Genomic DNA, 57,671 nt, shown 5'->3' with positions numbered 1-57,671 from the left:
ATCCGATCGCGAGTGAATCGACTCAAACCCTTGGCGGACGACACCGCCCTCGCCGCGGGCGATCGCCCCGAAACGCCCGGTCACGTCCAAGCGCTCTTGAGCGATGCAAGTACCTTGAGAATTCACAAAATAAGTAATGCCGAATCTGTCGCTGTAACCTGCCATTGTCGTCTGAATTCGCGGGTCGTAATCTAACAGCAACTGATTGTAAGATTCGAGCAATTTCCGCTTTTCGGCTAGAGTAATAGAGCGCGGGTCGCGGCCCAATTCCACCGCGACATAATCTTGAATCGGGGTGGCATCTGCTAGTAGAGTTTTTTCGCTGCCAACCAAACGAGACTGGACTACAGCTTCTTCAATTCGGTCTTTTAACTCAGCTAAACCGTTAAAAGTTACAAAACTCCAGCCGCCTTTATGACAGGCGCGGATGCCGCCGGCAAGACTAAAACTGCGGTTGACAGCATCTAACTGAGGGCCGCGAAAACTAATCGCAGTTGACTCGCTTTGTTCGAGGCGAACTTCCAGATAATCCACGCGATCGCGGTAAGGTGCGATCGCTTCCATCAACTGTTCTTGCATCAAATTGCCCCTATGAATGATTGGCCGTAGCGCTGAAAAAAATTATTGCTAAACCTATTTTAGCTAATAACTCCAGTCTTTCGGGTGCGCGCTCCCCCACCGCTCTGGTGCTGGCGCGGCGCACCCTAACCGATAAATGCCGAGTCAACCAATTTTAGATTTTAGATTTTAGATTTTAGATTTTAGATTGATCCGTCCTGAGCCTGCGCCTTGGAATGAATCCGGGGGCTTATGACCACATTACTTTCGGTCAGTCAATTTGAGATTTAAAACTTCGTTCACAGAATAGATGATTAGAGGCAAGCCGATCGCCCACGTTCAGCGGGCGTCCTAGAAGACCCAAAACTCGTGCTAGCTTGCGAAAAGCCCGGTATCCCCGAAAGCTTGCCTTTGTTTATAGAAATCAAACTAAACTAAATCTATCTAAAGACGTAAAAAAATACCTTAACCCCCGGCAGATGGAATACTTTAAGGTTAAAAAATTCCAAATTTCACCGTATTTAGCAGCTATTTCGGCATCAATAGCAATTTTGGTCGGAGTTGGCATTTTAGATCGATCGGAACAGCGACGGTTTTTGCAGTACAACCGCGCTAGCACCCTCGATCGCCTCAGCACAGTCCGTTCTAAGCTCGAAGGCGCTTTGAATTCCCGCGTGTTTTTGACGCGGGGTTTGGGGGCTTACCTTTCCAATAACCCAAACATCACCGAAGCCGAGTTTGCAGCGACGGCGAGAATTCTGGTGGCAGAGCAAGCCGGCATTCGCGCCATAACTTTAGTTAAAGGCACGAGGGTCGCTTACATTTATCCACGGGAGGGAAATGAAGCGGTGATCGGGGTTGACTTGACGGCGCTACCCGCACAGCGACAAATGGTCAAAGAGGTTATCTACACCAGAAAAACTTTGCTAGCCGGGCCCGTGAAATTACTGGAGGGGGACGAGACGTTTATCAGCCGATCGCCGATTTTTCTCACACCTTCGGGCGCCGAGCCTGAAACAGGAGTTTACTGGGGCTTGACAGGTTTGATCATCGACAAAAATTCCCTGATTGAAGAAGCAGGACTCAACGACTCCTCAGCGAAGCTCCAATACGCTCTGCGGGGCAAAGACGGGAAGGGAGCATCCGGCCCTGTGTTTTTCGGTGATGGGTCAATTTTTCAGCACAATCCCGTGCTGCTGGAAGTGACTTTACCCAACGGTTCCTGGCAGTTGGCAGCAATTCCGGCGGGAGGATGGCCTGCGAATTCGCCGTTTAGGGGGTGGCTGCTCTTCGGAGGCGACTCGCTGGCACTTCTGACCGGGGTCGCAGTTTTTAGCTGGGTGTACGGCCGTGCGAAACTGCGTTCGAGCGAAGTTAAGTACCGGCAATTAGTTGAAAATGCTAACAGCATGATTGTGCAGTTAGACAGTGAAGGCAAGATTACTTTTTTTAACGAGTTTGCTGAAACTTTTTTCGGGTATTCAGAAGCAGAAATCATCGGCAAAAGTGCGATCGGCACAATTATACCGAAAACAGATTTATCCGAAAGTGACCTGGCGGCAATGATTCGAGACTGTTTGACACAGCCGGAAAAATACTTCCAAAACGAAAATGAAAGCATCCGCAGCAAAGGGGAAAAGGTGTGGATAGCGTGGACAAATAAACCTTTACTAGATGCGAAAGGAAATTTGGCAGGACTGCTTTGTATCGGGACGGATATTAGCGATCGCAAACAAGCTGAAATCGCCCTCCAAGCTTCAGAATCCGAACTTCGAGCTTTGTTCGCTGCCATGAACGACGTAATTTTCGAGCTCGATATTGAGGGACGGTTCCTGAAAGTTGCCCCGACAAATCCCCAATTATTGTACAAGGACACGGCGGAATTTGCAGGTAAAAAAATTAACGATTTATTCGATCCAGAAAAAGGAAAATTTTTTCTGGAGCAAATTCGCACCGCCCTAGCTAAAAATCAAACCTTTACTTTTGAATATAACCTGGAAATTGCCAGCATACAAAAGTGGTTTGCCGCTACAATTTCGCCGATGAAAGAAAAAACGGTTCTGTGGGTGGCTCGCGACATTACGGAGCGAAAACAAGCTGAAAATTGGTTAACCGGTCAGAAACAAATTTTAGAAAAGATTGCTAAGGGCGCAACTCTTGGCGAGACTTTAAATACTTTAGTTAAAATTATCGAGCAGCAATCTAGAGATGTCATGGGTTCGATATTGCTTCTAACTCCAGATGGCGAACATTTACTTCACGGAGCCGCGCCCAGTTTGCCCGACAGCTACAATGCTGCTATTCATGGCATCGCCATCGGCCCGGATGTCGGTTCCTGCGGCACTGCTGCCTTTAGTCGCCAACAGGTAATCGTTACAGATATTGCCAGCGATCCTTTGTGGAAAAATTTTCGAGATTTAGCCTTGAGTTTTGGACTGAGAGCTTGCTTTTCTACTCCTATTTTCTCATCTCAGGGTCAAGTTTTGGGAACTTTTGGAATGTATTATCCCCAACCCCGCTACCCCCAAAAATTTGAGTTGCAATTGATAGAAGCGATTATTAATTTAGCAGGAATTGCGATCGAACGCAACCATGCCGAAGAAAGTCTCAAAAAGCTAAATCAAGAACTAGAAAATAGAGTCAAAGATAGAACTGCTCAATTGATGCAAACTGAAGAACGCTGGCAGTTAGCACTCAAAGGCAACAATGACGGCATTTGGGATTGGAACTTGCAAACAGGGGAACTATTCCTGTCCGATCGATTTAAAGAAATAACTGGATACGAACACAGCCAAACTCTCGATTACTTTGGCGAATTGAACAGGGGTACGCATCCCGACGATTTAACCTTAGTAATGCAAGCTCTCCAAGACCACTTAAACAAGAAAACGCCGCATTACATCACCGAGTACCGATTGTGGTGCTACAACAGCACCTACAAATGGATATTGAGTCGGGGACAAGCTTTGTGGGACGCATCTGGAAAAGCAGGCCGCATGGTGGGTTCAATTACTGACATTACGGAGCGCAAACAAGCAGAAGAAGCACTGCGGGAAAGTGAGGCAAGATTCCAAAAGCTATCTGCTAATTTGCCGGGAATCATTTATCAATGTTTGTTGCGTGCAGATGGCTCTGTTAGCTTCCCTTACATGAGTCCTGGTTCCCTAGAAATGTTTGAGTTAGAACCAGAAGCTGTTCTGCAAAATTCGGCTTTGCTAACAGATTTGGTTCATCCCGACGACCGCCAAAATTACTGCGAATCTGTTGCTATTTCAGCGCAAACTTTGCAGCCTTGGCAGTGGGAAGGACGGCTGGTGCTGCCTTCGGGCAAGGTTCGCTGGTTTCAGACAAACTCGCGTCCTGAAGCTAAAGAAAATGGCGATATTCTTTGGGACGGCATCACCGTTGATGTTACCGATCGCAAACAAGCTGAGTTAGCTTTGCAAGAAAGCCAGCAGTTCATTAAAAAAGTAGCCGATGCTACTCCCGGTATTTTGTATCTCTACGATTTGGAAGAACAGCGAAATATCTACACTAATACTTCAATGAAGCAGCTTTTGGGCTATAGCAGCGATGACATTACAGCGATGGATTCGTCACTAATGCCTCAGCTAATACACCCGGAAGATTTGCCTAAAATTGGGAAACATCACGCCAGCTTTACAGGAGTTGAAGATGGCGAAACTAGGGAAATTGAGTACCGGGTGCTGGCAGCAGACGGTCAATTGTTGTGGCTGCAAAGTCGGGATACTATTTTTAGCAGGAGTGCGGACGGTAAGGCTAAAGTAATAATTGGAGTTTCCCAGGATATTACGACTCGCAAGCAAGCAGAGGAAGCACTGCGGCAAAGCGAGGCGCGAGAAAGAGAAAAAGCTCGAGATTTAGAGTCAGCGCTGCTGGAATTGCGCTCTACTCAAACTCAGCTCATTCAAACTGAAAAGATGTCTTCTTTGGGGCAATTAGTCGCAGGGATCGCTCACGAGATCAATAATCCCGTTAACTTCATTCACGCTAACATTGATTATCTCAACCAGTATACAAAACAGTTACTCGATCTGGTGACTATTTACGAGCATGAGTATCCCGAACCTAATTCAAAAATTCTCGCTCGCATAGAAGAGATTGATTTGGGTTTCATGGCTGAGGATTTAAGAAAAATTATGGGTTCAATGCAGGTAGGAACCGAGCGTATCCGGCAAATTGTGTTGTCCCTCAGAAATTTCTCGCGACTCGACGAATCGGCAATGAAGCCGGTTGATATTCACGCGGGAATTGAGAGTACATTGTTAATTTTGCAGCACCGCTTGAAGAGTCGAGACAGCCGCCCGGAAATTGAAGTAATTAAGGATTTTGGAAAACTGCCACTTGTGGAGTGCTATGCGAGCCAACTGAATCAGGTATTTATGAATATTATTGCTAATGGAATTGATGCTATTGAAGAACGATATCACCAGTTATCGGTTCCAGAATCAGAGACAAAGAGTGGACGGATTGCTATTTCCACGGGTGTAACTCCCCAGAAAACTATTAGGGTAGAAATTTCGGACAACGGTACGGGCATTCGCGATGAAATAGTTGATAGAATTTTTAACCCGTTTTTTACTACGAAAGCTGTGGGAAAAGGTACGGGGCTGGGAATGTCTATCGCGCACTCGATTGTGGTGGAAAAGCACAAGGGTAAGATTGACTGTATTTCATCCATAGGATGCGGAACGACTTTTAAGATTGAGATTCCGTTTGACTAAGTGCATGAATAGTAGGGTGCGTCAGTCGATTTTAGATTTTAGATTTTAGATTTTAGATTTTAGATTTTAGAATTCACTCCACAGTGGTAGAGGGCGTCAGTCGATTTTAGATTTTCAGGCGCGGGCGTCGAGTCATAAGCTGAGGCACCCTACAACTATTAGCAGTTCCTGATTTTCAGGCGTGGCATTTGGGGTCATAAGGTGACGGACCCTACAAGTTAACGACTAAAATAGATTGAAGCTGCTAAGGAAGCGGTGCTGCATCAAACCTTTAATTGTATAAAAATTGACATGATGGGATTTATCCTGGAAGCGCTGCAAGCAATGGGACACAATGTCCGGTGGATGTCTTGGAATTTGTTTTTGGCTTTAGTACCACTGGGCCTGAGTTTTTGGCTGTTCCGCAAACCTCGATCGCCCTGGCTGCTGTGGGGTACGGCCTTTCTCCTGGGCGCTACTTTTTTGCCCAGTACGCGCCATGTTTTGGCTTATCTGAAGCACATTGTGCAAGATGTGGGCAAAACTTACGTTTTGGGCGCGATCGCCATTACACTCGCATTGATGGCTGTAGACATTTGGGTACTCCGGCAGCGCGGAGTTCGCTCTCTCCGGTGGTGGGGCGGTTTTTTCTGGTTTATCGCATTTTTGCCTAATGCGCCCTACGTTTTAACTGATATCATTCACCTCATACGTCAGATTAAAGAGGGGAACTCGGTGTGGATTGTGACTCTAGCTTTGATCCCGCAGTATCTGGCGTTTATGCTGGTTGGGTTTGGGGCTTACGTGCTGTCGGTAATGAATTTGGGTTACTATTTGAAGCAACAGGGTTGGAGTAAATTTATCCTGGCAACGGAGATAACTATACACGCACTTTCGGCGATCGGCATTTACTTAGGGCGATTTATCCGCTTCAACAGTTGGGACATTCTGACTAACCCCGATGCGCTAGTTAACACCGTAATGAACGATTTGATAGGCAAGCGTCCGGTCTTAGTCATGGCGGTAACTTTTGTAGTAATTGCTGTTTTGTACTGGCTAATGAAACAAGTAATTTTAGGAATTAGCCAACGATTTTACAGCAGTAAATTGCAGTCCGACTTGGCCGGCGATAGCGCAACTTCTTCCAGCTAGAGCAATTTGAGATTTGAGATTAAATAATTGATTCAACAGATGAATCTAAAAGCTTGAAGTAAGTTCCTAAGCTTTTTCTGTCAACCAGTTAACTCGGAAAACAAGTTTCCGTCTGTGGGTGAGACAAAATTTTCGCGAAAGTCCGAAATAAATTACTGCTGCATTTTGTCACCAGGCTTGATATGTTAGAAAAGTCAAAGTAGTTTTGTAAACAGCAAAGATGAATCGATTTGACCGTCAGTTGTGGCAGAGATTTATTGCGATCGCTCAACCTTACTTTTATCCTTTAGAGCCGGGAGGTGGCAGAATCTTTTTAGGATTAGTAGTGCTGTTGTTGATATTTCTGTTCGCTGCGATGTTTGTGGCTGTCAGTGTTATTAGTTTGGTTGCTCAAGTCTTATTTCCAGAGGCTTTTAACGGGGTTGCGGCTGGCTTAGCTACTTTAATCAAAGAAATTATCTACTCACCGACAATTGCGATCGTTGGTTTAATGCTAATCCTCCCGCTGGCTGCTTTTGTCTTTTTTAGAAGCAAGCTGATACCGCGCTGGAAGCAGTGGATAATGTTAGCTCTGCTGCTATTTTTGTCGCTGTCTGTTAGCGGAATTAACGTAGTCATTAGCTATATTAGTAATTTTTTCACGACAGCGCTGGCTGAAAAAGATCAAATTACTTTTTGGCGGTTTATGTGGGTTTATGCTGGAGTTTTTATTATCGGTACCCCGATAGTTGTTATTTACGGGTATACTCAAGATAAACTGGGATTGTACTGGCGAGAGTGGATGACTGATAGTTTCCTAGGTAGTTATTTGCAAAACCGCGCTTATTACGAAATCAATTCTCAGAAGGAAATCGACAATCCCGACCAGCGGATTGCGGAAGATATCAAATCTTTCACTAGCACAAGTTTAGAGTTTTTGCTGCTGATATTGGGAGCAGTTATCGATATTATTTCTTTTACAGGGATTCTCTGGTCTATTTCCAAAGCTCTTTCGCTCGGACTAATTATTTATGCTGTCTTTGGCACTACAGTCATGGTAATTTTTGGCAAAAGGTTGATATTTTTGTACTTCAACCAGCTCTCCAAAGAGGCTGACTTTCGCTATGGATTGGTTCACATTCGGGACAATGCAGAATCAATTGCTTTTTACCGGGGAGAAGCACAGGAATCTATTCAGGTAAAACACCGCTTTTTACAAGCTGTTCGGAACTTTAATTTGCTAATTGGTTGGCAGCGAAATCTGGGATATTTTAGAGTGGGCTATAGATATGCAACTTATATTATTCCTTCTTTATTCCTGGCTTCTATCTACTTTGCAGGTGAGATCCGATACGGTGATATTACTCAAGCTGAATTTGCTTTTCGTCAGGTTTCCGATGCCTTTTCTTTGGTTGTATATAGGATTGAAAGCTTGAGTTTGTTTGCAGCGGGAATTAATCGTTTAGCCACGTTTAATGACTCTATAAAAAATCAAAAAACTGCTGTACAACTAGACTTCAGAACAATCGATACAGTTATAAGTTCGCAATTGACACTGGAACACGTTACTTTAGATACTCCCAAGCATCAAAAGACTTTGATTAGCGATTTGTCGGTAGCAGTGCAGCCCGGTGAAGGACTGTTAATTGTCGGCCAAAGCGGTGCTGGGAAGAGTTCTTTGCTGCGGGCAATTGCGGGTTTGTGGGAATCGGGAACGGGCCGTTTGGCGCGGCCGGAATTGGGGGAGATGCTGTTTTTGCCGCAGCGTCCTTATATGATTTTGGGTAGTTTGCGATCGCAACTTCTGTATCCCAACACCAGCAGCGAGGTTGATGAGGAAAAATTGCGTCGCGTTTTGGCATCAGTAAACTTAGCAGATTTGCCGGAAAGATTGGGCGGCTTTGATGCGGATTTAGATTGGGGTGAGATTTTGTCGCTGGGAGAACAACAGCGTTTAGCTTTTGCTAGATTGTTATTGACGGAACCGCGATATACTATTTTGGATGAGGCGACAAGTGCTTTGGATTTGAAGAACGAGCAACATTTATACGAGCAGTTGCAAGCCACTAAAACTACTTTTGTGAGTGTCGGTCACAGAATGAGTTTGTTGCAATATCACCAGCAGGTTTTGGAACTTTTGGGCGATGGGGGTTGGCGACTGGTTTCGACGGAAGAATACCGCGCTAGTACGAAGGTTTTTAGCTGAGACAGCACTGCTTTCAGGGATTGTACATTTACCCGGTTGTGGGTGCGCGGTGGGTGGAGGCGCGGTTGAAGATTTATAGTTGGGTTCTACAGAGGAATCGCCGCGGCTCCACCAACCCTATAATAGGTTCTACTAAAGTTGTATTCTTTTTTTGAAGTGGTATCACGATCGATAATTGGTATAAATATCTAAAACTGCCCAAACAAAAAGCAAGCTGAACTTTGGCGGATTCGATTTAATTGCTCGCCCGCGAGAACTCACAGAATATAATGGAAGATAGATTTTTAGTATAGGCGAGATTCTTACCTTGACTACTCCGATTCCTCAAAGCTTTGTGCAAACGATCGCTAAGGAGCGCGGCGTCACAGATGCCGAGTTAGAAACAGTCTTTATGGCTCTCGACGGTCAATCTACGGCGACAATTGCAACCAAGCTTGGCATTAGCGACATCGCGGTTCGCAAAAGACTCGGCGAAGTTTACAAAAAGTTTCATATCGGGGGGAACGGCCCTGGAAAGCTTTCGGAATTGAGGCATCAGTTGCTGTTTTCATACCACACCGATCAGGGAACGAGCGATTTTAGTCGAGGTAAAGGCTCTCTATTGAAGATGGCGATTGGACACCGACAGGAAGATTGGGGCCAAGCACCGGATGTTTCGGTTTTTTACGGACGGACTGAAGAATTAACTACTTTAAAGCAGTGGATTGTATCAGATAATTGTCGGCTGGTAGCGCTGCTGGGTTTGGCTGGTAGCGGCAAAACAACTCTTTCAGTGCAGTTGGCAAAACAGGTACAGAATGAGTTTGATTTTGTGATTTGGCGATCCCTGCGATCGACACCAGCACCATCCGATTTCCTAGGAAGCTTAATTCAACTTTTTTCTAACCAACAAAAACCCGATGTGCCGTTAGCCGAGCCCTCGAAGAGGATCGACCTCAACAGCAAAATTTCGCGATTGGTCGAGTATCTGCGGAAACACCGCTGTCTGGTAATTTTAGACGATTTTGAAGCGGTTCTCAGACCCGAAGAATTAGCGGGACACTACCGGGAAGGCTACGAAGGATATCGAGATCTAATCGTGCGGCTGTGTGAGGTCAATCACAATAGCTGTTTACTGCTAGTTAGTTCGGAAGAACCTACAGAACTGGCTTTGCTGGCGGGAGAAAAAGTGCGGTCTTTAAAACCTGCTATTTCCTCGGAAATAGCCCGGGAAATTTTCCAAGAAAAAGGTTTGTTGCCTCAAGAGCGAGAGTTGGAAATCTTGTTATCTCGGTACGGAGGCAATCTGTTAGCATTAAAGATTGTAGCGACAACAATTAATGAGTTTTTCGAGGGGAATGTTTTCAAGCTTTTGGAAGCAACGGCTTTATTTATTGAAGAACATATCAGCAATTTGTTGGCGCAGCAGTTCGATAGAATATCGAGCTCAGAACAAGATATTGCCTACTGGATTGCTATTGCTCAAACCCCGATTTCCCTGCCAACTTTACGAGAGCAGATGTTCGTCAATTCATCGTTTTCAGATTTGCTGAAAAATCTCGATTCTCTGGGTCGTCGCTCGCTGATTGACAAAATCAGTGAGGGCGGGGAAACTTTTTTTATGCTTCAACCTTTGATCGTGCAATATGTTACCGACAGATTAGTGGAGCAGATTCGAGCAGAGGTTTTGGAGACAGTTAAGACGCAAGGAAGAGAAAGAATGCGGCTGTTGAAAACTCACAACTTGAGCATCAACATTGCTAAACGGAAAGGCGATAAAGGCAAACCAAGTAGCTCTATTTTAGCATTAGTAAAAAATCGGTTGCAAGTTTTGTTTGTGAAGACGACAGGCTCTGAAGAACCGCTAAAGATCTTGAATAAAGTTGTCTCGGATCTGGAGGATGAATCGATTCTTGAGGTGGGATATGCTAGGCAGAATCTGGCACAGATTATTTCAGAAATTCAGCGATAAGAAAAAAGCGATCGCCCTTTGACAAAAGCGATCGCCCAATTTTTAACAAAAACAGAATTCGATAAAATTATTTGACAATGCCAAAAACCGATGCAGATTCAGACCGTGTAATTTTGTCCAAAGCAGGCGATTTTTGAGCTTGGGCAATCTTGGGAACCAAAAGTTGATTCGCATAAATCCGAGGATTTTGTTGAGCGATTTGGATGTAAGATTGGCGGACTTCTGCGTTGACTGCGACAGTCTTGGCATCGTAGACTTGCATCGCCATGTTGGGATAAAAACCAATGCCGACAATCGGTATCAAAAAGCAAAAGGCGATCGCCACTTCCCGAGGTTTAGCATCAATAAACGGTGCATCACCCGGCAAAACGCAACTATTACCAAAACAAACCGCTTCATCCAGATTTTTTCTCTGATTCTGCAAATTTAGATCCTCAAGGTCGCAAGCCGCTAGTGTCCCACAGTTATAAAATAACTGTCGCAGCATTGAGAGCAAATAAATAGGCGTCAAAATCAGTCCTACGGCAGCCAGGAACACTGTCACCGCGCGGAAAGAACTGCTGTACATATCGCTAGTTGCGACGCCCACAAACACTGAGAGTTCGCTAGCAAAACCGCTCATGCCGGGGAGTGCCAAGGATGCCATCGCGCCTGCGGTAAACAAGGCAAACACTTTCGGCATGACTTTTCCAATCTCGCCCATCTCGTCCATGATCATTGTATGGGTGCGATCGTAAGTAACGCCAGCCAGGAAAAACAATACTGAGGCGATTAAACCGTGGGAAATCATTTGCAACAGCGCCCCGTTGATTCCCAAATCCGTGAAGGAAGCAATACCCAACAACACGAATCCCATGTGAGAAATCGACGAATTCGCTAAGCGGCGCTTCATGTTCGATTGGCCGAAGGAATTCAGCGCCCCGTAGATAATGTTGACCACGCCGAGCACCGCCATAATCGGTGCAAAGTAAACGTGTGCTTGGGGAAGAAGTTCCAAGTTCAGCCGAATCAGCCCGTATCCGCCCATTTTCAGCAATACGCCGGCCAGAATCATCGACACGGGAGAAGATGCTTCACCGTGGGCATCAGGTAGCCAAGTGTGGAAGGGGAAAATCGCCAGTTTCACACCGAAGGCAATCAGCAATCCCGCATAAAGCAGTAATTCTAAACCCAGTGGATAGTCCTTCAAGCCAAGTTCTACCATGTCGAAGGTGGGGGTGCCTCCGCCGTAGAATGCCATTGCTAAGGCAGCTATTAAAATAAAGATGGAAGCGCCTGCGGTATAAATCAAGAATTTTGTAGCTGCGTAGCGGCGGTTTTGTCCGCCCCAAATCGAGATGAGGAGGTACACCGGAATTAGTTCTAGTTCCCAGACAATGAACAGCAGCATGATGTCTTGGGCGACGAACACTCCTATTTGTGCCGAGTACATCACCAGCATCAGGAAATAGAAGAGTCTCGGCTTGCGATCGACTTCCCAGGCTGCAAAGATTGATAGTGTCGTCACCAATCCCGCCAACAATACCAACGGAACTGACAGTCCGTCAACCGACACAGACCAGTTGAGGCCTAAAGAAGGTATCCAGGAATATTGCTCTACGATTTGGAAAGTAGAGATGCTTGGATCGTAATGAGTCCAAAACACCCAGCACATTAATACAAAATCTGCAATACCTACGCCTAGGGCATACCAGCGAATGGTTTTGCCGTCTGTATCCGGCAGGAAAGGGATGGCGAGGGAAGCTAGGAGGGGTAGGATGACAATTGCGGTCAGCCAAGGAAATTGATCCGCTACCATAGTGAGAATAAATACTTAGTTGGAAGTTACCAAAATTATAATACTAAATTTAATTAAAACTTAAGATTTATTCATAAATATTTTTTATATCGAGACAAATGCGGAGAATAATATCACGAATTGCTACAAACGTCAATTGATTTTCGATTTTTAATTTTTGATTTTCGATTCAGGACTTAGGGACAAAAAAATATAGCGTTTTGTAGGCACAATCTGCCTGTGGTTGCGCCTATTCTGGTAGAGGGTTGGATCAGTTCTGTGTATTAAGGGCGATCGCAAATTAGCTTTCCATCAGCGTGCAATCTGGATCGACTCCCAATTCGCGCAACTTAGCCGCCAATCGTTCAGCCCTTTGGCTTTCCTGGTCAGCCCTTTGCCTTTCTTGCTCAGCTTGTTCTGAACTCCACAGCAACAAATTACCTAAATTATCCCACCAGCGCAGCCAGTTCATAGTTTGTCCCAACCTTTCCCCGGACCAAATCCCCAGATATAGTTCCAGTTGTGGAATGCACACCCGCCCCTGCTCATTGGCTGAATGTAAAACATACCGCCGATCTTACAAATAGCGCACTTCTAAAATACCTTCGTATGGATCGTAAGTGACATAAGTAGATACTTGAAGAATCTCTTCGTAAAAGTGGAGTTTGCCATAGGGCGGAGTTGCTCTGACCCATAATTCTCCTCCCTCTGCTTCCGAGAGAAACTCCATCACATCGCCACATTAGCACCTTCAGTATTAGGAGTATAACTACCGCGAATTACCCCCTCTGCTAGAAGGCACTTGTGGCACATAAAACCAGTCTGGAGCTTTGAAAACAATTGTTTTATTGGCTGTGGCGACTAGCCCAAAATTAGAGCCAATCAGCATTTTTGTCTGGATACATCCTGCGGCTACCAGTGCATCGGTGAAACCAGCGGCGAGAGAAGATTGTTGAATATTTTCCACCGGATAGTCTGGTAATACGAAGTTAGCTGGTAGGGTTTTCCAGGTGACGGTTGGTTTGGCTTTGATAGACTGGCCTTCGAGTACCATTGTATTAACCATCAACCAGAAACGTTTGTGTAAATCTATTTATATTAACTCAAGTTGCTGGTTATTGTAAAAACAAAGAAGGTTGAAAACTGATATAAGGATTCAGAGCGATCTATATAAAGTCAAAAGCCGATCGCCAAAAGATGCAATTAAAGAGCGATATACTAATTGCGATCGCCATTTTTCCGGTATTCCCCCCTCCCCGTAAAAAGCCCCCGCCAATTGTCCGTAAACCGCACCAGTAGTATCCGCATCGTCGCCCAAATGCACAGCCAACAAACAGCCTTCCGCAAAATAAGAACTGTTGTAAAACGCCCAAAGTGCAGCCTCCAAAGACTTGACAACATAACCCGTACCTTTAATTTCAGGAGGTTGTCGCAGTTTAAAAGAACCCGCCGCAATCTCATCAATCTCTGCCACCAGGGGATTTGCTGCCCAATATTCCGAAATCGGACAATATCTTTCCGAAAGCAACACATCTTTAGCAACTCCATTCACAGCCCCCGCAATTAAAGCACCAAAATAGCGGCAAGCATCCACACAAGTAGCAGCACCGTGAGTAGTTCTCGAACTTTGTCCAGATTTTTCTATGACTTCCAAAGGATTTGTAGCATAAAACAAAGGCACGGGAGCCAAGCGCATAATCGAACCATTGCCAGCAGTCCAAGCATCCGTAGAACCGCAATAAGGTTTGTTTGTATCTTCAAACTGCCAAAGTGCTTGTTGCACCGTATTGCCAATATCAAAACATTCACCCGTACTGCTCAAATGTCCGTCTCGCCACCACCGCAAATAAGTTTCTAACTGATGGACAGGATCGAAACCTTGTTTCTCAATCAAACTTTCAGCCAAACAAAGCGCCATCGAAGTATCATCAGTCCACTCGCCCGGTTGCAATCGAAACGGGCCGCCGCCAACTATATCGTTAATAGGCACAAACGTTCCTGGGCGACAGAACTCTAAAGTTGTTCCCAAAGCATCACCAACTGCTAAACCTAGGAGACTGCCGCGATAACGTTCTATTTGTTGCATATAGTAATGGGGAATGGGGAATGGGGAATGGGGAATGGGGAATTGGTAATTCAGGATTTATGCACGGATCGAAGAAACCGGGTTTTTTAGCGAATCGGCAAGTTGCAACGAAGTATTTTTGTAAAAAAAACCGGTTTCTAGACCTCCATGCGTAAGTCCTATAATTGTCTAAAGTGCGCGTGGAGTCCCCTGCTAATGACTAATGACTAATGACTAATGACCACTCAGGCTAATATTGATGTTAACCTGTCCCTACCCGAACTCAGACCTGTCCATGACACCCGATGCCACCGCCGGAGTTACTTCCGCCCCTGCCACTCAATCAACACCCGAAGTCAGCTTGGAGCTGCAAGTCCGACTCAAAACCGAAGATGGACAGCTACTGTTGCTACTCCCCCCAGAAACCAATAGCGAACCCGCAACAGCCTCCGCCTCGACTTGGACTGAACTTTGGCAGCAGCTAAAAGTCAGGCTGAACGCAGGAGAACGCTTTTGGCAGCCAAACGCAGAAGTACAATTGATGGGGAGCGATCGACTTTTAGATATCCGCCAACTGCAAGAAATCGCTGAGGCCCTCTCCGAAGTGGAACTGCAACTCAAACGAGTCCACACCAGTCGCCGCCAAACCGCCGTTGCCGCAGCTACGGCAGGTTATTGTGTAGAACAGCAGCCTCCGGTTTCTTCCCTGAATAAAGCCGCCTCTGAAAAACCGCAATCGCTGGCGGAACCTTTATATTTGCAGATGACAGTGCGATCGGGCGTAGAAATTCGTCATCCAGGCACCGTCGTACTTTTGGGAGACGTAAATCCCGGCGGCTCAGTCATCGCCGGAGGCGATATCCTAGTTTGGGGCCGTTTGCGGGGAGTAGTGCACGCCGGTGCCGGTGGCAATACCAAAAGCGTGATTATGACCTTGCAGATGGAACCGATGGTGATTAGGATTGCTAAGTATGTTGCCAGAGGCCCAGAAACCTCACCCGCTCAGTTTTTCCCGGAAGTCGCCTATGTGACGCCCCAAGGGATTCGGATCGGTAGAGCCTCTGATTTTGACAAATCGCAGTTAGTCGGGGGTAATGAGTAATCGATAATTGGTAATTGTTAATGGATAATTAGGAATTAGTAATGAGTAATTGGTAATACTATTTCTCTTTAAGCCGGCACTTGATACTTTTTCCCTTGGCTAAATGAGCCACTAAAGGACGATTTAAAAATCAAGTGCAAATTCATAGAGAATTAGTATTACAAGAAGAGTTTTGAGTGTTGAGTTAATTCACTGAATAACAGATTGCTGCAAAATTACCCAAAAATAATTGCTAATTATCAACCAATAATAAAATCAATTACCAATTACCAATTACCAATTACCAATTACTAATTCCCAATCACCAATTCCCAATAAATCTAAAATCGCTTATGGCTCGCATTATTGTTGTTACATCAGGGAAAGGCGGTGTAGGAAAAACCACCTCCACAGCCAATCTCGGCATGGCTTTAGCTAAGCGGGGGCGCAACGTTGCCGTAATTGATGCCGATTTCGGTCTCAGAAATTTAGACTTGCTGCTGGGCTTAGAAAATCGGATTGTTTACACGGCATTAGAAGTTCTCGCTGGAGAGTGCAGATTAGAGCAAGCTTTGGTGAAAGATAAGCGGCAGCCGCGCTTGGTGTTGTTGCCGGCTGCCCAAACTCGGATGAAAGACGCCATCAGCGCCGAGCAAATGAAGCAGCTTGTGGGGATGTTGGGACCAAAATACGACTATATTTTGATCGACTCTCCTGCGGGGATTGAACAAGGTTTTCAAAATGCGATCGCGCCGGCTCAAGAAGGGATAATTGTCACCACTCCCGAAATCGCTGCAGTCCGCGATGCCGATCGAGTCATCGGTCTGCTGGAAGCCAACAACGTCAAGAAAATCAACCTAATCGTCAACCGGATCAGACCCGCAATGGTGCTGGCAAATGATATGATGTCGGTGCAAGACGTGCGGGAAATCCTCGCCATTTCGCTGTTAGGCGTCGTTCCCGACGACGAGCGCGTCATCGTTTCCACCAACCGAGGCGAACCATTAGTATTGTCGGAAACGGCCTCTTTAGCTGGAACTGCCTTCGACAATATTGCCCGCCGCTTAGAAGGCGAAAAAGTTGATTTTCTAGATCTCAATCCCCGTCGGGAAAACTTCTTTACTCGCCTCCGCAAGTTCTTAAATACTAAAATTATGTGATGTGATCATTGGCGATCGATCTTTAACAGCAGCGACCGCATCACAAAAACTACCCCAAATTTTCCCCCAGTGACACCAGTTACCAAAAAGAATGAAACTGTAGACCAGCCCCAAACTAGACGGGAATCAGTGATTCCCCAATCGAAAATCGAAAATCGAAAATGGTATGACCTTTTCTATGCCTAACCCTTGACAAACCCGCCCGACCCATGATCTATACACTTCTCGAACGACTTTTCCCGCGTACCCCCGACAACAGCCGCGACGAGGTAAAACGGCGCCTCAAACTGGTTCTAGCCCACGACCGCTCAGAACTCAGCCCAGAAATGGTTGAGTCGATGCGCCGAGAAATTCTAGAGGTGGTATCTCGCTACGTGGAAATCGATACCACTGGGTCTGAGTTCTCGCTGGAGAGCGACCAGCGAGCCACAGCACTAATTGCAAATCTCCCGATCCGGCGAGTCCGGCTCGAACATCCACCGGAGAATGTGCCCAAGAATGTGCCCCCGAATCGGCCAGAGAATCGACCCGAATATGTACCGGAGTATGTAGTCGAAATTCTCCCCGACACTACAGAGTGATAAGGGTTGAGCTTTTATTGCCAGACAAAGAGTTCGATTCGAGCCGATTGGCATTTAAATTAAACTATCTCTCTAGAATTAAAATATTGTGGTGGGCACTCTTAGGTAGCCCAAAATATGTGATCTAAAAGAGAAAAAGTTTCTGATACCTAAAAACTCATGAAGTTAATTTTTATAACTCATCGCTCTTTCCAGAAAAGCTTGCGGGGACTGTTTTAATAACTAATCGCTCTTTCCAGAGGATCTTGTAACTGAAGTTCTAAGGCTCTGCCGGAGCGAATTTCTAAACCAGGTAACTCATGTTTGACTAACATTTTTTCGCGTGTTTCAGCAGTTGCCAACGGCCAGAGTACCCAGCGGCTGCCTGGGGAAAGAGTGCTTAAAGTTGCAGAGTTTTGAGTCAGCCAAATTATCGGCAGTTTCGGCCGATTCTCAACCGCATCTTCGCCAGCATTAACCGCCGCTAAAGTTTCCAAAACTACTCGGTTGCCCGAAACGATTCCAGTCCCGGCAGTCCAAAGTTTGACGTTTAAGAGGCGCTTGCTAGCATAGAAGTAAAGAGACGCAGCAACTGTCACGGCCCGTTCAAATTCTTCTAGCTGCCACGCCGCAGCGCTGTCGAGAGCAATAATAATTTCTTGACCGCCCGCTGCAACTTCCAACTCTCTTACCCGCAGTTCTCCGTAGCGGGCGCTGGTGCGCCAGTGAATCAGGCGGGTGGGGTCTCCGTGGCGGTAAGGTCTCAGGTTGCGGGTGAGGCCTTCGGTAGCAGTTTGCGATCGACTGCGATTGTAAAATTGCGGGCTGTCTTCTTGACCGATGCGATCGATCAAAGGACAAGTGCTCAACGGCAAAACTTGTGGATACACAACCGCCACCGCTTTGACTGGGCGGCTGCGCCGGCACCAAAACAACCCTAAAGGTGCCGCCGTCCTCAAGTTTACCTCTTGCCACCGATAGACCCCGCGCTGCCGGACTTCTAAATAGTATGTATCTCTGTATATACTGTTAGGCTCTATGACTTCGATCGGGCGGACGACTGGTTCTGCCAATACAAACGGCAAGATGTCTACGACTTGCAATAGAGTCTTAGGTTGGCGGGCGCTATTTTCGATTTCTAGTTCGACGGTGATTCGATCGCCCGCACTCACCGGTTCGATCGGGCGGCGACGCACTTCCAAGGAATGGAGCGATTTTCCAGGCAAAACCGCCGCTACTCCCAACAGCGCCAAACCCCCACCGCTGAGCACGTACAGCCACCCAGACATTGTATTAGTCGCGGACCCAAAAAAGAAAACTGTCATCCCCAACAGCAGCCAACCCGCGTAGGCAGGGGTAACAGCGCGATTCTCCAGCCAGTCGGCGATTTTGTGACCGATGTTCATAGGAGTTTAAATTGTTAATTACTCGATCGCCCCATCAAGCCTAATTGTAAAATATTCTCAGCATTTAACACCGAATTAGCTGCGAGCGATAAGATTAGAAATCGGGCATTTTTTCGCAATAAATCTACATTGACTGGAGACAAAAAAATGAACCCATTAAACAATCCTACACCCCTTCGACCAGAGGCTCAAGCCCGCCGAACACCGCCGCCGCCGCCGCCCTTGGCTGCAACTCCCGCGCCGCCTCCTGCACCTGCGCCGAGTCCGCCCCCCGCAGCCCAGCAGCGGCCTGTTGAGACACCCGTCAGCACGATCGAACAAATGGTCAGAGATGCCCATAGTGCCTCGGCTTCCGACATTCACATTCGAGTAGGCCAAGTACCTCGATTTCGGATTCGTGGCGTGATGCAAGTAGCAACCACCCACCCCAAAGTAACGCCAGAAATTTTTGAACAGTACCTAGCCGAAATTCTCACCCCCGAACAGCGAAAACAGTTTGCAACTACCAAGGAATTAGATTCAGCAATTTTTTACCCTGGCTTCGTGCGGTGTCGGCTAAACTGTTTTGAGTCTCTCAGCGGCGGTGCCATAGTATTGCGATTGATCAGTTTGGAAATACCTACTATCGATTCCTTGAGGTTGCCAGAAGTTTTCAAAAGTATTATTTTGCGGTCGCAGGGATTAATATTAGTTACGGGGCCTACCGGTTCGGGGAAATCGACAACCGTAGCTGCGATGATCGACCACCTCAATCAGATGGAGCAAAAGCACGTAGTTACCATTGAAGACCCGATCGAATTCATTCACCCTTCTAAAAAATGCTTGGTTAGCCAGCGGGAAGTCGGCTTGCATACCCACGAGTTTCAACAGGCTTTGCGGGCTGTTTTGCGGGAAGACCCGGATGTGATTCTGATCGGGGAAATGCGCGATCGCGTTACCATCAATACAGCATTGCAAGCAGCTCAAACAGGTCACTTAGTATTGGGAACTCTCCACACTCGCAGTGCCATTAACGCTATTAACCGATTGTTGAACCTCTACCCCCCCGAAGAACAACAGGCGATGCGGATTCAAATTTGCGATTCTTTAGTAGCGGTAATTGCTCAACTTTTGCTGCCAACTGTTGACAACCGTCGAGTAGCAGTTCACGATATTTTGGTGAATACACCTGCCATGCACGATTACTTGATGAAAGGTGCTGATGATGAAGCTTTCCGATTAATGGAACATGATACTTACGAAGGAATGCAGATCATCAACCAGGGTCTTTACAAACTGGTGCTTGAAGGCAGAGTGACGATCGAAGAAGCAGCAAAAACTTCTCCCGAAGCTAGCGATTTAGATCGCCGCTTGCGGACAGGAGGCTACGATGTTGGGGATGCTCGTGGCTTTGAAGGCAGCAAAAAAGAACGCATCGTTCGCGCCTAGTAGCAGCACACATACAGGGGTAGCCACAGCACTACCCCACCCATTAAGTAGCAATCTTTTCAGCAGACGCCAAGATTGGGCGATTTTGTGCGTATTATTACTTAAAAATTTTAGTTTATTTAGTAGCAACAAATACATTTTATTTAAGTAATAAAATGCTATTATCAATATCAAGTATAGTGTTAAGTTTTTTAAACACCGACCCTACTTTACATTAACTTTAAAATTGCGTAAAAACTCGCAGGTGATTACAAAGAAATGGTAAAGATCTGTTCTGAGTATTGCCAACAGTCAGCAACTTAAGTTTATAGTTGTAGAGACAAATTTTGCACAGAGAAGGTTCCGACTTTGCCGATCGCTAAAGTAAGTAGGTAAAAAAAGCGCTTAATAAAACTACAAGTATGCTTAATACAAGCAATTAGTAGCAGAACCAAGCGCGTATCTTTCGGATAAAGTAGCTTTCAGTCTAAAAAATCCTAAATCCAAGCAGGCTTTTAAAAATTCTGTCCCTCAAAAATCTGTTTAACAATTTAGAATCAGCAACCGTATCCCTAGAAATTAAAGGAGGCTAAAAAGTGAAGAGTGCATTTAACCCATCAGAAGTGTTTGAAGGTGCCAGCAAAGCAGAAATCATCGATCGCATCCAGCAGCTAGTTCCGCCGGGTTCCCCGGAACCGCAACATCCTGAAATCCTCGGAGCCTTACAAACTCTCACCGCACAGCTAATCAGGGCATATCAAGCCGACGGACAATTAGAAAGCGAACCTTTTAGTGACGTGCGCGGTCGCACTATTCACCTATACGCATCCGCAATCAGCAACCAAATAAAAGGAAAAACCATCCTCATCACCGGTGGAGAAGGATGTGTCGGTCGTTTCTTAATCGCAAAACTCCTCGAATTAGGCGCAACTAAAATCATTTCCGCAGACAACGCCCGATGTCAAAACCCCGAAGAAAATCTCCCGCTTTTTACCAGAGAAGGTGCTGTAACTTTCTATGCCGTTGACATTCGCAACCTCGACGCGCTCAAACACATATTTGAGGTAGAAAAACCAGCAATTGTTTTTCACCTAGCGGCCCAGCGCCAACCCGGGCTAGCTGAAATCAAAATCCGAGAAACAGTTACAACCAGCCTGTTAGGATGTAAACACGTCATCCAACTCTGCGAAGAATACGGCGTAGAACACTGCATCTTCTCTTCTACAGGCAAAACATCTCGATATTTTACAACCGAAGTTTACGCCGCCTCGAAGAAGTTTGCCGAATGGCAATTTGCCAAAGCCGCTCAAGAAGGAAATGTCACTTACGGGATGGTTCGCTTTACTCATATGTTGGAAAATAGCTTGTTCTGCGAGCAAATGTCCAAAAAAGTAGAGCAAGGTAAAACTGTCAACGTTCACGCTCCCCACCGCTACGTAACTGCTCAAAATCTTTTTGAAGCCGTACATTTATTGCTGAATTCTCTGATTGTGTCCGTTCCCGGAAAACTGAAATTTGTTGCCGTGAGTAATCTCGGGTGGCCGACAGAAACCTTGGAAGTAGCTCTTTATAAAATTCTTGAATCTGGCAAAAATCTGCCGATTTATTTTCAAGGACTCTTGCCGGGATACGAAGAACCCTTTTTCCTTGGACAATTTGACTGGAAAAAACCTACAGACATTCACCTCCTAATTAATGTTTTGGAAGATCCTTTTAGAAAGGTTAACGATGCTGGCGACATGGTGATTGTAGAATTAGCTCCTTTTTCTTTGCGCGTGTTAGATAAACAAGTGTCGAAATTGGAAAACTTAATCATCGATCCTGCTTTCCCCGAAGTGCAAATCAAGCACGCTCTTGTCGCAGCGGAAAAAGAAGTGATTGCTTCATCTTTTGCGTGGAGTGCCCCTGAAGACTTGTTGAAGATTTTGCAGTGGGGAATCAATCCGAAGAAATTGCAAGGTTACGGAACCGAAATCGCTGACTATAGCGAGATTATCGAACTCCTCCTGCAAGGAATTTGCGGGCGGCTTAACCAAGAAGTCTTGCACAGTGCTGGAGTTACGGCAGATGAGTTTGATGACTTAGTTGAAAGTCTTTCTACGCTGGATTTGATTCAAGCAGAAGTGGGATATTTGCGATCGGTGTCGAGATATCTCAGAGAATTTGCACCCCCCGCACAGTTCACCACCAAAAAATCTGAACCTGTTGCTATCCCCGATGCAGCGTAGCTTAAACCTAGTTTTGAGTTGGGAGATTGCTTCCTGAGTGCCCACCCACAAGGGATGAATGAGTTATATCAATTCCGGTTGCAAGAGCGAAATGATTGTTGACTGTTTACTCCGTGTCAAAAAACTGAATGGTTGAGTGTTAACTGTTGACTCGATTTTATTATTCCGATGCAACCGGATTGGATGTTAAACATCGACTAAGTGTTTAGTTGATTAAAAATATAACACCCAGAAACCTGGTTTCTAAAAGAAACCAGGTTTCTCCAGTCTGGCATTATTTGAGGTTTAATTAAATTGAGTGACTTAACATTGTCATAATAGACATAATATAATAGTCGTTACGCTCGCACAACCGTAATGAAATTAATTGGTAGTAATGAAGCTAGTCCTAGTAATTTTAGTAGGACGTAAGCCGTCACAACAAATGTGAAAATGATGATTTTGTGCCTGCATGATATAATGATACTTTAAAGAGCGTGGCTTCGTGAGTTAACAAAGGTACAATAACATTAAATAAACTCAGTGAACGCAACAAATTAAATTAAATTAAGGTACGAGAATTGTGGAAATTAATCAGCTACTGTTCCTATTGATAGATGTTGTGCTATTGGCGATCGCCCTGATCCTTCTAATTCCCGTTGCAGTTCTATTTCTAGAATGCAGTGCAGCTTTCTTGTCCGGCCAGGGCGAGACAGTGGAAAGTAAAGCACCCCGCCCCAAAGTAGCAGTTTTAATTCCCGCTTACAACGAAGCAGCAGGAATTGCCGCCACCATCTCCACCATATTGCCACAGCTAACACCTCAAGACCGCCTGTTAGTGATTGCTGACAACTGCACGGACGCTACTGCAGAAATCGCCCGTAACTCCGGTGCAAGTGCGATCGAGCGCCAAGACACACAACGCAAGGGCAAAGGATACGCACTGGATTTCGGCTTGCAGTCGATCGAATCCGATCCCCCCGAAGTAGTCATCATGGTTGACGCAGACTGCATCTGTCAGCCCGACTCTATAGAAAAATTAGCTCGGGTTGCAGTTGCTGAACAAAGACCTGTGCAAGCAACTTATCTCATGGAACAGCCACCAAATCCTACTCCTAAAGATTCCATTTCTGCTTTAGCATTTCTTGTAAAAAACTTAGTTCGTCCCAGCGGATTAAAAAAGTTAGGATTCCCATCATTACTAACGGGTACTGGCATGGCTTTTCCCTGGTCGATAATTCGCTCGGTTTCCCTAGCTAGCGGCAATATTGTTGAAGATATGCAGATGAGTTTGGATTTGGCGATCGCCGGACATCCAACAGTATTCTGCCCCGAAGCCAACGTCACCGGGTGTTTGCCACAACAGCAGCAAGCAGCTAAAAGTCAAAGAACCAGGTGGGAACACGGTCACATACAGACATTGTTAACTCAAACTCCCCGGCTGACAGCAGCTTCAGTCCAGCAAAAACGTTTTGACTTATTGGCGATCGCCCTAGACTTATCCGTCCCTCCCCTGTCGCTGTTAGTCGCTATCTGGCTAGCTGCTTTTGCCGCCTCCTTACTAGCAGCAATTTTGGGAACATCCTCACTTCCCGCCGTTTTGTTAGCAGTACAAGGATTGCTGATTTTAGTTTCAATTGTCAGCGCTTGGGCAAAATTCGGGCGTGCCAATATTTCTGGCTCAACTCTTTTATCTGTACCTTTTTACATCCTTTGGAAAATCCCTTTGTATCTAGGTTTTCTCCTGAAACGCCAAACCAAATGGGTGCGAACAGAACGCGATGTTTAATATTTAGATTGAGAAGTTTTAACCGCAGATATCAGCCGAGAAATACAGATGAATGCCGACAGAATTGTATCTACGTTCATCGGGGTCCATCTGCGGTTAAAAAAATCTTATAAAAAAATCTTCACTGCTTCACGGGAATTTCAATCACAAACTCAGCCCCCTCACCGGGCGCGGAAAAGCACATTAACTTCCCGCCGTGTTTCTCTACTACAATCTGATAACTGATACTCAACCCTAAACCGGTACCTTGCCCCACAGATTTTGTAGTAAAGAAAGGATCAAATATTCGAGATCGTACTTCCTCCGTCATCCCCCGACCATTATCAGCAATATAAATTCTTACCAAGTTTTTGTCGCATACCTCAGTCCGAATCTTAATCTTTCGCTCAAAGATTGGAGATAAAGGATTTTCTAGTTTTGCCGTTGTCTCCGGTCGCCCAACTGCTAACTCCACTGCATCAATTGCATTGCTCAAAATATTCATAAACACCTGATTTAACCCAGAAGCATAACAATTTACCTTCGGCAGTTTACCGTACTCTTTAACTACCTCAACGCCATGTCCGAGTGCATCCTTTTTCAACCTATGCTGCAAAATTAGCAGAGTCGAATCAATCCCGGAGTGAATATCTACTGGTTTCATCTCGGCTTCATCCAGGCGTGAGAAATTCCGGAGCGACAGCACAATATTGCGAACGCGATCGACCCCAACCTGCATTGATTTTAGAATTTTGGGCAAATCTTCTTGAATAAAAGTGAGGTCAATATCTTCTGTTTTAGCAACAATCTCAGGATTAGCATTCGGGTAAGACTCCTGGTAAAGCTTAATCAATCCCAGCAAATCCGAGCTATAATCATTAGCATGGAGAACATTCCCATAAATGAAATTAATCGGATTATTGATTTCGTGAGCAACCCCCGCTACCAACTGCCCCAAAGAAGACATTTTTTCCGTTTGAATTAGTTGAGTCTGCGTCGAGCGTAATTCGGACAAAGTAACTTCTAATTGTGTCGCTTTTTCTCTCAATTGCCCCTCAGACAGTCGCAAAGCATCCTCTGCTGACTTGCGATCCGTAATGTCCTGTATAGTTCCAAATAACTTAATCACCTTACCGCCATCAAAAATAGCTTGCGCCTTAACATAAATATATCTGACAGCTCCATCAGGGCGCAAAATTTTCATCTCATACTCGCAAGGATTTCCTAACCGACTAATCTGCTCTACTGCCTCTAGCCACAACTGTAGGTCATCTGGATGAATTTGCTTCTTGTGTTCTAAAATCGTGGGTTCTGGTAGTTTAGGGTCAAGGCCAAAAATTCGGAATACTTCCTCAGACCAAGTTAATTTATCCCCCTCCAAATCAAATTCCCAGTTGCCGAGGTGTGCCAGTTTTTGAGCTTCTTGCAGCTTAGCTTCTTTAGTCTTTAATTCTTGCGTGCGCTCTTCTACTCTCAACTCCAGCGTCCGCGAATAATCCTCCAACTGTTCCTTAGCCTCCGACAAATTAGCAACAAGTACCGCATTTTCTAAAGAGATAGCAGCTTGGGAAGAAAGAATTTTCAAAACCTCCAACCTAGTTGGAGAAAACGCTTCAGTAGCTAAATTATTTTCCAGATAAAAGACACCGACGAGTTTGCTTTGATTCAGAATAGGAGTACAAAGCGCAGACTTCACTTGCTGCCTTTTAATATAGGGGTCGTCTGTAAATATACCTTCTCTAGCTGCCTGGCTTAAAACTACATCTAAGTGCGTTTTCTCGACATAATTAATCACCGTTATTGGCAAAACCTCTGCAGGAGATACTCTAGGGCATTGCTCAATTGCAACATCCGAAGACTCCACCGATGCCGCTGCTTTAATCCGCAATTTCCCTTCCTCGGGCATCAGGAGAAAACCTTTTTGGGCTCCAGCATTCTCGATCGCCATTTTCATTAACTTTTCTAACAACTTGTCCAATACAATTTCGCTAGCTAGCGCTTGAGATGCTTTAACAACAGTTGTCCAATCCAATAAACTGCTGTGACTGCTGCTCGTGCTATAATTAGTGCTAGTAATAGTTCGATCTGCGCTTGCTTTTCCCATCGATGTAGGGGGTAAAGAGATCGGATACTGTGACTCCAAATGTTTTACCTTGGCGGTTGCTCCCCAGTGAATATAGCCGTAGTAAGCATCTATCAGATAAGTCTGAGCCACTTTATTTCGACCGTTAGCTAGATAAAATTCTGCAGCTAGTTCATTGGCTAGAGCTTCTTCGTGGATGTATTCATTTTTCGATGCTCCTTTCACTGCTCGATCGTAATACAGAGCAGCTTGTTCATATTGTCCCAATACTCGCGCTTTTTCTGCTTCTACTAAATCATATTTATGCTGATAATTTCCCGGAGAGCTCACAGCCCAATGCTTCATTTTTTTTTGAAGCGAAGTCACTTGTTTTAAATGTTTTTTCTGTTCATTTTTGGCAAGGGTGGGATACAACGCTAACAGCGCTAGGGAATAGTAAAAATTGTGGATGGGAATATACATCATGCTCATTACAGCCTCACAGTAAATTGATGCTGTTCTGGCATTTTCTACGGCTTCTACATAATTTTTAAAGAGATAACTTAGCCATGATTTAGATAGATATACTACAAATAGTACTAGATTATTTTTACTCTCCCTTAAGGTTGGCAGAATCATATCTTCATTAAATATTTCGCCAATTAACAGGCAAGGATTAGCTGTTTTACCTTGCAAATTCAAGACAACTTGCGCCCCTACTCTGCTATGGTTCATCATAAATTCATTCTGATAATTCACCAACATTTGAATATATTGACTCTGCTTAGTCTCCACAGAGTCCAAAGGTTCGCCACTCAAAAATATATAATTGCTGTAAAAACTCGCACAGTAACAAGCATTGTTTATATCTCCGGTTTCTAGTCCGCTCTCAATACCCTCAATTAAACCTGTAAAACTGGCTCTGCCACTCTCAGACCAGTGACGGATCATAGCATTAAAAGGTAGTGAAATTTGAGAGTGGCGCCAGTTGGTGTGCAATCTTTCTAAAAGTGCCTGAGCCATTTGACCGTATCGGTATCCAGAATCCATATCACCTAATACTCCACAGTGGATCACACCATAGTTTGCATACCCAAAACTAGACAGTGGCGCATTCCCGTATTTAAGAGAAAGAGTAACCATTTTAAATATGATCAGCGGGAATATTTCGGGTGCTGCTACAAAAGCGGCCGGACTCATATTAGTTAAAATCCGTAGAGCCACAATTTTATTAGGGTCAGTCATTGGTGGCAGATCCAATAAATCCTCAATCTGATGATTTCTTAAAGCTAATTTTGTCCGTATCAACTCTAGGAAAATATTTAATTTAGTTGGTTTTTTCGGTATATAGACTCCCAGCATTTTTAAAGCTTCTATAGCTACATCTATCGAAGTTTGGGATTGATTTTGATTGAAGTAGAAAAAAACCTTTAGCTCGTAAACTTTAATTTTATCAAGCAAATTTTGGGCGCGTGCTATAATAACCTCTGAGAGCTGAAATGCACCCTCAAACTCGGTATTTATATAGGAGGATTCCAGCGCTTCGGCATGGAGTTCCATGATTAAGTCATAGTGACTCTGCCAAGCTCGATCGGGTAGAAGTTCTCGACCCACATTAAAATATTTGAACGCTGCTTCATAGGCGGCAGAACTCTTAGCTTTTTTGCCAGCTATAAGATTAAAGTTAGCTAGTTCATCTCGCTTTTCTTGATTTGTGATGAATTCCACCCCGATATTCAGTTGGTTGACAATATCAAAGATATTTTCTGCTATCTCCGATGCTGGAGTTGAATTTAGTAGCAGGGTGCCGACTTTTAAGTGGGTTTGTTTTTTATCGCAGTCAGGGATTAGAGAATAGGCGGCTTGTTGTACGCGATCGTGCAAAAACTTATAATCAATTGAGCGGTGCATAATTGCCGGATGATTTTGATTGTTTTGTGGGATGGGAGTCCCGCCTTTCCGGTGTGTTTTTACAATTTCCTCATCAAGCATCGGAATTTTATAAGCATCGCTGATGGGAAGAATTAAACCAGCTTGCAGCGCATCCCATAAATCCGCCGCAGTTTCGGAACCTGATTTGCCCCTAACAATTGCCAAAGTTTCTAAATTAAAATGGTTGCCTATACAAGCAGCTAATTTTAATACTTGCTGCGTCTCCTCCGGGAGTTGTTGCAGATTCCTAGCAACTAATTCAACGACACTGTAATCTGCAATGCCAGCGGCTTCAATTTCCGTGATGTCCCACTGCCATGCACCAACACTGAAATCAAAAGCTAACAGTTGTTCTGAGTGAATAGTTGAGAGCAGTTGAGTTATAAAAAAGGGATTTCCGCCAGTTTTATTAAAAATTAACTCTGTCAAACACTTTAAATTTTTGGTCTGATTGCCCAAAGTATCCCCTACTAGCTCACTGACGCTGTTCAAATCCAAACATGGGAGGATAATGTGATGCACAGCAACTCCATTCTCTTGAATTTTTTCTACAGTTTGAACTAAAGGATGAGTGGAATTTACTTCGTTATCTCGATAGGCTCCTATTAGTAAAAAATATCTGCTATCTTGATAAGCTACTAATTCCTGAATCAATTTTAAAGAAGCTAAGTCAGCCCACTGTAAATCATCCAAAAATAGAACTAATGGGTGTTCTGCTTGGGCAAACACATTCATGAATTCTTTCAACAATCGATTAAAGCGATTTTGAGATTCTGTCGCTCCCAATTGTGGAACAGCAGGCTGCGAACCAATGATTAGTTCGACAGAAGGGACAACGTCAATAATAATTGCACCGTTATTACCCAGCTTTGACAAAAGCTTTTCTTTCCAAATTACCAAGTCTTCTGAGCTTTGTGTGAATAACTGCTGCATCAATAACTCAAACGCTTGAGTTATTGCAGCATAAGGAATATCCCGCTTAAACTGGTCAAATTTACCAGCAATAAAATAACCCCGCTGCCGTACAATTGGTTTTTTGATTTCACTGACAACTGAGGTTTTACCAATGCCTGAGTAACCGCTTACCAATACCATCTCAGTTTTTCCCCCACTGACTCGCTCGAAAGATGCCATCAAATTAGCTACTTCTTGTGTGCGACCGTAAAGTTTTTGGGAAATCAAAAATTGACCGGATTTGTCAAGTTGGCCCGGAATGAAATTTTCTATTTTGCCCGTAGTTTGTAGCTGAGTTAGACATTTTTCCAGGTCTGCTTTTACTCCCAAGGCACTTTGATATCGGTCTTCGGCATTCTTAGCTAATAGTTTCATGACAATAGATGAAACCATCGAGGAGACTTCACTGGTTAGCTGATGGGGAGGAACAGGTGTCACCGCAATGTGGCTGTGAATTAATTCTAAGGGGTCGGTTGAATTAAAGGGTAACTCTCCTGTAAGCATTTCATAAAACGTGATGCCTAGAGAGTAAAAGTCAGTTCGGTAGTCGAGGTCGCGGTTCATTCGACCAGTTTGCTCTGGGGATATATAGGCTAGAGTGCCTTCTAGCGCTGTGGTATTGCTATTTTGGTGAATCTCTCTAGATAGGCGTGTTGCCATGCTAAAATCAGTGATTTTTACTTGTTTCAAATCTGGTGTGATGATAATATTTGAGGGTTTTATATCTTTATGAATGATCTGGTTTTGATGCACTTCTCCGAGAGTCTGAGCTAGTTGAATAGCCAGTGGCAAAAACTTCTGAATTTTAATATTTTTACCAGCTTGATGGTGCTTGAGAGATTGACCGCCACAATCTTCTAAGATCAGAGCGAAACTGTTGTTATATTTTTCTAAGCTATGGGGTTGGACAATCCCTTCGAGTCGGAGATTCGAGCTAATTTTATATTCATGTCTCAAACGAGTAATTTCTTCTATTGTGGGATACTCCGTATTGAGTGTTTTAATAATGACTGACGCTCGATCGCATTCTCGGACTCCGCGATAAATGATCGAGTTCACACCAAGTTGAACAACTTCTGTGATTCTGTAACCAGGAATTGCTTTCATGGGTCTTATTCTATCTATGACTAAATTTTGGGTAAACATTTTGCTTGATATCGATCGACTGTCGAGTTTAGGGTACTTAAGTATTTTTATAGATCGGGGTATATTAGAATACTTAGATAATGTTAAAACACCAGTAATTACTCATGGATTTTTTAAATAGGGAGATGCCTAAACTTTTTTGAAATGGCATGGAGGAGCGGACGGCAGAACATCTGGTTTGAACTTAGACTTAATCCTGTACGGTCTCACACCTCACTCAGTTGATTACAATATTGTAACAAAATTCTATGATGCCGATCGCACACAGGACAGGCAAATCCTTATAAATTAAAGGTTTAGCTAAATCTTTGAGCCTTGTCACCCATAAAAAATGGGGCGCCCAGGGCTGGAAAACGCTGGTTTAGCCGATCGAGAGTACAATCTAATATGACGTGCATCATAAACAAGCATGATTCAGATCATAGATTTAGGATGATCAACTTGCTACCATGTGTTCATCATCAGGTGCATCGCCATGGAAGAAGTCCTAGCATTGATTGAAAAGAAGAAGCAAGAATTTGCTAAATCTGGGCTATTTGAGTTTATGCGGGACACAAGTATAGACCCAAGACAGCGCCTAGCTTTCGCTCCCTGTGTTTCTCCTTTCGTGATGAGTTTTGGTGAATTTAACAAGTATGTCTTCCGAGAAGAACCAACCAACGATCCACTTCAGGTAATAGTCAACAATCACACTTATGAAGACGATCATCACTGGTTGTGGTTTTTGCAAGATTTGGAAACACTGGGTATTAACAGATCAGTGAAGTTCAGCGATGCTTTGAATTTTCTGTGGAATGAAGAAACAAAAGCTTCGCGTTGGGTATCACATCAAATTTTTCGCTCTGCTTTTGGGGCTAGTCCTACTACTAAGTTAGCTATTCTGGAAGTGATAGAAGCAACGGGTAATGTGTTCTTCTCAACGGCGGCACCTATTGCTCAAGAATTACGAACAATTACCCAAAAGGAGTTTCTTTATTTTGGGTGTTTTCATCTAGCAGTGGAAACAGGTCATACTACAGGAACGCCGGAAGTGGATCACTTGATAAAAAACATACAACTGTCAGAGGAAACCCGTCAAGAGGCTGTTAAGATAGTTGATAACTTGTTTGAAGTTTTTACCGAACTGACGGATGAGCTTCTGGTTTATGCAAAAACCCATAGCTTTGAGCAACCTTTTGCCCAACCCCGGGATATTTTGCAACCTTTAAACGCTGCGTAGATTGCGAAATGTAAACTTTTCCAGTTTTAGAACTCGAACGTTTTAGGATTAGATAACTTCATTACTTAGAAGGAGAGGCATTATGTCAGAAGTGAACAGCAATTCAACTCCAATCAATGAGCTAGAACCGCATCTTATTCATACTTGGACGGAGAATTTGGATATTGCTCATACTTGGACTGAGAATTTGGATATTGCTCATACTTGGACTGAGAATTTAGATATTGCTCATACTTGGACGGAGAATTTGGATATTGCTCATACTTGGACGGAGAATTTAGATATTGCTCATACTTGGACGGAGAATTTAGATATTTCCCACACTTCTCACATACCGGAAGAGGAAAAACTCGCAGTCGGATAAAACCTGTTGCAAACAGATTTCAGCCTCGCTGATTCCGACGAGGCTGACCAGTTATACATTTGTCTCTTCAATGCCCAAAAGTAGTATCTACTATCTCTATTTGATATGAGCCATTACGACGTTGTTATTGTCGGCGGCGGTCCCGCTGGGAGCACTGCTGGCACTCTGATCAAGAAATACAATCCCAATCTGAGCGTGCTAATCGTAGAGAAAGAAAAATTCCCTCGCGATCACGTTGGGGAAAGTCAATTGCCTCAAATTAGTGATGTGCTTCAGGAAATGGGATGCTGGGACAAAGTAGAAGCAGCCGACTTCCCGATTAAGATTGGTGGAATCTATCGCTGGGGAACAGATCCACAGCCTTGGGATTTTAATTTCATTCAGCCGGAGTTGTTTAAAGATGAACAGCGACCTGCTAAATTTGAGGGTCAGAGACGGCAAACTGCTTTTCAGGTCGATCGAGCAAAATATGACGAAATTTTGCTGCGCCACGCGGCAGAAATGGGATGCTTAGTCAGAGAAGAAACTGCGGTTGTTAAGGTAGATGTAGTGGGCGATCGGATTACGGCTTTGCACGTGCGATCGCAAGAACAAATAACCGCCCGCTACTACATCGACGCATCCGGTCACATTGGCGTGCTGCGGCGAGCTTTGGGCGTTAAGACACACAGCCCGACGCGACTGCAAAATATAGCTATCTGGGACTATTGGACAAACGCTGAATGGTCAGATAAAATTGGCGTTGGCGGCACCCGGATACAGGTAATGAGTTTGAGTCACGGGTGGCTTTGGTTCATTCCCTTGGGCCCAACTCGCACCAGTATCGGCTTCGTTTGCCCTGCAGAACATTATAAGTCACTGAAAAAGCGACCAGAGGATATCTATACCGAAGCCCTCAATAGCGAACCTCGCATCAACAAGTTAATCGCTAATGCTACCAGTACCGGAAAGATTGAAACTACAAAAGATTGGTCATTTTTGGCTGATAAAACAGTAGGAGAAAACTGGTTTTTGGTAGGTGAAACTGCTGGTTTCGCTGACCCGATTTTATCGGCGGGCATGACTTTAGCTCATACCGGTGCCCGTGAATTGGCTTACACGATTTTGGAATTAGAGCAAGAGCAGCAGAAATACGACGGCAACTGGCTTAAATCTCAATACGACCACAATCAACGGAGCCGAGTTGAACAGCATATTCGCTTCGCTGATTATTGGTACGCTGCTAACGGTCAATTCACTGATTTACAAGAACATTCAAGGGAAATTGCGCGGGATGCTGGTTTGAATTTAAGCCCGGAAAAAGCTTTTCGGTGGTTAGCTCAAGGTGGATTTACGAATGATATTTTGGGTCAAGCGGTGATTGCTGGATTTGATTTGGGTTGTATGAAACAGGTGATGCAGCGCTTTTCAAAGGAGGAGGTTCCTTGGCTACTTTCGGCGTACAATGTGTTTCAGTTAGACTTAGTGGAGGCTGATATTGAATTTGTAGCGGTTTATAATGCTGGTGAAATTAACAGGATCAAGTGTTATGTTAAGAACGGTCAGCGCTTGCCCATTACAGGTTTTTATGGTTTGCTGATTGAAATTTTGAGCCACACTCAGTACATTGAACAAATTTATCGGCAGTTGATACTGGTGCTTGGAGAGCGTTTTTCTGTGCAACACGCTCGAGTAGCTCTTCATCAAGCCCTTGGGTGTTTGGAGGTGATGGTGAGTTCTGGTATTGTCAAGGCGATATTAAACCCGGAGTTGTCTAAGTTGAATATTTCCATACCTATGGAAGGTGAGTTAATCCACACTCACAGCGATGTGAATTAAGGCGCTACCAGAAAGCTTCACACCAAACCATCTCAAATCTTAAAAAACAAAAAGTCTGAAGCTGGAAAATTCCAACTTCAGACTTTTACTAACTCCCCGGGTAGGATTTGAACCTACGACCAATCGGTTACACTTATCCCAACGTTTCCGAAGGGCGCGGACTATTTCATCATCCCTACAAATCATGCTTTTGATCTGTCGTCGGATGTCGGGCGCTGTGAGATTTATTGGTTAGGCTCCTCATCTCTAGTCTCTGCACCTTTCCAGCTACTTGCGATCGCAACCGCTGCCTTTCGCCAGACTTGGCTCAAGATTGCCGCCACCCGAAGTGCTACGGTTTCCTTGAATTCACCCGATTTTTCAGTACCCGTTACCGGATAGAGCTGCTATGTCATTAGGGCTTTTGGTTGATGCCAAAGGCTTGCATTCATTACAGCCGACCGCTCTGCCACTGAGCTACCGAGGATTGGGTTTTTTTGTTACCCACAATTACTAACAATAGCTGAACTTACTCGATTTGGCAAGGCCTTTGACAAACTTTTTTTTTGTCATACAGCAAGAGGGTTTCAGCAGCTAATGCAGCCCCATTCTCAATTTGGCGAGGCGCTGCTGGGATTCTGGATCGAGGGAACTGGCGAGAAAGCGACTGGAATTTTGTTTGCGGGATTTGTGCCTGCGCTCGCTGCGGCGGGCGGTGGATTCTACGTCAGCCGCTAGTTGTTCGGCGGACATCCATTCGGCACCGTAGCCGACTACGGTCAATTGCTGCGCTCGGTCTGAGGTGGCGACAATCATGCGACCTTTACCTTTGACCCGCAACTCGTAGCGCAAACTAGCACAAGATTTTTCAATATAAGTATCTGCTGTCTGACCGAAGTCAGTGTAGTGCACCGATAAATTTTTAGTAATAATTTCTTTAACGCCGGGAGTATCTCGATAGTGGGCGTCAAACACCAGTCGAGCCTCAAAATCTTGAACGGCGCTGTAATTAACTAAAACCTCAATCAACTCGCGGCGAGCTGTTTCGAGTTCGTCGCGATCGCGCTTCTCTCGGAGTCGAGGCCAAAGTCCAATTATGTTATAGCCGTCTACAAGTAAAACTGCTTGTGATACATAGGGTGACATGGTTCAAGGCTGAAGAGATCCAGCACGTATAGGACATTATTTGCATTGTTCATCAAAGCTTTTGTTCAATAATATTACCTATTGATGTGTAATTGCTAGGTTACATCGCAATAATTAAACCCCCCAGAGCCAGCTTTACCTGAGTTTTGGGGGGTTAGATTAACCTATAAATTTTCCAGCTTATTCGGCAGATTCCAGCGATACGGGCGATGGCTTACGCCCCGCTTCGCTACGTACAACTGTCGGCAGGGATATTTTCTCAACAGCAGGAGTACAACCGAGCCACTGCACCGACAACTCCGCAAACTGCTGCGGCGGGCCGCTCACGCAAAAACGAGTAGGTAGCGCAGTACCAGGATTCCGCAGCCCCAAAAGCTCCAATTCTCTGGCAGCAGCAGCCACCACCCGTACTGCAGGATCGATCGATGTCACCCCAGCAGGCAAAAGCGAGCGAAGCACAGGAGCCAACAGAGGATAATGAGTGCAGCCGTAAATCAGCGTATCGATGCGCTGCTGAATCAAAGGAGCCAAATATTCCCGAGCCACCTCACAAGTATAAGGGTCGTGAATCCGGTTTTGCTCCACCAGCGGCACAAAAGCCGGACAGCTAACCTGCCACACCAGGCAAGAATCGTCCATCTCCAAAATCGCATTTCGATAAGCATTGCTAGCAGCCGTAGCAGGAGTTGCGATGACCCCGATCCGCTTGCCTTGCTGCACCGCAGCCTGCGCCCCCGGCAGAATTACTCCCAGCACCGGGATATCAAATTCAGCCTGCACCATCTCCATCGCCAAAGCAGAACTGGTGTTGCAGGCCATAATGACCATTTTCACATCCTGTTCCACCAACCAGGCCATAATTTCGCGGACAAACTCCACAATTTCTGACGGCGTGCGAGTGCCGTAGGGCAGCCTCGCCGTATCTCCAAAATAAAGTATCGATTCGTTAGGCAATTGTCGGTACAACTGTGTCAAAACAGTCAAACCGCCCACGCCGCTGTCAAAAATACCGATTCTTTGTTGTCCAGAGTCTGTTGTCATTTGTTAGTTGTCAGTTGTCAGTTGGCAGTTGTCACTTGTCACTGGGCACTGGGCACTGGTCAGTTGGCAGTGGTCAGTTGTCAGTTGCTACCAATAACAAATAACAAGTAACCAATTACCAATTACCAATCCCTCCGGCAATATATTATCTTTGTTGAAGATAAAGCAAAATGCCGCGAGCGATCGAAGCGGCCATTTGACTGCGGTAAGCTGGGTCAGAAAGCCTAGCAGCATCCTCAGCACCCGTGACAAAACCCACCTCCACCAAAACAGAAGGCATAGAAGTCTTTCTCAAAACATAAAATCTCGCCTGCCGCACTCGGCGGTCAGTCGCCCCCGTGCCCTGCAAAATACTGCCGTGAATCACCCGAGCCAAATCTTCGCCGTTATTGAAATAATAAGTCTCAATCCCGCTGATATCCGGCCGACTCATATTAATCGAATTAGCGTGAATGCTGACAAACAAAGTAGCATTCACCCGTTCCGCCAAAGAGACTCTCGGTTCCAGGTCGATTTCGCTGTCGTCAGTCCGAGTCATCACCGCCTGCACGCCCTGCTGTTCCAGCAGCCTCGCCACCTGAAAAGAGATATCCAAAACAATCTCCTTCTCCTGAATGCCCTGAATTCCGACTGCCCCCGGATCGCGGCCACCGTGACCAGGATCGATCGCTACTACGGCGCGGCGGTTAGAAGCTTGGGGCAAATCTTCGTTTCCGAAAGTCCTTCTCGGCAAAGGCTGCAAATTGGGAGTGCGAGTCAAAGGCTGCTGCGCGCTAGCAGTCGATCGCAACTGCAAAGACAGCAACTGCGGGTTCGGTCTCGTCACCCTGCCTACCTCTACCCCCGATCGCGGCTGCACCCAAATCACCACAGTCTCCGCATCTTCTTGGCTGGCTGTAAAAGATACAGGACTGTTGGCATCGAGCTGAGGAATTTCCCCCGTTAGGACAGCAGAGGCGATCCTGATCCAGTAAGCTCTCGACCCCTGGTCCCAGCCGCTGGTATAGGAGACTTGGCGGTCAGTTTTCACCACCAGTTGCGTGCCGTTACTGGCTAAATCAATTGACTGAACTCTCGCTAAATTTCCTTGAGCTTGTCTAGCCGGAGGATCTACAGTCACGCGGCGGGAAACCGAGGGCTGTCGTACTACACTTCCAGGCAATAGCACAACCCCGCCCAAATTGCTCACAGATGCCCGCCACTGAGTATTAGAATTCTTCATCCGCAAAGTCACGCGGGTAACGGGCGGGTCTGTTGGTAGTTGCCGGACTTCAATCTTGTCAACCCCGTGCTGACCGTTGGTTTGAGGCTGTTGGCTGCTTAGGCCCGGAGCTACACTAGCTCCTTCAATATCGAGGGTGGCGATGTCCCCAGCCCGACTTTGTTGAAAATTAATTTGGGGGCGACCGCCCACTGTGCGGACTAAAAAACCGTCCGCCGTCGCCTGAACGTTCTGAACTACAGTCGCCTCGGCCGACTGGGCTTGGGATGCTGAAGGTTCAGCCGATAATCTTTCTCCCCCGGGCTCTGAAATCGGATTTTGAGTTTCTCCCCGCACCGGCGTTGGCAAATCCACTGTCCACTCGCTCGGAGAAATCCCCCGGAATTTTACTTGCTGAGGGTCTATAGTAAACCCGTCTTTGATCTCGACCACAATTCTGGTCGTATCGTTGTCAAACTGCCCTACCCGTACCGATTCGATCGCCCCTGAGATGGGTTTGCTGACCGAGGGACGACCCAGACTCGTCCCCGGCAAGTCGATTACCAACCGCATCGGGTTGAAAATCAGTTGAGCCTTGGGTTGTACTCCCCCGTCTGTTGTAATGTAAAGCCGGTTCTCTGAAGCATCAAACCGCCAAGATTGCAGTCTAGCTGCTTCGGCGGCTCCGGCGAGCAAAAATACACTTAAGAAACTCGGTAGTAGCCAGTGGAATTTCACGACAGTTTTTTCCTCGTTTGCGTTACTGCCAAAAGCTGGAAGGGCGCTGCTTGCCCGATCGGCTTTCAGCAGTTAGCCGCCAGCAGACCGGTGGCACGGGGGCCGTCAGTTGTTGGCTAAATTGACTTTTTTATGCGTTAACAGGCTTCCAAATGCCAGAACCCTGCATTTTTTTAACTTTCCCGTATACTTGGGGGCGATCGGTTATAAGCAGACTGAAATATTGTTTGCACAAGGGAAGGTATTTATTTTTAGGAGCAAGAAACAGGGTGTTTCTTGAAGCTAGAAGGTACAAGTTAGAAGGTAGAATCTTAGCGTTCTTCCAGGGAGGGGTTTCATAGCTCTTTAATGTTGGCGAAGCTCGTTATGGCAAGGGTTATAATCCGCTTTACACTTGCATTTTCTTCTAACTTTTCCTAAACTACCTCAATAACTTAACAACTTAACTCGCGAACAATCCGGATTTTCAAGATTTAGGTAACTTTTCAAGGTTGCCAAATGTTACTCCCAGACCAACTGGCATATTCTTTTGGGAAAGCTTTTTTTGCTAACACATTGACTAAATACAACTACATATCCCCCCTGCTCTCTTTTTTTCTGAATTTTTTAATCAGGGATTTTCGGTACTGCTTGAAACTTAGTGGGGCGATCGCTATCGCGCCAGCCAATTTGACAGTATGATAGCTAGTCCATATTTTCAGCAGTAACGCGAGAGTTTTGTGTGTTACTTGGGCGGGCAATGCTTTGTCCTTTAGACTCTTTTTGAGTGCACGATCGACAGCCAGAGCATTAGTTAGTTGACCTGAGAAAAAGTTTTGACCGTAGATATAGTTATCGCAGTTGTAAAGTTTGTTGGACAGCCAGGACAATCGATCGGCTTCTGGGTAAAACCTGTGATTTGGTTTAATGAGTTGCCTTTCGACTAACTGCATAACTTGGATGTGTACTACCAGTTAGAGAAGATACACTATCTTGGTGATTGTGTCAATGTCTGAGCTTCTAAAAAAAGGCGCCATCAATAACAGTAGATACATGACATCACAGAAAGACGGAGACTTACTTTCCAGCAGGAGTCCTTCACAGCAAACAAGTGGTTTAGGTTAGTTCAAGCCTCTAGATAGCCGCTGGGGAGTCTATCTTGAACCTCAAATCGATTGACTATCAAGATAGGGAAGTTTTGTAATATAGCAACCGCCGTGACGGTAAGGACGTTCTTAATTTTTGAAACCTAAGTGGTTGATTGCGCCTTGCCTCGGACTTCTTTTTACCCGCTCCGCTCGTCGCGATCGCCTTCAACATCTGCTATACCATACCACCAGGGGGATTGAGTTCTAGCAAAGTTATTTTTGAGGGGGATCGATACCTAAAAGTTATTTTTTTATCTTAGTAATCCACGACCTCATGTCTAATCAACAGTGCTGCAATGGGCTCTCGCCCATAGGTGTAAAATTCCGGCTCATCCAGTTCAAAATTGCTTGATTTACTTGTTCCGGGCATTCATCCTGGGGACAGTGGCCAGCATTATCTAATTCCACTAGCTCTACATAATTGGGATTGCATTCGACAAATTGGTGGGGTCGGGCGAACCGAGGGGGAATCATCCGGTCTTGTTTGCCCCAAATTAACAGCATGGGGATTGTTAAATTTCGCATCACAATCTTGACACTGGGGCAAAATTTTGAACTGCCTACAGATTTAAATAAGGCGCAGAAGGCGCGGGCTGCTCCCCGATCGCCCGCAGGCCCTGCTAGAATTTCAACTAATTCGTCGGTAACAGCTTCGGGGTTGGAGTAGGCAAAGCCAACCCAGCGACGGACAAAGGAAGGCTTGCGGGCCAAATAAAACAAAGGCCTGAGTACGATCGGAGAAGCAAACAAACTTTCCACAGCTTCGATCGCCGGAAGCAGCCATCCGGGCACCGCTTCGGCTCGTACAGAGGGGTCTGGGAGGCTAATCATCACGATGCCGGCTACCATGTCCGGGTGAGCTGCAGCTACGGCCAGACAAATTAGCGATCCGATCGAGTTTCCTGCCAAGACTACCGGCTCTCTGATAAAAGTCAGCCAGAAATCATAAACTTGATCGACCCACAAAGACACAGAGTAGTTGACCGGAGCTTTTTGGGAAGCGCCAAACCCTAACAAATCCAAGGCGTAAACGGTTTGGTTTTCGGCGAGTTGGGCGAGATTTTGTCGCCAGTGCCCGATCGAAGCTCCAAACCCGTGCAGTAAAATAATCGGCGTTCCCGATGCGCGCGGGACCATTGGTTCTGCCGCAGAATCTTGAAATTCCAGCGCGCCTTGATTTCGCCCCAAAGTCGGCCGCAAATAAGTGTAGCGAGTTTGCCAACCCCGCCACATCCAGTCTCGTTGAGTTCCCACCCGTTGGTGCCACAGCAGAGAATTTGTCAATTTTGCCTCAGCTCGCAACATAAATTTACACTTGCTTATACCTATTCTACAAGGCAAATCAGGCGACTTGGGGGACTTGCCAGACCGGGCGAGATGGGCTAGGAAAAGCGGCTGTACCTCATCCTTAAGCTTTTACCCTGAATTTTTGACGGTTTTGTCATCAATCGGGCAAGAGGGCGGGCGATCGTGTGTGAAGTTAAAATAAAACTAGGCAGAAACCCAGCCAGACTGAGTAGAATAGCAAGTATTGTAAGAATTCATTTACGATCGTCCAAATATTCCCCAAGGCTTTAGCGGAGGGGACACAGGGCGCGGTAGTACGTCCGGTAAGGGTAACACCTTATAAAACAGTTCGATCGTCAATCGTGAAATATTGACAGATCAAACCTGTAACTATCAAGAAGCTTCGCTATTAAACTACTGCTTGTAAAACCATTCATGCCTGTGATTGAAAGAAGACAAAATCGCAACCTACCCCAGATCAACGAAAATATTCGATACCCCAAAATCCGGGTAATCGATACCGACGGCGCGCAACTAGGGATATTGACGCCTGCAGAAGCGCTGCGCCTGGCAGAAGAAAAAGAACTCGATCTCGTACTTGTCAGCGACAAAGCTGACCCGCCCGTATGCCGGGTAATGGACTACGGGAAGTACAAATTCGAGCAGGAAAAGAAAGCGCGAGAAGCAAAGCGGAAGCAGCACACTGCCGATGTTAAAGAAGTGAAGATGCGCTACAAAATTGAAGAACACGACTACCAAGTGCGCCTCAAACTAGCAGACCGCTTTATCAAATCTGGGGACAAAGTAAAAGCCACGATCATGTTTAGAGGTCGGGAAATCCAACACAGCAACCTAGCAGAGGACTTGCTTAAGCGCATGGCCACAGATTTGCAGGAAATCGCAGAAGTGCAGCAAGCCCCCAAAAAAGAAGGACGCAGTATGATGATGCTGCTGTCGCCCAAGAAAGTATAAATAGATAGTCATTAGTAAGCAGTCATCAGTCATAAGCTGGTGACTGATAGCTGATGACTTGCGAATTTAGTCAGGAATTAAGCTACCACACAGGGAAATCAACGCTGCATGGAAAATTTTCAAATCAGCGGTTCGGCGGGAGTAAGACAAGGAGTGCTGCGATCGCTCAACCTGCGATCGGAAGAAGTAGAGCGAACCGTACTGATGTTTCTCGTCTACACTCTAACCTCCGTCGGGCTGATCTGGCTGGAACTGAGCACAGTAGGTCTGTTTTTAGACGAGTACGGTGCCGACAAAATGCCCTTTATCTACATAGCCAGCGCCTTTATCGGTTCTGGCTTGGGATTTGTCTACTCGTGGCTGCAAAAAATCCTGCCGCTGAGGCGCACCGTCGTAGTGGTTCTGGGTATGATGTCGGTACCCCTATTTTTGTTTCGATTCGGTATCGGCTACGAAAATACTAAGATAGCTGGCATCAGCATCGCTTTTATTACTATTTTTTTGATGTGGCTGTGGGTGGAAGCTTGCTATGTCCTCAACGACCTCAACACTTCCATCACTTCCAACCAATTGTTTAATATTAGAGAAATCAAGCGCACCTATCCGCTAGTCAGCAGCGGCTATCTAGTAGCTGGAGTAGTCAGTGGATTTTCTCTGCCTGTTTTGCTGTACGTAGTTGGACTCAAAAACGTTACCCTCATATCGGGGTTGATGGTGGCGACAGGCTCGGTGTTGCTCTACTACCTCACGGAAAAATACAGCCAAGCATTCCCGGAAACGGCTCACTGGACGGATGACGACGAAGACGACGACCAAGAAGAATTTACCGCCCGCAAAGTTACAGGCCCGCTACAAAAATACGCCGTACCTCTAGTCAGTTTCTTCATCCTCGCAGAAGTCGTCTACGTGCTGGTAGATTTCCAATTCTACAGCCAGTTAGAATACCAAAACCCGGAAGACGGAGCTAGCTGGATCGCTAGCTTCCTGGGCATTTATGAAGGCATACAAGGCCTGTTTCAAGTGGCGACTCAGTGGTTCGCTTCGAGCAGGTTGGTGGAAAGAATCGGTGTATTCGTGACGGCTATGATTTTGCCGGCGGGCATCGCTATACTCGGGGTGCTGACCATAGGAGCATCTCTGGGCCAGCTAGTATCTGTGTTTATCGGGCTAATATTGCTGAGATTTTTAGACGAACTGCTGCACTACACGCTTTTGGAAACTGTTAGCCCGGTTTTATTTCAACCCATTCCCGACAACATTCGATCGGGAATTCAAACTTTGGTCAACGGTGTGGGCGAACCTTTATCCTGCGGAGCTACAGGAGTAGGCATCCTGATTATGCTGTGGGTGACAGGCAAAATACTCCCCCAGCAAGACGAAAATATATTTCACGACCAGCAAAGCTTGATATTTATTGGCGCGATCGTAATATTGGCAATGTTGTGGGTGTTTGTCGTATGGCTGATCCGCTCTCAATACGTGGGTTTGTTGGTCAAAAGTGCGGAGCGGGGGCGCTTGGGCGTCACAGACGTTGACCTCAAAGCTCTCAAGCGCGCAGTGGTGGAAACTCTACAAAAGCCGGGGGGCGAAGATGAAAAGCGCTCTTGCATAGAACTCCTGACGCAAATTGACCCCAAAAATGTCGGAGAAGTTCTGGCTCCCCTCCTCGATTCCCTGTCCCCAGGTTTGCAGCGCCAGAGCTTGGAAACGATGCTGCAACACCCGAACCCCGCATATTTAGAATCTGTCCGCGCACTCTCGCAGCAATCATTACCGCCGGAGGTTCTGGCCTTGGCTTTGCGCTACATCTGGCTGACGGAAGCTGAACCGAATATTGAGAGCTTGCGGCCTTACTTGCAGCCGACGGTCGATCCGGTGGTGCGGGGTACGGCGGCTGCTTTAATTATGAGAAGGGGCGATCGCCAGCAAAAGGCAGAGGCTACTAATACGCTGCGGCAAATGCTGACACACAAGCAAGAGCGGGAACGTGTTATGGGGACGCGGGCTCTGGGAGAAGCTGATTATTTGCAAGGACTGCGGCTGCATATCCCCAATCTGTTGCAAGATGAATCTCTGCGAGTGCGATGCGCTCTGTTAGACGTGATTTCGTCTACTCATTCGGAAGAATATTATCCTTCGCTGCTGCGCGGACTTGGTTACAAATCGACTAGAGAAGCGGCTTTGCAGGCTATAGTCAAACTTCACAACGACGCCATTCCTTTGCTCGTGTATTTGGCTGAGGACATCCACAAGTCGGATTTGGTTAGGTTGCAGGCTTGGACGGCTCTCGGTCAAATTGGGACTCCGGAGGCGATAGACATTTTGGTGAGCAATTTGATGACGGCTTGGGGAACGACGAGGCGCAATATCCTCCGCATCCTGTTGAAAATGCCTTCGGAAGCGGGGATAGAAGGGGTTCTAGACCGCATCGGCCGTAGCGGCTTGGAAACTCTCATCGAACAGGAGTTAATGTTTATCGGTCAAATTTATGCAGCTCTGGTAGATTTGTCTGGGGTAACAAGCTACGGCAATTTCTCAGAGCGAGAGGGCAACAGCCGCCGGGAACCGGGGAACGATACGGCTCAATTGTTGCAGCGGGCTCTGGCGGGGTTGGAAGCTGATGCTAGGGAGCGGTGTTTTTTGCTGATGAAGTTTCTTTATCCGCTGGACACGGTACAAGCCGCTGCTTTCAACATCGCTTCAGGCCAACCTTCTTTGGTTGCTAGGGGATTGGAAATTCTCGATAATACTGTGGATATAGCTAGGAAGCGATCGCTCATCAATTTGTTAGATCAACACTCGGAAAGAGAAAAATTGAGCAACCTCTCGGAATTGATGGTTTACAAACCTCTAGCCCCTAGCGATCGTTTGCGCCGCTTGCTAGAATTGCGCCACTTCCTTTCGGATTGGGCCTTGGCCTGCTGCTTTCACTTGGCGAGGGAAGCGCGCTGGAGTCTTACCGCTCAACAAACTCTTGTATGTCTGCAACACCCGACAGGTTTTGTCCGCGAAGCAGTGTTAGCCTATTTGAAAATAGCCTCGCCGCGGGCTTTGGTCGAATTGTTGCCCAGGCTGCAAAATGACCCCGATAATTTGGTATCCGCTCAAGTTGAAGAGATGATGGCAGAGTTGGGTGCTGGGGGAAAAAGGTAACGTTAGTCAGTTGTCAGTTGGCAGTTGTTATTGTCAGTCAACAGTTAACCGTCAATTGTCAACCGTTTTTATTCCCCTTCTCCTTCCCCTTTTTAAGTTTAAATTAATCATTGCATCTCATTATGTTAACAAGCGTCGAACGCCTATTGTTTGTGAGGGAGGTTCCGATTTTTAAGGAACTGCGGGATGATTTTCTCGTGCGTCTAGCATCGGTAATGGATGAACTTTCATTTCCTTCCAAGCACAGGATTTTTACGGAAGGACAAGAAGGGCGGTCTCTCTATATTTTGGTATCGGGAACGGTGCGGGTCCATATAGGCGATCGGGATTTGGCACAGTTGAAAGCGGGGGCTTGTTTCGGGGAAATGTCGCTGTTTGATGCAGAACCTCGATCGGCTTCTATTTCTACTCTCGAACAATCCGAGTGTTTGATGCTGACTCAAATGCAGCTATACGATGCGATTGATGAAACGCCGGGAATTGCTGTGAATATTATTCGCTTGCTGTCGCGCCGGATTCGGGAGTTGAATCAAAAGTTGAATGCTAAAGAGGCAATTATGCCACCTACAGAGACTGTGAGAGTTGCGGAAATGCGATGACATTGGGGAATTGGGAATTGTGTTTTTAGTCGATCGGTAATTCTGCACAATTTATCTTTTTTAAGGTGCGAATAGCGATTACGAATACGCACAATTTCTTTGGTAGATTACACAAGGCTAGGGTAATCGCATCTTACAGCACTTACCAGGAAAGTGCTGTAACTGTTGACTGTGAGTCAAAAAACTGAAAGTTGCGTTGATATTTGTTGGTAGCTTCATTCGACTTTACCATGACGATCAAGCGCGGATATGACATCATTCCGGCGCTGGCGGAATTGATATAAGTTCCGGTTAAAGAAGAAGTCCGCCTGCGCGGGGGGAAGCTTGTGTAGCGCCAGACTTGAGTCGGGTGGACTATTTCAGTGAATGTCGGACTTTTGTGTGCAAAGGCTCAATTTCCTGCCAGCATGGCTTTGTGTCCTTCCGAAGAAGTGGCATAGCCCAAGAAATCCTTAACTGCTTGGCTAGGAGGATTTTTGTAGGCGTAGTACAACTGCCGCTTGTAAGGATAGTTACCCGCATCCGTCGTCGCACCGTTGACGGGAACAACGCGCACCGTTCTCTGATTGACTACTTGAGCGAAAGTCGCATAGCCAATGCCGTTGTTGCCTAAAGCTTGCAGCAGGGGAGTTGTCGCATCTCGATCGAGCGTGGTAATATTTCGCGTCGTGCCAAACTCGCCACCTCCAAGCACTTGTTCTTTAAACGTTTGGTGAGTGCCACTAACTGCCGGTCTGTTAATTACTTTAATCTGTCCCGCCGGACCGCCGACTTTCGACCAGTCTTGAGTATTTCCCTTGAAAATATCTTGAACTTGAGCCGAGGTTAAACCTCCTTTGAAGGGGTTGTTAATGCCGACTACAAGGGCGATCGTATCTAGCGCAACAGGCACCGCTGCCAAACCCTGACCTTGTTCTTGAGCCGTCAAAGGTCGCGATATCGCTGCAATATCGGCTGTTCCTGCGACCAAATCTTGAATTCCCTTTGCAGAACCGTTTGCTTTGGTATCGACTATCGTGCCGGAAAACTTGCCTTGAAAGCCGTTCTTGAGGTTCTGATTGATTGTCACCATGCTGGTGGAACCGTCAATTCTCACCGCCGTACCCGCAGGCACGGAAGCTGGAAGCGCAAAGGAACTAGCTGCAACAGGCGAAGCGCCGCCGACTACTGGCGCGACTGGAGGTGCGACAGCATTGCCTGCGGGTGTGGGAGTCGGGGTATTATTAGCATCCTGGGAGGCTGGTTTGTTGAGAAAAAAGAACCAACCGCCACCGGCGAGCAACAGAAATAACAGAATAAAAACTATGGGGGGAGGCCCGCTCTTAGCCATAAAATTCTCCTTAGTTGGGAAGTTCTTTGTTGTTGGAGTCGTCTAACATTTGCAGCCTGCGATTAACTTCATCGTCTAAGGTCATATTTTCTAATTCTGCCTGAAGTCTTTCTTGGGGGTTCTCAGATATTTCTGCTAAAGCTTGCTGTTTGAGGTGGCGGCCGTGGACGGCGTTTTTGGCTTGCTCAAACTGCGATCGAGCTGAATCGATACTGAGGTCGTTGTTGACTTTGGATATGGCTCCGAGGGCTTCGTTAATCTCGGCCATATCTTTCATATTTTGCATATCGGTTTTGTAGGCTTCCAGCTTCATCCGTTCTCGATTTAGCTTGTCTTTGGAAGCGTTGACGTATTGTTCGGCTTGTTTTACTTGGGATTCTAACTGCGGCAGGATTTGTTCTGTCTGAATTACCTTCGCCATTGCCAAGCGGGCTGCTTCTTCGTTGCCGTTGCGCTGGGCTGTGATGGCTTGGCGCTCTAGGGTTTGCATTTCCCTAACTTTTTCTTCATATTTAGTTTTGGCGCGCTGGTAGGCTGCAACTTGGGTAGAGACTGCTGCTGCTAGCTTTTGCACTGATTCTTGCATTGATCGCAGTGACTCTTCGGCTACCGCCACCGACACCTGGCCGCCGGATTCTACGGGCAGTCCCCACATCCAGTTCCACGCACCTACGATGGTTCTGCCTGCCTTGTCACCCATCAACCAATAAAGGACTTTTTTCATATAAGTACCAGATAAGCTTGGTTTTTACGCCTAGTTTACATCAGGAATTGTCGATCGCCCCGTCAGGTCGATCGATTTCTAGATTTTGGATTAATATTTTTTAACTGTCTGGATCGTCTATCCCCCATTTGCAAAACAGGCAATATTCGGATTTGCCTGTTTTGCTATTTGTTTTTCGGCAATCTTCAGGCCTGTTAACTCTCAATTTTATAACCTGCCGTTTAATAACAGGCTAAAAATATATTAAGCGGGTAAATCTGCAAAACTACTAACATTTACCAGCGCTAAATCGGGACAAGTCCGTTTGATCAAACCTGTGAGAACTTTGCCGGGGCCAATTTCCACTACCCGATCAATTCCTTGTTGTGGCAATTGCAGGGAAATTTCTCGCCACCGCACGCCTTTGGTCATCTGCTGAGTCAACCGCTGCTTTAAAGTTGCGGCGCTGGTAGTGGCGGAGGGTTCTGCGTTCGAGAGCACCAGCATTTTAGCATCGGAAAACCTGGCAGACTTTAAGGCTAGCTGAAACTCTGCCGCCACTGATGCCATCAGGGGAGAGTGAAACGCACCGGAAACATTCAATTTAACGGCGCGTTTGACTTTGATTTTGGCAAGCAAATCTTCTACTGCTGCAGGCGTTCCAGAAATCACGACTTGTGCTTCGCTGTTGTCGTTTGCCAGCACTACGTCTCGGCTGTATTGAATTTGCAATTCTAGTTCCTGCCTGTCGAACCCGATCAAAGCCACCATTTGCCCGCCAGAGGCAGTTTCCATGAGTTCGGCGCGGCGTTTGACTAAACGCAATCCGGTTTCAAAGTCAAAGACGCCTGCTGCGTATAGGGCAACATATTCTCCTAAACTGTGACCGGCAACTACCGCTGGTCGATCGCTTTTTTCTCGCACTAAGTCGGCCAAAATACTTTCTACTACGAACAAGCAAGGCTGAGTGTAGAGAGTCCGAGATAGTTTTGCTTCTTCTTTTTGGCAAACTTCCGGGACAGACCAGCCTAAAATTTCTTTAGCGAGCTCAAATTTGGCTTTGGCTGTTGGCAAGTTTAATAAGTCTGCACCCATCCCGATCGCCTGGGAACCTTGTCCGGGAAATACCCATGCTGTTTTAGTCATTTTTCCGGTAATCTGCTAATTGGTGGTTGCTAATTGGTGATTGCAAAAATTCTTTCTTTCCCGCTTCTAACTTCGCTCGCTGGTATCCGCTATCTTTCGGTTAACGAACTATCTACTCGCGACTCACGCGACTCACAATTATAACATATAATTGCCTTTTTTACCAGGTTTATATTTTTTTTGCTACTTTAATTTAATTAATAGCCGTAACAAAAATTTTCACCTTCAAGCCGGGGAAAGTCGATCGAAGAATAGAGGATTTTCCATTTCAGCACGCGCTTGTCAATAACTGATGTCGAGGTGGTGCACCGCTGCGAACCTTGCCTTAGGTATGGCGTGTTAAAGGATTTGTATTTTACTCGATCGAACTCCCGACAATAACCGGAGCAAGTTTACAAACGGTCGCCAAATATTATCTTCCCCATTTAAAAATTGCCGCCCCCCAAGTCAAACCTGCACCGAAACCAGCAGCAGCAATAGTATCGCCCGCTTTAACTTTACCCAGACGCACGGCTTCGTCTAAGGCAAGGGGAATTGAAGCCGCTGAGGTATTGCCGTAATTCGCCAAATTGCTAATTACTTTTTCGGGGGGAATCTTTAACCTTTGGGCAACTGCATCCAGAATCCGCTGATTGGCTTGGTGCAACAGCAGCCAGTCAATTTCAGCAACGCTGATATTTGCCCGAAACATAGCTTTTTCTATGACTTCCGGCACTTTTTTTACGGCAAAACGATAAATTTCTTGACCGTTCATGGTGATGGGATGAAATCCACCTTGGGCGATATTCACGCCCTCAATTAATCCTTTTGACTCGGCTTTGTAAGCCAAATTGAGAGAGGAATTTTGCGTTCCGTCGCTACGAATTTCAAAGCCCAAAAAGCGATCGACTTCTGAGGCCTGCAATACTACCGCACCTGCACCGTCTCCAAATAGAATGCAAGTACCCCGATCCGACCAATTCACCCAGCGAGATAAAATATCGGCTCCGATGAGCAAAACATTTTGATAAACCCCTGTCCGAATGAACTGCGAGGCTGTAACTAAACCAAAAACAAAGCCCGAACAAGCTGCTGTCAAATCAAACGCTACAGCTTTTGTCGCGCCCAACTGATATTGAATTTTACTGGCAGTGCCAAACAAATCGTCAGGACTGGAAGTCGCCAAAATAATTAAATCGATATCTGTCGGCGAAATTTCTGCCATTGCGATCGCCTGAAGCGATGCCTCCGAAGCTAAATCGCACAAAGAAGTGCGATCGTCCGCCAGCCTGCGGGAACGAATGCCCGTCCGCGCCCCAATCCATTCGTCAGAAGTTTCTACTATCTGACTCAAACCGTTATTATCCAGCGAAACCTGCGGTGTACAAGAACCGCTACCCGTGACGGCAATGCCGAACCCTGATTGCTGCAACATTCCTCTCCATTTACTCGCTGTTCGATCGAGAAATTAAAAATTAAAAACTACCAATTAAAATTATTTTTTAAACTGCTGAAATTACTTTTTTTAAGCAAAACAGTTGGTTTAAGCTGACATTTTTAATTTTACATTTTTAATTTTTAATTCCTACTTACTGCCTCTAATTCACAGCTTCTTGTTCCATAGCGCTTTGGTGATTGGAGGATCGAATTCGCTCCAGCACTTGGTTGTCAATAGCCTCCTTCGCTAAACGAATGGCATTAAAAATCGAGGCAGCCTGAGACGAACCGTGGCTGATAATGCAAACTCCAGCAACGCCCAATAGTAAACCGCCGCCGTGTTCAACGTGGTCTACCCGCTGCTTAAACCCCTTGAGGCTTTCTTGCAGCATAGGGTCGTTAATTTGATGTTGGAGCCCTTTGACCAACTCTTCCTTAAGCACCTGGACTACGACTTCGCCCACGGCTTCGGCAAACTTCAACAACACGTTGCCAACAAACCCGTCGCAGACAATCACGTCGAACTTTCCAGACAGCACGTCGCGGCCTTCGGCATTGCCCACAAAAGGAATGTTCGGGTTGTCCACCAATAACTGGTGGGTACGCACCGCTGCATCGTTGCCTTTAGAAGGTTCTTCGCCAATGTTGAGCAGGCCGATTTTAGGTTCGGCGACGCCCAGCACGCACTGGCTGTAAATAGTTCCCATAAGAGCGAACTGCTCCAAAAATTTGGGGCGGCAGTCCACATTAGCGCCGACATCGAGAATAAGTACAGAGCTGCCCGGTACCATTGTCGGCAAAACCGCACCGATGGCAGGGCGATCGATTCCGGGGAGCCTCCCCAACCTCAGCAGGGCAGCAGCCATTGCCGCGCCGGAGTGACCGGCGGACACCACAGCATCAGCTTGCTGCTGCTTTACCAAGTTCATCGCTACGTTAATCGAAGCGTTGGGCTTGCGTTTGAGAGCACTCAAAGGTTCTTCGTGCATTTCCACCGCTCCTTCAGAAGGAACGATTTCTAGCTGACCTGTAGAGACGCGGCCGATCGCGTCTTGTTGCCGGAGCGAGTCTTCTATTTGCTGGGGGTCGCCCACCAGCAAAATCTCTACGCCTAATTCTTCTTGTGCCTTAAGCGCTCCAGCTACAACTTCGGCGGGGGCATGATCCCCACCCATAGCGTCTATTGCAATTCTTGCGCGTGTCGATCCCATTGACCAATGTTTGAGAAACACTAAAAATTCTACCAGGAAGTCAGGAGCGTGAATCCAGAAGTCTGAATAAAGAACTAAAATCCGCTCGCAACGGCGATCGGACAATTCTCATTTCCGACTACTCTGATAGAACTTGTTTTGTCACTACTTTACTATTTTTGACTGCAAATTGAAAAAATCAATGGAATAGTTTACATGACCGCAAGCACTTTAGTCAGGTACCCCCGGATTCATCGGTGGAGGGAGAGAAAAGCTGCCCATCCTCATCACAAGCCTCCGGATTTATCAGTGGAAGCGCTTTCTTCAATCTAAAATCTCAAATCTCAAATCGATTGACTTTAGGAGTAAAAAATGCTGGATTTATTTAGCTCGGGGATCATGTCTCTGTGGCTGGACATGGCTGGGGTACGCAGTGTCGGGCCTAATGCTGCGTCAGTGCTGGCTTGGCGGGGAGGGATACCCGCGTTAGTGGTGGCCGAAGATTTGGCTTTTGGGGGAATAGATGTAGCAAATCCCGACTTGCCAACAGAAGCGACGGTGCGGGAATACTTAAAAGATTTGAAGGACAAGAACCTGATTGAGGGCAATCAGGGAATTTGGGTGCAAGCGGGAATTGTTCCACTGGTAAGTAAGCAGGGGACAGTGCTGATGCCTGGGGCTTCGCTGACTAAGATTGCGACTTCTCTGGCGTCGCTGGAAACTTGGGGCCCTGATTATCAGTTTGAAACGCGGTTCCGGGGAACGGGGGCGATTAGGAATGGGGTGTTGCAGGGAGATTTGGTGGTCAGCGGCGGGGGCGATCCGCTGTTCGTGTGGGAGGAGGCGATCGCCGTTGGCAATGCTCTCAATCAAATGGGTATCGAGCGCGTGGCGGGCAATTTGGTAGTGACAGGCAATTTCCGCATGAATTACGAGTCCGATCCTTTGGCCGCGGGGGAGATACTGCGGCAAGCTCTTGAGGGTAGCAATTGGCCTCCGGACGTGGTGGCAATGTATTCTAAGATGGCTCCAGGAACTAGAAAACCGCAAGTAACAGTTGCCGGCAGCGTCATTGCTGAGAAATTTGTGAGTTCGGGGCATTTGCTGCTGAAACGCCGATCGCTTCCTTTAGCCGAAATTCTCAAGCAGATGAACGTCCACAGCGACAATGAAATGGCTCAGATGCTGGCAGACGATTTGGGCGGGGCCAAGATAGTGCAGCAGCAAGCGACTTGGGCTGCGGGGGTGCCAGAGGAGGAACTTCAATTAGTTAACGGTTCGGGATTGGGAGTGGAAAATCAGATGTCTCCGAGGGCGGCTTGTGGGATGCTGCAGGCGATAGCCCGCAACCTTCAGACTACTGGGCTGACGATTGCTGACTTGTTTCCGGTGTCAGGGCGCGATCGAGGAACTTTGGAACACCGACACATTCCGCGATCGGCTGTGGTGAAAACTGGTACTTTGGACACGGTGATTGCTTTGGCTGGAGCCATACCCACGCGCGATCGGGGTTTAGTGTGGTTTGCAATTATTAATCGCGGCACCGATTGGGACTCTTTGAGAGCGCAGCAGGACATATTTTTGCAAAAATTGGTCCAGCAGTGGGGAACAGCATCGATTTTGCCACTAGCAATTACACCGCACATTGACGGTGCCAGACCTGCCTTGGGGGCAGCAAATCGTAGTGATATTTTGGTGGGAGGTTAAGAAATAGGGGTTGAGTTGGAGTTCGGGGAAGGAGCACTGACAAAATAGCTTAGAATTGGAACAAGACTATTGTGCAAGAAGATGATCAAACTGCGATTGAAGAGATACGGGAAAAAACGCGAGACAAGCTACCGGATTGTAGCGATGAACAGTTCTACTCGCCGCGACGGCCGTCCCCTAGAAGAGCTCGGCTATTACAACCCCAGAAATAACGAAACCAGGCTGGATGTTCCAGCGATTGTCAAGCGCCTACAAGAAGGCGCTCAGCCAACTGACACCGTGCGTGACATCCTGAGAAAAGCCCATGTATTTGAACAAGTCGGAGCCGGAGCCAACGTTGAATCCAGCACAGCAACAGTCAGCTAGTCCCAACTATGCTGGACTGGTTAAGTTTTTAATTGGGCCTTTTTTAGAGACCCCAGGCTCTTTGCGGGTTGATTGCGAACTGCACCCGCGCCAATCGCGGGTCTGGGTTAGGCTTGCTTTTGAAGATCCCGACAAAGGCCGGGTGTACGGTAGGGGCGGACGCAATATTCAGGCAATTAGAACTACGCTTGAAGCGGTGGCGCAAACAGCGGGTCAGTCCCTGTACTTAGATATATACGATGGTGAAGCGGGCGATCGCGGATCGGGCCCGCCCAGGGGAGATCGCGATCGTCCGGATCGCGACCGCCCAGATCGTGGCTCGCGGGAGCCGCGAGGCGACTTCCGACCCCGGACGCCACCTCCGTCGCCGAGTCCCTTAGCTAGCAGAACTCCGAGAGAACAACCTCGCCGTACTAACACACCTACGTTTAGAACGAGCAGAAATACTCCCGGTTATTAACTAACTGCATAGCCCAGAAAGAATTTTAGATTTTAGATTGCCTGTTGTAGACTTTGTATTACAAGACCCGTTTGGTTTGAAATTGCCGGTTTTGCGATCGGAAACAAATGTAAAATTTTAAATTTCAAATGTCAGCGGCATCAGGTTAATCTAAAATCTAAAATTTCCAATCTAAAATCTAAAATTGCCTGACTTAATAGAAGGGAGATTTGATTTGTGCCTCAAGCACCAAACTCATTTGGGAGCTAAATCTAAAAGACGCCTTAGATACTAGGTAAAACCTAGTAATGGGCGTCTTTTTGTTCGCAAATAGTGACGGGTTTAATGTTTAGTTGTTAACTTTTAATTGCTTATTTGGAGGAGCTTATGTTGGCATGAATGAAAAATTAACAATAGAGTTACCGAGCATTCAAAGCGCAATGTCGCTGGCGGGTAATCAAGAAGAAAACCTGAAAATGATCTCTAAGCAAACTGGTGCTAACCTGGTAATGCGAGGGCAAGAACTGCTGATTTCCGGCACAAAAAGCCAAGTAGAATTGTGTCATAAATTAGTGAGATCGCTCTCCGACTATTGGAAATCCGGCAAAAATATTACCGGAGTTGAAATCCAGACGGCGCGCCAAGCTTTGGATACCAACCGCCAAGGCGATTTACAAGACTTGCAGCGAGACGTTCTCGCCAGAACCCGCCGCGGCGAAGAAATTAGAGCCAAAACCTTCAAGCAGCGGCAATATGTCCAAGCAGTACGCACGCACGACCTGACATTTTGCATTGGCCCCGCTGGTACTGGCAAAACATTTCTAGCAGCTATTTTCGCCGTGCAAGCGCTGTTAAGCAAGCAGTACGAACGGCTGATTTTAACCAGGCCAGCGGTGGAAGCTGGCGAAAAATTAGGGTTTTTGCCGGGAGATTTGCAGCAAAAAGTCGATCCATATTTGCGCCCGCTTTACGACGCCCTACAAGAAATGATCGACCCTGAAAAAATGGCCGATTTAATGGAAAGAGGCTTGATCGAAGTAGCTCCTTTAGCTTATATGCGGGGGCGCACTCTCAGCAATGCTTTCGTAATTTTAGACGAAGCTCAAAATACGACGCCGGCTCAAATGAAAATGGTGTTGACTCGTCTGGGCTTTCGATCGAGAATGGTAGTAACGGGCGATATCACTCAAACAGATTTGCCGCCAAACCAACAGTCGGGATTGTCAGTCGCCCAAAACATTCTACGCAACGTTGAGGGCATTGCTTTCTGCGAATTCTCTCAGGCGGATGTGGTGCGACATCCTCTAGTGCAGCGAATCGTCGCTGCTTACGAACTGCACGAAACATGAAGGAATAAGGAATAAGGAAGGCTTTAGTTATCTTAGAGAGAAGGAAAGCTTTAGTTATCTACGAGAGAAGGGAGAAGGAAGAATTATCCTTTTTTCTCTAATTCCTTTTCCTAATTCCAAAATACCATTTTCTTCTGATCGATTTAATCTAAAATCCACAATCCACAATCCAAAATTGATATGACTGCGACTCTGAAAGAATTCTTGGAAGCTTGCGAACAATTGGGAACGCTGCGTTTAATCGTGACTAGCAGCGCGGCTGTGCTGGAAGTGCGCGGTTCAATTCGCAAGCTGTTTTATGCGGAGTTGCCGAAGGGTAAGTATGCCAATATGCACGCCGAAATATTTGAGTTTCATGTGAATATGGACAAAATAAAACAGGTGAAGTTTGAAACGGGCGAGGCTAAAAGAGGCAATTTTACTACTTATGCAATCCGTTTTCTGGACGAACAAAATGAGGCTGCTTTGAGCGCGTTTTTGCAGTGGGGAAAGCCGGGGGAATACGAACCAGGACAGGTAGAAAATTGGCAAGAATTGAAGGAAAAATACGGGGAGGTTTGGGAACCTGTACCTGTTGAGGCGCTTTAAAACCTAGGCTTTCTCACCTTTAAATTGCATCTGGGGGGCGGGAGATCCTGCCCAACCCCTACTCCCCCCAAGAATAAAATTGATTTTTGTGTAACAGGCAGGATGCCTGTTTATGAAAAGGGTATAAAATATGATGTTTAAATGATTTGTTGTCTAATTTCTGAATTAATGAACCGCAGAGGGCACAGAGAAAGTCGAGAAGAGATAAAGAAGAGAAATAGAGATAGAAGGTGCGTTTTTTGAGTGTAATGGGGTATGAAGGTAATTTGGAGTTTTTGTTTGGTTTTGCTGGTGTTGCTGTGGGGAGGCGGTGCGAGGGCGGGGGTTTTGAGCGATCGCATATCAAGTTTTCCCAATTGGGAAAGCAAGCCTCCTATCGCTGTAGCTAAGGGAGATTTGGTATATCCCGACTGGATGGCGGGGAATTGGAATGTTGCTAGCACTTTGGTAGATTTAGCCGCTCCTTTAGCGCCAAATATTGTCACGCCAGGGCTTGAAAGCAACCGCCAGTATTTGCAGCATCCGGTATTATTTAAAGTGCGATTTCAACCGGAAAAAAATATTGGGTTAATTTCTAATTATACCTTTAAAAAGGCTCAAAAGATTGTAGCAGATCGCACTTTTAACGGTTTGAATATTGCTAAGGCTTATTTAGGCGATGGTGGGGTAGTTTCGGTGAAAGTCGATCCGACCAATCCCAACCGCCAAATTACTGTGTTGAAAGGGGAACGCCAATTAATTTCGATTGTTACCAGTCGCGGCACTGAAACGCCGAATCCTCGCGAGTTTGTGTCTACAGAGATTTCTCAGCAGATTTTTCGGGGAGAGTCTGATATTTATTTAAATGAGGTGGAAACAACAACGGCTTATCGAGTTGTTGGAGGCGGAGAAAATGGCGATTCTGCGAGTAAAAGAATTGAGGCCGATCAGGTGACGGCGATTTATTTGTCGCCGCAAGACCCGGATTATTTTGCTGCTGGGGGGCATCCTGTGGCTCTGTATCGATATCGGTTGGAGTTGGTGCGGGCATAATTAAGCTGTCATCTCGATCGACCTAGCAACTTCAATTTCAACCAATCGATTATCGACTCTCAAGGTCGTGCGATCAATACTTGGGCTGATGTGATTAACCGCGCTAACTGGGGTAGGAAAGTGATGCACGAGCGCAATGCTCACAACTTCCCGCTTGATTTGGCTGCTGGTGAAACCACCCCAGTAGCAATGGTTGCTCCTTCTATCAATGGTTAATTTTTAACTTGAGATAATCAAAAAGCGGCCCTATTTCTAGGAGCGCTTTTTGTTTAAAAAAAATAATTTTGCGATGACTCGGCGGTTGAAACTGCGTCTACAAAAACGAATTCCACCTCCGCGGACTAAAGAATAGAATATTAGGATAGACGCCAAGTTTTGGAAGTCGTATATTATAGAAAAGCGATTGTAAAAGGTAAGTCAAATGGTTGTCGCAATTTCTAAAGCAGGATTGGATACAGGTGTGGCTTTCCTGTCAAACGTGACATGGGAGACTCTGGAAAAGTTGGATGCAGATTTGGCTGAGACTGGGGCGCGTTTAACTTATTTGGATGGGTGTTTAGAAATTATGGCTCCTTTTTCTGAGGAACATGAAGAGTCTAGAAACACTTTAGATCAGCTTTTAGAAATGTATATGCGGACGAAAGACATTCGTTTTTATGCGCGTGGTAGTACAACCATCGGCATGAAGGAGTTGGGTGCACGGAAGGAACCAGATGAGTCTTATTGTTTGGGTGTACGCAAGTCAGTTCCAGAGTTGGCGATCGAAATAACAGTGACGAGTGGTGGAATTGATGCGCTGGAAATCTATCGTCGGGTGGGAGTGCAGGAGGTTTGGTTTTGGGAGGATGGGGTAATTTCGGTTTATTGCTTGCGTCCAACGGGATATGAGTTGGTGAGTAAGAGTGAACTGTTGCCGGAGTTGGATTTGCGATCGATCGAGTTTTATTCGCGGATGGCCGACCAATATGATGCGGTGAGTGCTTTTATGCGATCGATGTAGAATAGAAAAGAGTAATTCTTTGGTTTAATTGCGTTGCGATCGGGTGAAATTACTCATAGCTTATATAATATTTAACTTGCACTGAAGTTATGCTTTGAATACGGGATTGAGAAAAAACATCGATCGCGCTCCTACTAACATTTTTTCCACTAAGCCGCGTCGGGCTAAGGATTGTATGGCTTGCCAAAATTCTGATTGGGATAATTCACTATCAGCAGGTTTTGGCGAAATATCTACAGCTTCATTTTGACTGGCTAACCAGTATAACGCCTTTTTTTCTGAGTCTGATAAACGCTCTAGGTGAGATTCTAAAATAGGTTCTAACTCACCTAAAAATAAATCTGCTGTTCCATCTGCTAAAAATAGGGAAACGCTACCGTTAAATAATTCCAAAATTGTAGCCGCGATGATATTTAGCCAGGAAGGATGTCCTTGATAAAGGTCGATCAAGTCTGACCATTTTTCCTCATCTGCTAATTCTTTTTCTCTCAGAATTTCAGCAGCTTGTTCTCCTAACCCTTTGAGGTTTAAGGTTTGCGTCGAGAGGTTTACTGCTTCTAAAGCAGTAATTTCTCTGGGTTTTTCCCAACTGGAGTTTAGACTAAGAAAAGCTGGCTCAGTTAGAAACTGAGGCATAAAAAATCAATTGGGCAGCCAAATATATGT

At 46.1% G+C, this 57,671-nt stretch carries 38 protein-coding genes and 2 pseudogenes (1 of these 40 running past the window's edge); 24 read left to right on the top strand and 16 right to left on the bottom strand.

Annotation, left to right across the window (positions count from 1 at the left end; genetic code table 11):
- Positions 1-579, bottom strand: the beginning of a protein-coding gene (locus tag QUA53_RS07375) for a TldD/PmbA family protein (protein ID WP_333095933.1). It extends 789 nt beyond the left edge of the window; only the first 579 of its 1,368 coding nucleotides appear in the window; it begins with the start codon at positions 577-579; its stop codon lies off the left edge, out of view.
- Between the two features lie 458 nt (positions 580-1,037).
- On the opposite strand from QUA53_RS07375, the gene QUA53_RS07370 reads away from it, so the two are divergent.
- The 4 genes from QUA53_RS07370 to QUA53_RS07355 all read left to right on the top strand — a co-directional run bounded on the left by QUA53_RS07370 (position 1,038) and on the right by QUA53_RS07355 (position 10,570).
- Entirely contained in the window at positions 1,038-5,303 is a 4,266-nt protein-coding gene (locus QUA53_RS07370) for a PAS domain S-box protein (RefSeq protein WP_333095934.1), read from the top strand.
- Between the two features lie 291 nt (positions 5,304-5,594).
- Positions 5,595-6,434 (top strand): DUF1361 domain-containing protein, encoded by an 840-nt coding sequence (locus QUA53_RS07365; protein ID WP_333095935.1) that lies wholly within the window; start codon positions 5,595-5,597, stop codon positions 6,432-6,434.
- A gap of 220 nt (positions 6,435-6,654) precedes the next feature.
- Entirely contained in the window at positions 6,655-8,619 is a 1,965-nt protein-coding gene (locus tag QUA53_RS07360; protein WP_333095936.1) for an ABC transporter ATP-binding protein/permease, read from the top strand.
- 307 nt (positions 8,620-8,926) lie between these two features.
- On the top strand, positions 8,927-10,570 hold the full coding sequence (locus QUA53_RS07355; protein ID WP_333095937.1) for an NB-ARC domain-containing protein: 1,644 nt from the start codon (positions 8,927-8,929) through the stop codon (positions 10,568-10,570).
- A 67-nt stretch (positions 10,571-10,637) separates the two neighbouring features.
- Here the strand turns inward: QUA53_RS07355 and QUA53_RS07350 are convergent, their stop codons facing one another.
- The 3 genes and pseudogenes from QUA53_RS07350 to QUA53_RS07330 form a co-directional block, all read right to left on the bottom strand.
- Positions 10,638-12,368 (bottom strand): NAD(P)H-quinone oxidoreductase subunit 4, encoded by a 1,731-nt coding sequence (locus tag QUA53_RS07350; protein ID WP_333095938.1) that lies wholly within the window; start codon positions 12,366-12,368, stop codon positions 10,638-10,640.
- A 280-nt stretch (positions 12,369-12,648) separates the two neighbouring features.
- A pseudogene (locus tag QUA53_RS29150) lies at positions 12,649-13,401 on the bottom strand (hypothetical protein).
- Positions 13,402-13,503: 102 nt separating this feature from the next.
- Positions 13,504-14,433 carry an ADP-ribosylglycohydrolase family protein gene (locus QUA53_RS07330; protein ID WP_333095942.1) on the bottom strand — a complete coding sequence of 310 codons (930 nt, stop codon included), beginning with the start codon at positions 14,431-14,433 and terminating at the stop codon, positions 13,504-13,506.
- A gap of 274 nt (positions 14,434-14,707) precedes the next feature.
- Between QUA53_RS07330 and minC the strand changes: the two genes are divergently transcribed.
- From minC to minE, 3 genes are all read left to right on the top strand, one after another.
- The gene (gene minC / locus QUA53_RS07325; RefSeq protein ID WP_333095972.1) at positions 14,708-15,514 is read left to right on the top strand and encodes a septum site-determining protein MinC; all 807 of its coding nucleotides are present in this window, start codon (positions 14,708-14,710) and stop codon (positions 15,512-15,514) included.
- A gap of 332 nt (positions 15,515-15,846) precedes the next feature.
- Complete coding sequence (minD, locus tag QUA53_RS07320) at positions 15,847-16,653, top strand: septum site-determining protein MinD (RefSeq protein ID WP_333041590.1); 807 nt, start codon at positions 15,847-15,849, stop codon at positions 16,651-16,653.
- Between the two features lie 209 nt (positions 16,654-16,862).
- Entirely contained in the window at positions 16,863-17,234 is a 372-nt protein-coding gene (gene minE / locus QUA53_RS07315) for a cell division topological specificity factor MinE (RefSeq protein WP_333095943.1), read from the top strand.
- A 215-nt stretch (positions 17,235-17,449) separates the two neighbouring features.
- Here the strand turns inward: minE and QUA53_RS07310 are convergent, their stop codons facing one another.
- Complete coding sequence (locus tag QUA53_RS07310) at positions 17,450-18,619, bottom strand: DUF58 domain-containing protein (protein ID WP_333095944.1); 1,170 nt, start codon at positions 18,617-18,619, stop codon at positions 17,450-17,452.
- 147 nt (positions 18,620-18,766) lie between these two features.
- Here QUA53_RS07310 and QUA53_RS07305 point away from each other — a divergent pair, with 147 nt between their 5' ends.
- From QUA53_RS07305 to QUA53_RS07295, 3 genes are all read left to right on the top strand, one after another.
- Positions 18,767-20,047 (top strand): PilT/PilU family type 4a pilus ATPase, encoded by a 1,281-nt coding sequence (locus tag QUA53_RS07305; protein WP_333095945.1) that lies wholly within the window; start codon positions 18,767-18,769, stop codon positions 20,045-20,047.
- A 575-nt stretch (positions 20,048-20,622) separates the two neighbouring features.
- The gene (locus QUA53_RS07300) at positions 20,623-22,254 is read left to right on the top strand and encodes a polysaccharide biosynthesis protein (protein ID WP_333095946.1); all 1,632 of its coding nucleotides are present in this window, start codon (positions 20,623-20,625) and stop codon (positions 22,252-22,254) included.
- A 562-nt stretch (positions 22,255-22,816) separates the two neighbouring features.
- Positions 22,817-24,022 carry a glycosyltransferase gene (locus tag QUA53_RS07295; RefSeq protein WP_333095947.1) on the top strand — a complete coding sequence of 402 codons (1,206 nt, stop codon included), beginning with the start codon at positions 22,817-22,819 and terminating at the stop codon, positions 24,020-24,022.
- A gap of 121 nt (positions 24,023-24,143) precedes the next feature.
- On the opposite strand, the gene QUA53_RS07290 is transcribed toward QUA53_RS07295, so the two are convergent.
- Entirely contained in the window at positions 24,144-30,056 is a 5,913-nt protein-coding gene (locus QUA53_RS07290; protein ID WP_333095948.1) for an AAA family ATPase, read from the bottom strand.
- Positions 30,057-30,570: 514 nt separating this feature from the next.
- Here QUA53_RS07290 and QUA53_RS07285 point away from each other — a divergent pair.
- The 3 genes from QUA53_RS07285 (at position 30,571) to QUA53_RS07275 (ending at position 33,496) form a co-directional block, all read left to right on the top strand.
- Positions 30,571-31,314: a hypothetical protein gene (locus QUA53_RS07285; protein ID WP_333095949.1), complete on the top strand. Its 744-nt coding sequence runs from the start codon at positions 30,571-30,573 to the stop codon at positions 31,312-31,314.
- An 82-nt stretch (positions 31,315-31,396) separates the two neighbouring features.
- Positions 31,397-31,678: a hypothetical protein gene (locus tag QUA53_RS07280; RefSeq protein WP_333095950.1), complete on the top strand. Its 282-nt coding sequence runs from the start codon at positions 31,397-31,399 to the stop codon at positions 31,676-31,678.
- A gap of 105 nt (positions 31,679-31,783) precedes the next feature.
- On the top strand, positions 31,784-33,496 hold the full coding sequence (locus QUA53_RS07275; protein ID WP_333095951.1) for an NAD(P)/FAD-dependent oxidoreductase: 1,713 nt from the start codon (positions 31,784-31,786) through the stop codon (positions 33,494-33,496).
- Between the two features lie 573 nt (positions 33,497-34,069).
- On the opposite strand, the gene QUA53_RS07270 is transcribed toward QUA53_RS07275, so the two are convergent.
- The 4 genes from QUA53_RS07270 to QUA53_RS07255 form a co-directional block, all read right to left on the bottom strand.
- On the bottom strand, positions 34,070-34,621 hold the full coding sequence (locus tag QUA53_RS07270) for an NYN domain-containing protein (protein ID WP_333095952.1): 552 nt from the start codon (positions 34,619-34,621) through the stop codon (positions 34,070-34,072).
- Between the two features lie 180 nt (positions 34,622-34,801).
- On the bottom strand, positions 34,802-35,662 hold the full coding sequence (gene murI, locus QUA53_RS07265; protein WP_333095953.1) for a glutamate racemase: 861 nt from the start codon (positions 35,660-35,662) through the stop codon (positions 34,802-34,804).
- A 145-nt stretch (positions 35,663-35,807) separates the two neighbouring features.
- On the bottom strand, positions 35,808-37,601 hold the full coding sequence (locus QUA53_RS07260) for an N-acetylmuramoyl-L-alanine amidase (RefSeq protein ID WP_333095954.1): 1,794 nt from the start codon (positions 37,599-37,601) through the stop codon (positions 35,808-35,810).
- Positions 37,602-39,010: 1,409 nt separating this feature from the next.
- Positions 39,011-40,033, bottom strand: coding sequence for an alpha/beta fold hydrolase (locus QUA53_RS07255; protein ID WP_333095957.1), 1,023 nt, complete (start codon positions 40,031-40,033; stop codon positions 39,011-39,013).
- Between the two features lie 417 nt (positions 40,034-40,450).
- Here QUA53_RS07255 and infC point away from each other — a divergent pair, with 417 nt between their 5' ends.
- The 3 genes from infC to QUA53_RS07240 all read left to right on the top strand — a co-directional run bounded on the left by infC (position 40,451) and on the right by QUA53_RS07240 (position 44,739).
- Positions 40,451-40,987 carry a translation initiation factor IF-3 gene (gene infC, locus QUA53_RS07250; RefSeq protein ID WP_006635262.1) on the top strand — a complete coding sequence of 179 codons (537 nt, stop codon included), beginning with the start codon at positions 40,451-40,453 and terminating at the stop codon, positions 40,985-40,987.
- A 108-nt stretch (positions 40,988-41,095) separates the two neighbouring features.
- On the top strand, positions 41,096-44,140 hold the full coding sequence (locus tag QUA53_RS07245) for a HEAT repeat domain-containing protein (protein WP_333095958.1): 3,045 nt from the start codon (positions 41,096-41,098) through the stop codon (positions 44,138-44,140).
- A 122-nt stretch (positions 44,141-44,262) separates the two neighbouring features.
- Entirely contained in the window at positions 44,263-44,739 is a 477-nt protein-coding gene (locus QUA53_RS07240) for a Crp/Fnr family transcriptional regulator (protein WP_006635260.1), read from the top strand.
- A gap of 391 nt (positions 44,740-45,130) precedes the next feature.
- On the opposite strand, the gene QUA53_RS07235 is transcribed toward QUA53_RS07240, so the two are convergent.
- From QUA53_RS07235 to plsX, 5 genes are all read right to left on the bottom strand, one after another.
- Entirely contained in the window at positions 45,131-46,069 is a 939-nt protein-coding gene (locus QUA53_RS07235; RefSeq protein WP_333095959.1) for a phosphate ABC transporter substrate-binding protein, read from the bottom strand.
- 10 nt (positions 46,070-46,079) lie between these two features.
- Positions 46,080-46,793 carry a PspA/IM30 family protein gene (locus QUA53_RS07230; RefSeq protein WP_333095960.1) on the bottom strand — a complete coding sequence of 238 codons (714 nt, stop codon included), beginning with the start codon at positions 46,791-46,793 and terminating at the stop codon, positions 46,080-46,082.
- 243 nt (positions 46,794-47,036) lie between these two features.
- Positions 47,037-47,918 carry an ACP S-malonyltransferase gene (gene fabD, locus QUA53_RS07225; protein ID WP_333095961.1) on the bottom strand — a complete coding sequence of 294 codons (882 nt, stop codon included), beginning with the start codon at positions 47,916-47,918 and terminating at the stop codon, positions 47,037-47,039.
- Positions 47,919-48,330: 412 nt separating this feature from the next.
- Positions 48,331-49,332: a beta-ketoacyl-ACP synthase III gene (locus QUA53_RS07220; protein WP_333095962.1), complete on the bottom strand. Its 1,002-nt coding sequence runs from the start codon at positions 49,330-49,332 to the stop codon at positions 48,331-48,333.
- Positions 49,333-49,495: 163 nt separating this feature from the next.
- Positions 49,496-50,545: a phosphate acyltransferase PlsX gene (gene plsX / locus QUA53_RS07215; RefSeq protein WP_333095973.1), complete on the bottom strand. Its 1,050-nt coding sequence runs from the start codon at positions 50,543-50,545 to the stop codon at positions 49,496-49,498.
- Between the two features lie 351 nt (positions 50,546-50,896).
- Between plsX and QUA53_RS07210 the strand changes: the two genes are divergently transcribed.
- From QUA53_RS07210 to QUA53_RS07175, 8 genes and pseudogenes are all read left to right on the top strand, one after another.
- On the top strand, positions 50,897-52,231 hold the full coding sequence (locus QUA53_RS07210) for a D-alanyl-D-alanine carboxypeptidase (RefSeq protein ID WP_333095963.1): 1,335 nt from the start codon (positions 50,897-50,899) through the stop codon (positions 52,229-52,231).
- A gap of 81 nt (positions 52,232-52,312) precedes the next feature.
- Entirely contained in the window at positions 52,313-52,597 is a 285-nt protein-coding gene (gene rpsP / locus QUA53_RS07205; RefSeq protein ID WP_006633724.1) for a 30S ribosomal protein S16, read from the top strand.
- Positions 52,536-53,057 (top strand): KH domain-containing protein, encoded by a 522-nt coding sequence (locus QUA53_RS07200; RefSeq protein ID WP_333095964.1) that lies wholly within the window; start codon positions 52,536-52,538, stop codon positions 53,055-53,057. Before rpsP ends, QUA53_RS07200 begins: the two co-directional genes overlap by 62 nt.
- Before the next feature lie 374 nt (positions 53,058-53,431).
- A complete protein-coding gene (locus QUA53_RS07195; RefSeq protein ID WP_333095965.1) occupies positions 53,432-54,385 on the top strand; it encodes a PhoH family protein in 954 nt (317 codons plus the stop codon).
- 180 nt (positions 54,386-54,565) lie between these two features.
- Positions 54,566-54,973, top strand: a complete 408-nt coding sequence (locus tag QUA53_RS07190) for a ChuX/HutX family heme-like substrate-binding protein (protein ID WP_333095966.1) — start codon at positions 54,566-54,568, stop codon at positions 54,971-54,973.
- Positions 54,974-55,228: 255 nt separating this feature from the next.
- Complete coding sequence (locus tag QUA53_RS07185; RefSeq protein WP_333095967.1) at positions 55,229-56,005, top strand: DUF6816 family protein; 777 nt, start codon at positions 55,229-55,231, stop codon at positions 56,003-56,005.
- 24 nt (positions 56,006-56,029) lie between these two features.
- A pseudogene (locus tag QUA53_RS07180) lies at positions 56,030-56,221 on the top strand (photosystem II q(b) protein); the annotation flags it as partial.
- 205 nt (positions 56,222-56,426) lie between these two features.
- Positions 56,427-57,005: a Uma2 family endonuclease gene (locus QUA53_RS07175; RefSeq protein WP_333095968.1), complete on the top strand. Its 579-nt coding sequence runs from the start codon at positions 56,427-56,429 to the stop codon at positions 57,003-57,005.
- A gap of 87 nt (positions 57,006-57,092) precedes the next feature.
- On the opposite strand, the gene QUA53_RS07170 is transcribed toward QUA53_RS07175, so the two are convergent.
- Complete coding sequence (locus QUA53_RS07170) at positions 57,093-57,641, bottom strand: hypothetical protein (RefSeq protein ID WP_333095969.1); 549 nt, start codon at positions 57,639-57,641, stop codon at positions 57,093-57,095.
- Positions 57,642-57,671 lie beyond the last annotated feature (30 nt).

Origin of the sequence: Microcoleus sp. Pol12B3 (assembly GCF_036701355.1) — a bacterium.
In the GTDB taxonomy this organism is placed as follows: domain Bacteria; phylum Cyanobacteriota; class Cyanobacteriia; order Cyanobacteriales; family Microcoleaceae; genus Microcoleus.
This window is presented reverse-complemented; position numbering and strand designations above follow the sequence as displayed.

Excerpts from the sequence above, each read along its gene's own strand:
- QUA53_RS07370 (WP_333095934.1), top strand. The coding sequence starts at position 1,038 with ATGGAATACTTTAAGGTTAAAAAATTCCAAATTTCACCGTATTTAGCA.
- QUA53_RS07365 (WP_333095935.1), top strand. The coding sequence starts at position 5,595 with ATGATGGGATTTATCCTGGAAGCGCTGCAAGCAATGGGACACAATGTC.
- QUA53_RS07360 (WP_333095936.1), top strand. The coding sequence starts at position 6,655 with ATGAATCGATTTGACCGTCAGTTGTGGCAGAGATTTATTGCGATCGCT.
- QUA53_RS07350 (WP_333095938.1), bottom strand. The coding sequence starts at position 12,368 with ATGGTAGCGGATCAATTTCCTTGGCTGACCGCAATTGTCATCCTACCC.
- QUA53_RS07330 (WP_333095942.1), bottom strand. The coding sequence starts at position 14,433 with ATGCAACAAATAGAACGTTATCGCGGCAGTCTCCTAGGTTTAGCAGTT.
- minC (WP_333095972.1), top strand. The coding sequence starts at position 14,708 with ATGACACCCGATGCCACCGCCGGAGTTACTTCCGCCCCTGCCACTCAA.
- minD (WP_333041590.1), top strand. The coding sequence starts at position 15,847 with ATGGCTCGCATTATTGTTGTTACATCAGGGAAAGGCGGTGTAGGAAAA.
- minE (WP_333095943.1), top strand. The coding sequence starts at position 16,863 with ATGATCTATACACTTCTCGAACGACTTTTCCCGCGTACCCCCGACAAC.
- QUA53_RS07310 (WP_333095944.1), bottom strand. The coding sequence starts at position 18,619 with ATGAACATCGGTCACAAAATCGCCGACTGGCTGGAGAATCGCGCTGTT.
- QUA53_RS07305 (WP_333095945.1), top strand. The coding sequence starts at position 18,767 with ATGAACCCATTAAACAATCCTACACCCCTTCGACCAGAGGCTCAAGCC.
- QUA53_RS07290 (WP_333095948.1), bottom strand. The coding sequence starts at position 30,056 with ATGAAAGCAATTCCTGGTTACAGAATCACAGAAGTTGTTCAACTTGGT.
- QUA53_RS07285 (WP_333095949.1), top strand. The coding sequence starts at position 30,571 with ATGGAAGAAGTCCTAGCATTGATTGAAAAGAAGAAGCAAGAATTTGCT.
- QUA53_RS07280 (WP_333095950.1), top strand. The coding sequence starts at position 31,397 with ATGTCAGAAGTGAACAGCAATTCAACTCCAATCAATGAGCTAGAACCG.
- QUA53_RS07275 (WP_333095951.1), top strand. The coding sequence starts at position 31,784 with ATGAGCCATTACGACGTTGTTATTGTCGGCGGCGGTCCCGCTGGGAGC.
- QUA53_RS07270 (WP_333095952.1), bottom strand. The coding sequence starts at position 34,621 with ATGTCACCCTATGTATCACAAGCAGTTTTACTTGTAGACGGCTATAAC.
- murI (WP_333095953.1), bottom strand. The coding sequence starts at position 35,662 with ATGACAACAGACTCTGGACAACAAAGAATCGGTATTTTTGACAGCGGC.
- QUA53_RS07255 (WP_333095957.1), bottom strand. The coding sequence starts at position 40,033 with ATGTTGCGAGCTGAGGCAAAATTGACAAATTCTCTGCTGTGGCACCAA.
- infC (WP_006635262.1), top strand. The coding sequence starts at position 40,451 with ATGCCTGTGATTGAAAGAAGACAAAATCGCAACCTACCCCAGATCAAC.
- QUA53_RS07245 (WP_333095958.1), top strand. The coding sequence starts at position 41,096 with ATGGAAAATTTTCAAATCAGCGGTTCGGCGGGAGTAAGACAAGGAGTG.
- QUA53_RS07240 (WP_006635260.1), top strand. The coding sequence starts at position 44,263 with ATGTTAACAAGCGTCGAACGCCTATTGTTTGTGAGGGAGGTTCCGATT.
- QUA53_RS07235 (WP_333095959.1), bottom strand. The coding sequence starts at position 46,069 with ATGGCTAAGAGCGGGCCTCCCCCCATAGTTTTTATTCTGTTATTTCTG.
- QUA53_RS07230 (WP_333095960.1), bottom strand. The coding sequence starts at position 46,793 with ATGAAAAAAGTCCTTTATTGGTTGATGGGTGACAAGGCAGGCAGAACC.
- fabD (WP_333095961.1), bottom strand. The coding sequence starts at position 47,918 with ATGACTAAAACAGCATGGGTATTTCCCGGACAAGGTTCCCAGGCGATC.
- QUA53_RS07220 (WP_333095962.1), bottom strand. The coding sequence starts at position 49,332 with ATGTTGCAGCAATCAGGGTTCGGCATTGCCGTCACGGGTAGCGGTTCT.
- plsX (WP_333095973.1), bottom strand. The coding sequence starts at position 50,545 with ATGGGATCGACACGCGCAAGAATTGCAATAGACGCTATGGGTGGGGAT.
- QUA53_RS07210 (WP_333095963.1), top strand. The coding sequence starts at position 50,897 with ATGCTGGATTTATTTAGCTCGGGGATCATGTCTCTGTGGCTGGACATG.
- rpsP (WP_006633724.1), top strand. The coding sequence starts at position 52,313 with ATGATCAAACTGCGATTGAAGAGATACGGGAAAAAACGCGAGACAAGC.
- QUA53_RS07200 (WP_333095964.1), top strand. The coding sequence starts at position 52,536 with ATGTATTTGAACAAGTCGGAGCCGGAGCCAACGTTGAATCCAGCACAG.
- QUA53_RS07195 (WP_333095965.1), top strand. The coding sequence starts at position 53,432 with ATGAATGAAAAATTAACAATAGAGTTACCGAGCATTCAAAGCGCAATG.
- QUA53_RS07190 (WP_333095966.1), top strand. The coding sequence starts at position 54,566 with ATGACTGCGACTCTGAAAGAATTCTTGGAAGCTTGCGAACAATTGGGA.
- QUA53_RS07185 (WP_333095967.1), top strand. The coding sequence starts at position 55,229 with ATGAAGGTAATTTGGAGTTTTTGTTTGGTTTTGCTGGTGTTGCTGTGG.
- QUA53_RS07175 (WP_333095968.1), top strand. The coding sequence starts at position 56,427 with ATGGTTGTCGCAATTTCTAAAGCAGGATTGGATACAGGTGTGGCTTTC.
- QUA53_RS07170 (WP_333095969.1), bottom strand. The coding sequence starts at position 57,641 with ATGCCTCAGTTTCTAACTGAGCCAGCTTTTCTTAGTCTAAACTCCAGT.